We start from the raw sequence: 57087 nt of genomic DNA, 5'->3' as shown, positions 1-57087 counted from the left end.
GGAACTGGTACGCGATCTCACCTGGCGGCTCGCCCCCGGCGAACGGGTCGGTCTGGTCGGGGTGAACGGATCGGGCAAGACCACGCTGTTGCGCGCGCTCGCCGGTGATATCGACCCGGTGTCCGGGAAACGGATCCAGGGCCAGACCGTCCGGATCGGCTGGTTGCGCCAGGAACTCGACGATCTGCCCACCGATATGCGGGTGCTCGAGGCGGTGCAGGAGATCGCCATGCGTATCACGCTCGGGGAAGGCAGCAAGGCGCTGGAGCTCTCGGCCGGGCAACTCGCCGAACGGCTCGGTTTCACCCCGGCCCGCCAGCGCACCCCGGTGCGCGATCTGTCCGGTGGCGAGCGGCGCCGCCTGCAACTGACGCGCATTCTGATGTCCGAGCCCAATGTGCTGTTGCTGGACGAACCGACCAACGACCTCGATATCGACACCCTCCAGCAGCTCGAGGATCTGCTGGACAACTGGGCCGGAACCCTGGTGGTGATCAGCCACGACCGCTACCTGGTCGAGCGGATCTGCGACAGCACCTGGGCGCTGTTCGGCGACGGCGCGCTCACCAACCTGCCCGGTGGGATCGCCCAGTACCTGCGCCGCCGCGCCGAACTCGCGGCGGGCGGTTCCGCCCGGGCGACCACGCAGTCCGGCCCGCAGCCGGCGGCGGCGCAGACCGATTCCGCGGCCTACCGTGCGGCCCGTAAGGAACTGACCCGGCTGGAACGTGCCATCGACAAACTGGGTGAGCGGGAGACGGCCCTGCACGCGGCACTGGCCGAGGCCGCCACCGAGCCCGGCAAATTGGTGACACTGGGCGCCGAACTCAAGGACGTCCAGGCCCAGAAGGAAACGGCCGAAGAGCGCTGGATGGAACTCGCCGACCAGGTCTGAGCGGCCCGGGGTTCAGTGGTTCTCGGCCGCCGGGCCGCTCTCCCCGGTGATAGGGAGGCTCGCCTGGACGAACTCGCCGCCGAACGGGGTGAGCGCGATACCGCGGTGCTGCAGTTTGCCGCGGCCACCGGCCTGCTTCAGCAGTTCGATCGCGGGCGCCTGGGCCTCCAGCAATTGGTAGCGCTCGGGCGTGCCCACCGGTTCGGGCAGCAACTCGATCAGCCCGATCCGGCGCAGATTGGCCAGGTAACGCTGGACCCGGTCGGGATGGCGCAGCCCGGCGTGCTCGCCGATCATGCTGACCCCGATCTCGGCCGTACCGGACGCCTGTTCCGCCTTGCGGGAGCCACGCCGGGTACGGCGGCCGCCGCGGACGGTCACGGCCGGTTGCGGCCCGTCGAGGCGTAGCAGGCGCAGGATGCGGGCCTCGTCGGAGGTGAGTTCGGCCAGAATGCGGGCAAAGGCCGGATGGCCCTCGTCGGCGGCCCGGGGGCTGGCGGCCAGGCGCAACAGCGCGGCACCCTGCTCGCGTAGCGAACGTTCGGTCGGGTTGTCGAGAGCCGACGGCTCCGCCGCCGCGACACCCAGCGCCCGGCGCAGCGCCTCCTGGGCCTGCGCGACCGCCTCGGTGCGGATCTCGGCCGGGGGGAGCCCGGCCATACTGCCCCGCACCACCGTCTCGGTGATATCGAGGGCGGTGTGCACGCCCCAGCGGGTGGTGCCCGATACCGCCGAGGCCGCGACCCGCGCGACCCCGCTCACCGCCCGCACGGTCGCGGCGGGGCCACCGGACCGCCTGCTCTCGCCGGCCCGACCGCTACCGTCGCGCCGCTCGGGCTCACCGCTGTCCCGCGTTTCCCGTTTCACAGCCATGTCGTCGCCACCCCCGTTCCGAAGACCAGGATATGCGCGTATCCGGCGAACAGTCCCAGCACGCCGCCGTGCACGAACAGCAACCACTCGTCCTGTTTGATCGCCGCCCGCAGCATATCGACGAAATCGTTGGGCGACAGTTCGGACATCTGCTTGGAGATATAGGCGCCGATCTGTTTGCCCTGGCGCACGTTGAAGTCCTCGTCGGCGAAGGCGAGCGGCGCGATGGCCATCGCCTCGGTGGTCAGGGTCTCGGTCAGCGTCCGGTAGTCACGGCTGCCGAGAACCAGTTTCACCGCTCCGCGGGCCGGTCCCAGCGCCCGGTCGGCGGCGGGGCGCAGGGTGTCCTCCAGCATCTGCAGGGTGCGGTCGGATTTGGGGCCGTTCAGGAGTTCGTCGCCGATATTGGCCACCGTCATCACCTGGGTCGAGACCAGTTCCGCGTATCCGGTGGTGATCTCGTCCTGGCGTTTGATCAGCAGGCCCTGCCGCCACGGGCACCACCATTTCGGCTCGGCGGGCGCGAAGATCATGTTCAGGCCGACCCAGTTGACGACCCAGCCGATGATCACCCCACCGATCGGCAGCACCGCCAGTGACGGCCAGCCGGTGAACTGCAGTATCGCGACCAGCACCACGCCCATCGGGGCGCCGAAGTAGAAGCCGAAATTCTGCATGAACCGCAATTCCTTGGCGCCGAGTACCTGGAACAACTGATTGAGCAGTTGCGGCCGGGCCTGGAAATAACGAATGACCATCTGTTTGACATCGAGCAGCTGATCGATGTTCGCGCCGAGTTCGGTGGTGAGTTCGCGCAGAATATCCGGCAGTTGCTGGCGCACTCGTTCGTGCACCATCTCCCGTACCTGGGTGGGCAGGTTGTACCAGAGTTGCGGATGTTCGCGGCGCAGGATCGTCTCGACGATATCGCGGATCTGGGTCTCCGCCGTCCCCGCCAGATGCTCGGCGAGGGCGTCGGGTTCCAGTTCCCGGTAGAAGTCGGCGACACTGCCCAGTTTCGAAAGGCCTTTGTCCACCGCGATACTGGCCATCTTGTCGGCCCGTGAGGGGACGATGCCCTGCCAGCCCAAGCGGCCGTCATGGCGCAGCAGCGGCAGAATCTGGATCCGCTTGGGCAGGTACGGGTACACATACCGCAGGCCGGGTAGTCGGACACCGTGAAATGCGATCGGCCGGAACAGCATCAGCACACCGGTCCAGTTGGTGACGTAGCCGATGACTCCGGTGAACAGAGGAATGGTCAGCAATTCCAGGAGGATCGTCGGGTGCACCCCGAATACACTCTCCAACACGACACACCCTCCTGCTCCGGTGATCGCCGCCTCACCGGGACCCTCAAATTAGCACCACTGCCGAACGACCACCGCGCCGCGGCGGACGTCCCGGCGGCAGCGCGTTCGGGCCCGGCACATCAGTGTCCCAGACGAGAGCCGGATTGATGGTCCGGCGGCGAGTGATTGCGGCGAATGGGCAATAATCGGTGAGCAGATTCGTTCATCTGGCGATATCGGAGTAGACGTGGCAGACGACAGGCCCGGACAGGAGATCCCCCGGACCGGTTCCCGTGCCGTGCAGCGCAGCGGGTCCCCGGAGGCCGTGCGGGCGCCGGGAATCGCACGCGGTGCGTCGCCGAACGGTGCGCGCCCGTCCGCCTCGGATGTCGAACGCCGGCCTCCGTCGAGTGTGGAACGCAGCGCCGACGTCGAACAGCGGCAGATCAGCAACGAGGCCCGTCTCATCCGCGGGGTGTTCCGGGCGGCCGGTCTGGCGGCGGGCGGTGTGGTGCGCGGCGGCCAGTGGGCGGTCAACACCTCCTACGAGGTGACGCGGGAGATCACCCAGGCCGCCCTGGACGGGGAATCCTCGGCCGAGATCGCCGAGCGGACCGGTAACGCGCTGCGCTCCATCGCGCGCAGTGCCCTCGGCGTCACCGAGGGGTCGGTGCGCGAGATCGTCAGCTACGTCCCCACCGGGCAGACCCCGCCCCAGCAGACCGTGGCGGTCGGTTCCTATCTGCGCTCGGCCAGCGTCGCCGAACTGCGCCGGCGCGGGGACGCCCTGCTGGCCCGGTCGGCGGATGTGTACTTCACCGAAGAGGTGCATCCGGCCTATGACCGGATCCTGGACGAACTGGCGCCCGACGAGGCCCGCATCCTGCGCTACATGGCCCTCAACGGGCCGCAGCCGACGGTCGATGTGCGCACCAACCGTCCGCTGGGTATCGGATCGGAGTTGATCGCCGGGGGGTTGACCTCGGTACCGGAGCAGGCCGGGGTGCGGTACATGGATCGCGCGCGCTCGTACCTGATCAACCTGAGCCGGTTGGGCCTGACCCATAATTCCGAGGATCCGGTGGTGCTGAGCCGCTATATGGTGCTGGAGGTCCAGCCGATCGTGGAGGCCGCACTGAAAAAAGCGGGCCGCGCACCGAAAATTGTCCGCAAAAGTTTGCGTCTGACCGAGTTCGGAGAGGATTTCTGCCGGACCTGCTTCACCATCGGCAACGGTGAACGGCCCTGATATCGGCCCGTGGAACAGGCCCCCCGGCGGATCTGCCGGGTCCCTTTCGTAATCGGTGATCTGTGCCCGCGGTCCGTGATATCGCCGACGCAGGATAGCAATCCGATACAGATCTGAATTACCTCCCAAATTGTCCATTTCAGGTGGGATGGTGGAGAGATGGACCAGGGCGAAGAGCGCAACGATCCCGGGCCGCGCCCGGGTGGTTTTCCGCGGCGGCCGGGCCAGAGCAGCGACACCATGGCCTTCTCCGGCGCCGCACTGGCGGCCGCATTGGGGGCCGGACTCGATGTCTCGCTGCCCCCGCGGCTCGAGCCCGAGGGCGATGTGCCGCTGACGATGGGGCCGATGCGGCCCGGTGAAGGACCTGGGGTGACCGCTGTGGCGACCGACGACGTGCTGGCGATACACCGCCTGAAATACCGGTACCTGCGCACCCTGGATACCAAACTCTGGGACGACCTCGCCGATACGCTGATACCGGAGGCCACGGCCACCTACAGCGAATACCTGCAGTTCGAATCCCGGGAAGCGTTTCTCACATTTCTGCGTAATACGCTCGGGCCGCACGTCATCACCGAACATCATTGCGATCACCCCGAGATCGATATCGACGGGGACCGGGCGACCGGAGTCTGGTATCTGTCCGATACCGCGCTGATTCCGGAGAACAATATGCTGATGCGCGGTTCCGCGTTCTACAACGACGAATACGTCCGTTGTGACGACGGCCGCTGGCGGATCGCGCATACCGGATACGAACGCACCTACGAGGTGGTGCTCTCCCTCGGAGATCTGCCCAGTCTGCGGCTCACCGCCAACCGCTGGGGCCTGATCCAGCAGGCCACCGGGGTCGAAGCGGTCGAGCGCGTCCCACGCGACTACCCGGAGGCGGGGGCGCGGACGGATAACGGCGAGGTCGACACCGACCGCGAGTACCCCGGCCCGGAGGACCGGGCGGCCGGTTGAGCCCGGTCAGTCGGCGGCCGCGACCAGCGGTTCCAGCGTGAGGTCGGGCATCTCCTTCCGGATGTACTGCAACCGCCATTTATCGCTGAACACGGCCAGGATCGCGCCGTCGGTGCGGGTGAACACCTCCACCCCGCGCTGACGGTCGAGTTCGGGCGCCGATTCGGCGTCGGTGCGCCGGGCGATCGTATAGGCGAGGTGGTCGAGTTGGGTCTCGACACCGAACTCACCCTGCATCCGCGCCGTCACCACTTCGAACTGCATGGGGCCGACCGCCGCGAGGACCGGAGAGGCGTCACCGCGCGAATCGTTGCGCAGGACCTGCACCACTCCCTCGGAATCGAGCTGGTCGATTGCCTTGCGGAACTGCTTGTACTTGCCCGCGCTCTGCGCCCGCAGCGCGGCGAAATGTTCCGGCGCGAACGACGGGATGGGCGGGAACTCGACCTTCTTGTCCACGAACAGCGTGTGACCGGGGGCCAGCGCGGTCGCGTTCACCAGGCCCACCACATCACCGGGGTAGGCGGTGTCCACGGTGGCACGTTCCCGGCCGAACACGGTGAGCGCGTATTTGGTCGCGAACGGACGACCGGTCTGGGCGTGGGTGACGACCATGCCGCGTTCGAATTCCCCGGACACGATCCGCATGAACGCCAGCCGGTCGCGGTGGGCGGTATCCATCCCGGCCTGCACCTTGAACACCACCGCGCTGAACGGATCGGCGGGCTGCCGCGGGGTGCCGTCCACCGCGGCCCGGGAGCCGGGGGCGGGCGCCAGCTCCACCAGGGTTTCGAGCAGCTGCCGGACCCCGAAGTTGAGCATGGCCGAGGCGTAGATCACCGGGGAGGTCTGCCCGGCGAGGAAGAGTTCCTGGTCGTGGTCCTGGCCGGTGGCCGAGAGCAGTTCGCTCTCCTCCGCGGCGGTACTCCACGGTTCACCCTCCCGGGCCTCGGCGGCCTCGGGAGTCAGCGACTCCTCGGGTGCGATCGTGGCGCCGCCGGCGGTACGGGTGAAATGGATGTACTCGGCGGGGGCGCCCTCGGGCCCGCGGCGCAGCAGACCGCGGAAATCGCCGGCGATCCCGACCGGGAGGAACAGCGGGGTCGGCGTGAGGCCGATCCGTTCCTCGATCTCGTCGAGCAGTTCCAGCGGGGCGCGGCCCGGCCGGTCCCATTTGTTGATGACGGTGACCACCGGGATACCGCGGTGCCGGCACACCTGGAACAGTTTCAAGGTCTGCGGTTCCAGGCCTTTGGCGGCGTCGATCAGCATCACCGCGGCATCGACCGCGGTCAGCACGCGGTAGGTGTCCTCGGAGAAATCGGAGTGGCCGGGAGTGTCGACGAGATTGATCACATTGTCGATCTCGGAGCCGGCGGCCCGGTAGTTGAATTGCAGCGCGGTGGAGCTCACCGAGATACCGCGCGCCTTCTCCATCTCCATCCAGTCCGAGACCGTCGATTTACGTCCGGCCTTGCCGTGGATGGCGCCCGCCTCGGCGATCTTGCGCGCGTGCAGCGCGAGAGCTTCGGTGAGCGTCGATTTACCCGCGTCGGGGTGGGAGATCACGGCGAAAGTGCGGCGCCGCGACACCTCGGCGGCCAATCCGCGCGCCGCGGGTGCGACGGAGCCCTCGGTGGAGGCGGTCAACGGAAACAACCTTTCGAACGATCGGGACAACCTGTCCAGGCTACGTGACGGTGCTGACCAGGCGTCGACGTGCCGCCCCACTACCCGATTCAGGAGTTATACGGGGACTGAGTTACAGTATTCGGGTTGTCTCGGCGAGGGTTCGCATTTCTGCGGCACCGTGATCGACGCGGCGCGGCTTCCGGCCGCCTCCGATCGGTCTTCGCCTGACGAGCAGACCAACCGACCAGGGGCGCGATTACCCTGGCACCGCCCACCAGCCCGGTAGAGCCGTAGGAGTTATCCAGTCATGTCCGACGTCAACCTTCTCGAAGCGCAGATCCGCACCGAGTTCGGCAAGGGCGCCGCGCGCCGCACCCGCCGGGCGGGCAACGTGCCGGCCGTGCTGTACGGGCACCAGTCGGACCCCCAGCATCTGTCGTTGGACGCGCTGTCGTTCGCGGCCATCCTGCGTCAGCACGGCACCAACGCGGTGCTGAACCTGAACATCGAGGGTAAGAAGCAGCTCGCGCTGACCAAGTCGGTCGTGGTGCACCCCATCCACCGCTACATCGAGCACGCCGACCTGCTGATCGTGCAGCGGGGCGAAGCGGTCACCGCCGATGTCCCGGTCACCCTCACCGGTGAGGCCGGCCCCGGCACCCTGGTCACCCAGGAGGCCACCACCATCTCGGTATCGGCCGATGCCCTCAACATTCCCGAGTCGATCGAGGTCTCCATCGCCGGCGCCGAGGTCGGCACCCAGATCACCGCGGGCGCCATCGAGCTGCCCAAGGGCGTCACTCTGGCCGGTGACCCCGAGGCTCTCATCGTGAACATCGTCGAGCCCCGTACCGCCGAGCCCGAGGCCGGCACCGAGGCCGCCGAGGGCGAGAGCGCCGAATAAAGAACCGGCCTCCTCTCGATGGCCGATACCGCGCCGGCGCTCGTCGTCGGCCTGGGTAATCCGGGTCCTGCCTATGAGCGCACCCGGCACAATGTGGGCTTCCTGGTCGCCGACTCGCTCGCGCAGCGGGTCGGCGGCCGGTTCACCGCCCACAAGAAGTCGGGCGCCGATCTGCTGCAGGCCCGTTTGGACGGACGGCAGGTGCTGATCGCGAAACCGCGGTCGTACATGAACCTGTCCGGTCGGCCGGTGGCGGCGCTGGCCCGGTTCTTCTCGGTCCCGCCCACCGAGGTCGTGGTGATCCACGACGAGCTGGATATCCCGTTCGGTGAGATCCGGCTCAAACGTGGCGGCGGTGAGGGCGGGCACAACGGCCTGCGGTCGGTGTCGGGGGCCCTCACCAGCAAGGAATATCTGCGGGCCCGTATCGGTATCGGGCGACCGCCAGGTCGGCAGGACCCGGCCGATTACGTGCTGAAGCCCTTTTCGTCGGTCGAGCGCAAAGAACTCCCGATCGTGGTGGAGCAGGCCGCCGACGCCGTGGAACTGCTGCTGCGGGTGGGGCTGGAAGCCGCGCAGAACCGACTGCACTGAGTTTTCCGGCCCCACCTGCCCTGGCCGCGAATATCGACCATTCGATCCGGCGGCCCCGGCTCAGACCCGGGCCGCGAGAACGAGGGCGAAGCGGTTGTCCGGATCGGTCCATGCGTGTTCGGTGGCGAAACCGGCGCTGCGCAGTTCGCCGTCGAGTGCGGGCAGCCGGAACTTCGCGGAGATCTCGGTGCGTATCTGCTCGCCCCGGCCGAAACGCGCGGTGAAACCGAGATCGGCGACCGTGACCTCCATTTCGCGGGTGGCTTCCAGCCGCATTTCGATCCATTCGTTGCCGGTATCCCAGTGCGCGATATGGCGGAAGGCCTCCGGGTCGAAATCGGCGCGCAGCCGGGAATTGAGGACCCGCAGCACATTGCGGTTGAATTCCGCCGTGATGCCGGCGGCGTCGTCGTAGGCGGGGACCATGATTTCCGGATCCACCACCAGGCCCGCGCCCAGCAGCAGTTGTTCGCCCGGTTCGAGGACATCGTGAATACCGGTGAGGAATTCGGCGCGTTCCTCGGGGACCATATTGCCGATGGTTCCGCCGAGGAACGCGATCATCCGGCGTCCGCCGCGCGGCAGCGTCCCCAGCGTGTCGGTGAAATCACTGACCACCCCGTGGACCGCCAGGCCGGGAAACTCCGCGGCCACCTCGTCCGCCGAAGCCCGGAGGGCGGTGGCCGAGACATCCTGTGGGACATAGGTTTTGAGTGGGCCCTCCGAGGTGAGGGCGTTCAGCAGGATGCGGGTCTTGGCCGCCGACCCCGACCCCAGTTCGACCAGGACCTCCGCCTGCGCGGTACGGGCGATCGCCGGAGCGACCGATTCCAGCAGAGCGCGTTCGGTACGGGTGGGATAGTACTCGGGCAGCGCGGTGATCTGCTCGAACAGTTCGCTGCCGCGGGCATCGTAGAACCATTTCGGCGGCAGCCATTTCGGGCTGGCGGTGAGGCCGCGCCGCGCGTCGGCGCGCAGCGCCTCGGTCAGGTCGGCATCGGTGAGATGGACTTCCACGATCGGCTGGGTCATATCGGAAGGCTTTCGGTCGCGGTGGAGCGGCCGAGGTCGAGGGTTTCGACACTCAGCTCGCCGGGTTCGGCACAGACGAGACTCCGATCCGGCAGCTGCTGCCACCGGGCGTCGTCGTCGTAGGGTTCGGAGGACAGCACGGCGAATTCGTCGCCGATCAGCGCGTACAGCGAGTGGTAACAGGTCGTGGCCCACAGCGCCGTGCCGTTGCCGAGCAACAGGTTCACCCGGGCGTCGGGCGCGTGGTGCAGCACCCCGGTGACCAGCAGGCGCAGTGCCGTGGCGGGAGTTTCGGCCAGGCCGGCCGGGGGTTCGGGGTCGAGCAGCCGGCGCAGCAGTACCCAGAGTGCGGCGGAATCGGTCAGCGCCTCGGCTTCGAGGAGATGACTGGTCTCATAGCGGCGGGTCATCCCGGCCCGGGTCGCGGCCGTATCGAGATCGGACAGAACCGCGGTGAGCACCGAACGCCACCCCGGCACCACCCCGTTGTGGCTGAACGCCCAGGTCTCCCAGAGGAACGGCGCGCACGCCGCGCGCTCCACCGGCATACCGACCGTGGCCGAGCGGACCGATCCGAGAACCGCGTGCGCGGTCAGTTGCGGCAGGACCTCGTCCACCGCGGGATCGGTCCATATGGGATCGGCATTGCGGTAGCGGGTCACCGAGGCCGCGTCCCGACCCCACCAGGCGACGCCGAAGCCGTCGGCGTTGATCGTGCCGCCGCCGCGCATCTCACGGGGCGCCCAGGCCTGGGTGCGCAGCGAGTGTGGGCCGCGGGTGAGCACTTCGCCCACCGGCACCGGTGTGCCCACATAGCCGATGTGCCGGCACATCAGGCCTCTTCCGGGCCCACGGTGCGGGCCAGCCGGAAACCGGAGAAGATCTGCCGGCGGATCGGATGATCCCAGTTGCGGAAGGTGCCGCGGCAGGCCACCGGATCGGTACCGAAGGAGCCGCCGCGCAGCACCCGGTAATCGCCGCCGAAGAACACCTCCGAATACTCGCGGTACGGGAAGGCGTGGAAGCCGGGGTAGGGCTGGAAGCCGGAAGAGGTCCACTCCCAGACATCGCCGATCAGCTGGTGTACCCCGGCGGGTGAGGCGCCCGCGGGATAGGCGCCGATATCGGCCGGCTCCAAGTGCCGCTGGCCGAGGTTGGCGTGGGTGGAACGCGGTTCCGCATCACCCCACGGGTAGGCGCGGGTGCGTCCGGTATCCGGGTCGTAGCGGGCCGCCTTCTCCCACTCCGCCTCGGTGGGCAGCCGTTTACCGGCCCAGTTCGCATAGGCCTCGGCCTCGAACCAGCACACGTGCACCACCGGCTGCTCCGGGCGCAGCGGCCGCAGCGCCCCGAACACCCGCCGCCACCACCGGCCGTCGGTATCGCGTTCCCAGAACTGCGGCGCCGTGAGCCCGGCCTCGTGCCGATGCGCCCAGCCGCGCTCGGACCACAGCTCCCGCCGCTCGTAGCCACCGTCGGCGACGAATGCGAGATACTGCGCGTTGCTGACGGGGGCCGCGTCGATCGCGAACGCCGGGACGTGCACCGGATGCGCCGGTCGCTCGTTGTCCAGCGCCCAGAGGTCGGTCGAGGTGCCCATCACGAACTCACCGGCCGGGATCACCACCTCACCGCGCACCACCGTGCGGGCGGTGGGCGGGGCGGGAGCGGTCAGGGCCGGTGCGCCGGTGCGCAGCTGGTGCGTGGCGAGCATGGTCTCGTCGTGCTGCTGTTCGTGCTGGGCGATCATCCCGAACGCGAAACCGCCCGCGACCAGCCGGTTGCCCTGGAGCGGGCTGCGATCCAGCACATCCCATACCTTGTCGCGTACCGTGCCGACATAGCCGCGGGCCTCGTCGGGGCCCAGCAGCGGCAGCTGCGGCCGATTCGGGCGCGCGTGCTTGAACGCGTCGTACAGTTCATCGATATCGGGGCGTACCGGGTCCCGGCCGCCGACATCGCGGACCAGCCACAACTCTTCCTGGCTGCCGATATGGGCCAGATCCCAGACCAGTGGGCTCATCAACGGCGAATGCTGGGCGCGCAATTCGGCTTCGTCCACGCAGTCGGTGAGCGTGGCGGTCCGTCGCCTGGCCCGGATGAGGGTGGCCGCGATGTGCTCGCGCAGGCGCTCGGTCTCGAGGAGGTCGGCGTTCGGCCGGGTGAGGGTCACGGTGCTGCTCCGCTCGTCGACGGGGGATCGGTGGACTCGGTGGAATGCGCCGGTACGCCATGACCGGTCTCGTCCTGTGGTGGCCGCCCGGCGGCACACCGGCGGATCGCCGCATACAGCCGGGGCTCCGGACGGGTGCTGTGGGCGGCGGCGGCCTCCAGGACGGCGACGGCCGCCGCCCGCAGCTCCGGCTCGGCGAGGCCGTGCCGGGCGGCGTCGTGCCAGCGTCCGGCCGTGGCGCCCGCCGCGGCCGTCGCGTCCGCGACCGCGGCCGGGCCGGACAGCAGGGCGTCGACGACGGTGATCGGGACCGTCCAGCCGTCACCGGGCTGCGCGTCGAGATAGCGGACCTCGAAGTATCCGGCGGGACGGACCGGTGGGAACAGCGTGGTCAGGTGGTATTCGAGGTCGCCGATATCGGGGCGGCGGCCGATCACCTCGTCCACGGCGCCGGATAACCAGTCGGCGAAGGTCACATCCGGCGGCGCCGCCCAGGCGACCCGTTCGGCCGGCGCCGACCGGCGGACACACAGCAGCGGGGCGTCCAGCGCCCAGCGCGCGTAGCCGGTGACCGGATCGGGCCAGTCGGCGACCGGCGGGCAGGCGCGGGCCGGATCCAGGTGCAGCCAGGTGCGCATGCGCTGGGAGGCCCACTCGCCGGTGGGCGCCCCGCGCAGCACCGGCGAGCACGCGAAAGCGGCGATCAAGGCGGGACCGACGGCGTGCAGGGCGGTCCAGCGGGCGGTGAGGTCGGCGTGGTCGGCGCCGATATCGACGCTGACCTGGGCTGCCGCCGTATTGCTCATCATCAGCCGCCCGTAGGGGCCGATGCGGGTGAAATAGTGCTCCATCGCCCGGTACCGCGGTAACCCCAGCCGACATCGCGGGGTACGGGCCGGATCGGCGGCGGCGGCGACCATCCGGATGGATCGGGTGCCGAGGAGTTCGCGCAGCCGCTGCTCGTCGGCGCGGAGCCGGGCACAGAGATCGGCGGCGTCGGGGACGGCGATGCTGGAGAGTTCGATCTGCCCACCCGGTTCGACGGTGACCCGGCTGCCGCCGGGCAACGGGAGGGCGGGGGAATCGGGCGCGATGGCGCGGGGTGCGTAGGGGCCCAAAGCCTGGGCCAGTAGTTCGGTCGTGGGCCGGGGCCCGGTCAACAGATGGTGGGTCTCCTCCGGGGCCGGCCGTCGTGCGCCGCGGCGTGCCGTACGACCGGTACGGCAGACGGTGAACCATTCGAGTTCGGCGCCGATGAGCCCGGGTGGGCCCACTTTGAAACAGACGCCCCCGAGAAAGGCTTCCGCCGCCGCGCGGCTGGACAGGGCCGGGTGCGCTGGTAGGTCGCTGGTCGATTCCGGATGTTCGAGCGTGACCGCCATACCAACCTCCGTGCGGCTTCTCGCTGCTTCGTATCTCGTGTTCGGTGCGGGTGCTGCCCGATCAGGTGTTCGATTGTCGGTTCGTCTTCGATCGACGGCGGGGCACCGGTCGGGCCGGAGGGCCGGTCGGGCCTCGCGTGGAATCCAGAGTAGCGACGGGGGCGGACACGTTTGCGCCGCGAAGGGGTCACGAATCCGGCATAGGCTCGGGTGCATGGTCGATGAGCAGCGAGTACGTGACGATACGCCCGGGGTCGGGGCCGGAGCGGTTTTCCTGGACAGCGCGGGGTCCTCGCTACCGCCACGGGTGGTCACCGAGACGGTGATCGCCCATCTGCGCCGGGAGGCCGAGATCGGCGGGTACCGGGCCGCGAACGAACGCCTCGCCGATCTGGCCGGGGTCAAGGACGCGATAGCGACCCTGCTGAACACCACCCCCGACACCATCGCTCTCGGCGACAGCGCCACCCGCGGCTGGTCGGACTTCTTCTATGCCGTTCCGCTACATCCCGGCGACCGGATCCTGCTTTCCGGGGCCGATTACGCCAGTAATGCCATCGCCGCCCTGCAACGCGCGCGGGCCACCGGCGCCCGGGTGGAACAGATCCCCAGCGACGAAGTGGGCCGGATCGATCTCGACGCACTGGCCGCCATGATGGACGACCGGGTGCGGCTGGTCTCGCTGTTGCACGTGCCCACCAACGGCGGACTGGTGAACCCGGTGGCCGCTGCGGCGCGGATCGCCCGCGAGGCGGGCGCGTTCGTCCTGCTCGATGCCTGCCAGTCCGCCGGTCAGCTGCCGCTGGATGTCGCCGAACTGGGAGTGGACGCTCTGTCGGCCACCGGACGCAAATGGTTGCGCGGACCCCGGGGTACCGGGTTCCTCTACCTGCGGCCCGAGTTGGCGGCGGCGCTGGAACCGGGCCGGCTCGATCTGCACAGCGCCCGGTGGACCGGTCCGCAGGAGTATGAAATGGCTCCGGACGCGTCCCGTTTCGAGTTCTGGGAGCACGATGTCGCGGCCCGGCTCGGGCTCGGTGCGGCGGTGCGCTACCTGCTCGAACTCGGTCCGGAGGAGGTGTACGCTGCCGTCGCCGAACGCGCCGAGTACCTGCGCGGCGCGCTCGGTGACCTGCCCGGGGTGACGGTGCGCGATCTGGGGGTGGAGCACAGCGGCATCGTCTCGTTCACGGTGGCCGCAGCGGCGCCGGTGGAGGTCCGGGATCGACTGCTGGGCAAAGACATCACAGTGACGGTCAGTCATCGCGCGTCCACGCTGCTCGATATGTCGGCCCGCGGTCTGGATTCAGTGGTGCGCGCCTCGCCGCACTGCTTCGTGAGCCGTGACGAACTGGACCGGTTCGTGGCCGCGGTCGCCGCGCTCTGATCGGTGCGCACGCCGGTGAACCCGCCCCCGAGCGGGGAACGGGCTCACCGGGTCCGCGGTTCACGCGTTGACCGGGATCGACAGCACGACCTCCTTCTCGTTCTCGGGCAGATAGTGCGCCGTGACGATCCGGCCCACCTGCACGTTCCCGATCGCGGTCGGCGGCAGGAACTTCTCGGAGCAGGTGGCGAATGTGCTGCCGTCAGGTCGGGTGACCACCAGCCCCACCGCGACTTTGGAGTATCCGTCGCGGATCTCGCCCGGGACGGTGAGCGACTGGACCACTGCCTGCGCGGCGATACCGCGAGCGGCGATATCGACCTTCGCCCGGGTGGTGAACCCCTTGCGGATCATGGAGTCGTTCATCACCCGCTGCGCCGCGGCGCTGTCGCCGGACAGATCCAGCTCGACGATGCCGGGCCGGTCCGGCCGGTAGCGGACGGGCAGCACCACACCGGGGGCCAGCAGCGCGAGTTCGGTGAGCGGAACGACCGTTTTCGCCGTGGCGTCGAAACGTTCGCCCTGCGCGCCCTCGACACCGAACTCGATCCGGATCTGCGGCTGGTCGTTCAGGGTGTCCCCGGTGGGGGCGAACGATCGCACGGTGCCCAGACCCAGCGGGGCGTCGCGGAATTCGCCGGTGTTACGGCCGGTGAGCGCGCTGATGATGCCCGAGCCGGTGAATGCGAAGACCATGACGACGAGGGTGGACGCGATGATCGGCAGGGCCAGGAAGCCGTTGAGCCAGGCCATGGCGGCCGGTTCGTAGACGCTGGTGGGTTCGTAGGTCAATCCGTGCCAGAGGTAGCAGGCGATCGCGAGAGCTTCGACGGCGAGGGCGGTGGCACGCAGGGTGCGGATCATGGTTCTCTCCTGAAAGTTGTGGTCCGGATACCTGGCCACCTCGTCGCCCCGGACGTTCGGCCGCGGGGCCGAGGTGTGGGGCGACGGGGAGCCGGATGTCCGGGCCGATCAGCCGCCGACGACGGTCGAGCAGGCGAAGGTGATCTCGAAGGCCGCGGTGGCGGGCCCGGCGAGCGGATTCGCCATATCGGGGGCACTGATGCCCTCGCCGGTCACGGTGAAGGTGTCGCCGTCCTTGGTCACTTGGGCGGACCCGCCGGGCTGGCCGTTGCCGTAGCCGACCGCGTAGGGCATCCCGGAGGAACCGCCCTGGCTGCCGGCGATGGCCACCGCCTGCACGGTCTTGTCGTCGACGATGCTGGCGCTCACGCTCAGCTGCCCGTACTGGGCGTTGTTGTTGTCGGTGAGTGCCAGCGCCAGAGTGTTGCCCTGCTTCGCGCACGTGGTCTCGAAATCGCCCGGCAGCGCCTTTCCGTCGACCAGCGCGGCCGATTCGCCACCGGCGGAGTCCCCCGCGGGGGACGCGACCGGCGAGCTCGGCGCCGCCGGGGCGGCGGTGGTGCTCGCGTCGTCGCCACAGGCGGACAGCAGCAGGGTCGCGGAGGCGGCGAGGGCGACGGCGCCGAGGCGGAAGATCGTGGTGCTCATGGTGTGTCCTGTTCTCTCGGTGTTCCGGCCGGTGTGCGTGGCCGTTACGAGAAAAGTAGGAATCGCTGCGCGCCTACCGATCCCAACTTTCGGCACCGCCATACCGGCGAAACTCCGATAACCTGGGCACATGCGACGACCGCGGGCCATGGTGCTCGATGAGGTGTGGCGCGGTCTCGAGGGCGTCGAGGCGTTGAGCGGCCCGCAGGGCGGGCCGTTGCGCCGGACCGTGAAATCGATCCTCGACCCGCTGGTCATCCGGCCGGTGCAGTACCCGAGCTGCGGGGGCGCGGTGCTGACGGCCGACGGCGCGACTCTGCTCGCCGCTCGCGTCTACGCGCACGCCGATGCGTTGCGCGCGACCGCGGCCTGGTTCACGCTGCTCAAACAGGTGCGCCGGCGGTTGCGGATCACCGAGGGCACCGCGCAGGATCTCTACTTCCAGCGCTGTTTCGAGCTGGCCGCCACCCGGGGCCATCCCGATCCCCACCGGGACCGAATGCGTGCCGAGGCGGTGCTGCGCGAGATCCACGGTGTCGCGGCCGGGCGTACCACCCAGGCGCTGAAAGATCATCTGACCGATCCCGCCCGGGCCGCACTGCTCGACGACCTGCTCACCACGGCCTGGGGGCGCCGTCCGCCGCCGCCCGCGGTACCGGTCGAGCACAGCGCACAGCTGCGGCAACTGCTGGACTGTGCGGTCGCCTCCCGCACCGACACCGACACCCGCGCCGGCCGGCGCCTGCTCGACCTACTGACCGCCGCCAACGCGGGGACACATACCGGGATCGAGTTGTGGCACGCGGCAACCCGCGTCGCGGCCACCGACCTCGCGCGGTATCGGGCGCACGAACTCGGCCTGACCACCCATTCCGTTCCGCGCCGCCCGGCGGTGGGGGATTCGGCATCCACCGCGACGCTGGGGTTGCCGTTCGATCGCACCGTGCACGAACGGGTATTCACGGTGCTCCAGGTGTCCACCGAACGCGCTGAACTGCCACCGATCCCGGACCTGGTCACCACGGAGATCGCCCGCAGTTGCGCACCGTGGGCGCTGCTCGGCGAATCACTGCGCGTCACCGCGGCCGCCGGGGTCGAGCTGGCACTCGGCCTGGCCCCGATCGCGCCGCCGGACCCGCGCCGATCCCGGGCGGATACCGGCGCGTCGGCCGCGCAGCGGCTGGTGAACGGCCGCTGGCAGCGCGAAGCCTATGTGCTGCAGGCCCGGCGGCTGGCCGTCCATCCGCTGCCCGGGGACGGCAACCCGCTCGCCGTCATCGCCGCCGAACTACGGACCCCGTGGCGTCCGTACCTGCGGCGCCTGTGGGTGCGGTTGCACGGGCGCGATGTCCGGGAACTGCCGGTCACCGAGCCCGACGAGCTGTGGGATCTGCTCGACGGGGTGGCCCGCTCGGTGGTGCTCGATCACCGCACCCGCGTCCGGAAAGCCCTCAGCGCGCAGGCGGTGCGGACGCCGGATACGGCCGAACCGAGGGCGGTCTGATGGTCGACAGTGTGCGTATCCAGCGAATCGGGCCGGGGCTGTGGCGTATCGCGCCACCCGGTGCGCCGACGCCGGCCGATGCCGATCCGGGTCTGGACACCGCCGTACTGGAGGTCGGCGGCGGCCACCTGAGCTGGAGTGTGCTGACGGACCGGCAGGTTCCGGCGGCGATCCTGCATGATCTGGACACCGCGCAGGAATGGTTGTGGGCGCTCTACGGCGCCGAAGTCGCGGTGGCGGCCGACGCGTACACCGAGCCCGTGGAGCTGCCGGCCCGGCCGGAGCGGCCCGAACTGGCGGCCGCGGTGCGTCGGCTCGGTTACGCGCACTGGGCGGCGCGCTGGTGGCCTGCCTCGACGGTGGACGGTATCCCGGCCCTCGACGCGGCCGAACTCGAGCGCGAGATCGCGGAACTGAGCGAATTCTGCGAGAGCGTGGTCGCCGGTGCCGATGCCGCGGTACCGGACGAATTCGAGGAGGTCAGCGAGGCGGCGGACCGCCTCGGCGCCGAGGATGCCGGCCGTGCCGCCGACTATGCGCTGGCCGCGGGCGGGCAGCGCGATCCACAGGCGGCGCTGGTTCTCGGACGGGGAACCGCGGGCTGGGATTGGCGGTACTGCCCGCCCGGCGTGGTCGACGCCTCCGAACGTGCGGTCAGGTGGGAACTCGTGCGGGTCGCGGGCGTCAATTCGCTGCGGATCCGGGCCGGCGCCGCGCCGGGGCTGCGTGGGGAACCGCCCGAATATCTGCGCCCGCACGCGCTGGTCCGCACCCCGGCGGGCGACCACGGTGCCGTGCTGGTGCTGGCCGGGGACGACTGGACGGCCGCGATCGCCGGGACGGCCGGCACGGTATCGGGGGTGGAGGTCTATGTGCCGGGGGTCGGCCCGGCGGCACCGGCGGGGGCCGCGGCGTCCGAGTTCGAGGTCGGCGCGCCCGGACCGCGCGACCCCGCGGCCCCGGCAGCGGATGCGCGGCAGCGCGAGCGCATCAGGGAACTCGCGCATGTCCGGCTGCGCCGCGCGGTATCCGGACCCGGTCCGGCGCCCGGTGCCGGGCAACCGGCCGAGGGACTCGCCGACATCACACCTCTGCGGGCCGAGATCATGGCCGCCGAAACAGATTCGGATTTCTGAGATGAGCGCGGAAGAACCGCCCGGACTGGAACTGTTGTACGAGGGCGCGGCCGCCTATCAGCGCGGCGATATCGCCGAGGCGCTGCGGATATTCGAGCACGCGGCGGACACCAGCACCGACGGTGTGCGCACCAGCGCGCTGATCAATGTCGCGAGTATGTACGACGAACTCGGTGACCACCACGGCGCCGCGGTCCGGTACCGCGCGGCGCTGGAGCGAATTCCGGCGGACGCCCGCGAGAAGCGGGCCTCCACCCTGATCAACTATTCGCAGGCCCTACAGCATCTCGGCATGCTCGACGAAGCCCGAGAGGTGCTGGAGCAGGCGCGGGATCTGCTCGCCGACGCTCCGGATCTGGGTGTGCTGCGGGTGTCGTGCCTGCTCTCGCTGAGTGCCGTCGCGGTCCATCGCAGTCAGTGGATACGGGTCATCGAAACGGCCACCGAATCCCTCGACGCGGCTTTGCGTTTCGCACCCCACCTGGCCGGACACCCGTTGATGAACCTGGCCGGGGCGTATTTCGAAACCGGTCGCCGGGAGCTCGGTGTGGATTTCGCGCAGCAGGCGCTGGCGGCGTTCACCGCGGCGGGGGACCGCAATGCCGTCGCCGATACCCAGCAGAATCTGGCCCAGCTCTTCAGCCGGCTCGACCGGCTCGACGAGGCGGAGGAACTGGTGGTGGCCAGTCAGGACTACTACGAGCGGGCCGGACTCGGGTATCGGGCGGGAGTCGGCTGGAAGATCCGCGGTTTCCTGGCCGAATGCCGCGGGGAGGTCGATCGGGCCGACGAATGGTATCGGCGCGGCCTCGACTGCTTCCGGGACTCCGGGGCGGTACTCGACGCCGCCGCCGTGCAGTGCCGGCTCGCCACGGTGGCCTATGCGCGTGGGCTGGTCGGGGAAGGACAGGGGCTGCTCGACTCCGCGTTCACCGTCTACGCCGAACGCGGGCTCGGCCTGCAGTGCGCGCAACTCGACTACTGGCACGCGGTACTGGTGCAGATGGTGGTCGACGATATGGAATCACCGCCCGCCGAACTCCTGGCGCTGGGTCGCGCCCTGGCGGTTCCCGCCGCGATCGCCATCGATGCGGTGCGGTACACGCTGCCGGGCGGTAGCCAGCGCGATCAGTGGAACCGCGAGGTCGCCGACCCCGCCGTCCGGCTGGCCTTCCGATTCGCCTACCTCTGCGGCGACGGACAGTTGCTCGCCGACCTCATCGAAACACAGTGCGCAGGTACGACACTGGACCCGACCCCTGGTGCGCGCACCGAACGCCCGCAGTTCCCGCTGGACAGTCCCGTGCCGCCGGCCGGCGGCGAACCCGGCACCGGCCCACTGCATCTGGGCGCCGCCCTGGCCCGGGTCGCGGCGGCGGCCGGTCTACCGGTGGCGCCGCCCGCGCGGCTCGCAGTGGGGCCCGAGGCGCGTATCGCGCTCGGGGACTACATCGCGGCCGCCGAACAGCGGTACGGGCAGCGCGTCCGGGAGGATCGGGTGATCGCGGTATGAGCGGCGATCGGAGTACGGGGGAGTTGTGCTGAACGATCAGCCCACCGTGGTGGTGCGGATGGCCGACGCCGGCGATGTGTACATGTCCTGGCGCTGGATCGGAGACGCCGCCGCACCCGGTGTGGCAGCGCTACCCGGCGCCGATATCGACGCGGTGGTCCGGGAGCTGGCGGCCGCGCTCCCGGATCCGATCGTGCCCGGCGGTCTGGAACGCACCCTGACCACCGCCGCCTTCGCCGCGCCCGATACCGAATACCTGCTTGCCCGCGATCTTTCCCGCGCGCTGCTGCCCTATGACCTGGCCGGACAGTTGCATACGCTCTATCGGCAGGGGATCCGGCCGCTCATCAGGTTGCAGCCCTCGCCCCGGGTCGCCCAGGTGCCGTGGGAGATCCTGGCCCCGGCACCGGAACTGCGGCTTATCGATATCGCCGATATCGGGCTGCTCGCACCCGCCGGTGTCGTGCACGGGCCCATGCGTATCGCGCGCCGCTGGGCCGAAACCCGGAAACTGCCGATGGTCGCCGTACTCGACCCGCGGATACCCGGCTTCCGCGCCGATTCCGAACTCGGTTCGGTCCTGGGCCGGATGACCCATCCGACACCGCTGACCCGGCGGATCGCCGGCCATATCGATTCCGGCCGTCTCCGCCCGGAGGTCACCACGCCCGCCGAGATCTTCCGCCGTACCGATCTCGACCGCGACTGGCTCTCCCGCACCTTGCGCGCCGGGGCCGCCCGTCTGCTCTACGTCGGCCACGTCACCGCGGCGCCGCCGGAATCCGGTCAGAGCGAGAACACCGAACTCCATCTGGCCTGCACCGCCGAGACAGCCGGTTTCGCCGAACCGCAGCGCACGCATCGGCCGCTCTCGGCCAAGGACCTGCTGCTCGGCACCCATACGCTGGCCGCCGACCCCGTATCGGGCCAGGAGTTGTGGCCGGTGCCGAGCCGGGTCGCGCTCATCGCGTGTGAAAGCGGCGGCGATCTGCGGTTCACCGAGGCGCTGGGCCTGGTCGCGGCCATGATCACCGGTGGCGCCGAACTCGTCACCGCCACCCGCTGGCCGCTACCCACCGACCTGGCCTTCCAGCGCTGGGGCGCGGCGGCGGACGCGACTCCACTACAGGAGGTCGTGCGCGCGGTCGATACGGCCCACGAGGCGGACGATCCGGTGGCGGAGCTGGCCGAATGGCAGCGCGACCGGTTGCGCGCCTGGCGCGCGACCGGCGCGGTCGAGGACTCTCCGGTGCTGTGGTCGGCATTCGCCACCTTCACGACCTGACGCCGGGGAACCGGGCCGTGTCGCACTCGAGTAATCGCCGACCCGCCGCACTGTCCGGAGCAGTACATCTCGGCCGTATTCCGCCACTACAGGGCGGTTTCGCCGCCGCGCCCGGCGGGCGGACCGCCGGACGTCGGCTCGTTGGTGCGTTTCACATTGCGCCGCAGGAGATTTTGTTCGGGTATACGATCGCATCGGGTATGGATTCCGCCTTTCAGGTGAGCGGATACATCCCGACGCAGGGTCCGATGTGCTGTGGCGGCCGTGATCGGACCACCGGTGGTGCGGCTTCCCGCCGTGCCGCCGGTGTCCCCGAAGGGTCCGGGGGCCTCCTGCGCCGCCCCGCTCTCCGGTCCCGCGCCGAGCCCGAATCGAAACGGTTCAGGGTTGCAGGACGTATTTCCCGCGCACCCCGCCCCGGGCGAGTTCCCGGTGGGCGTCGGCGGCCCGGTCGAGCGGTAGGACCGCATGCACCCGGGCCGGAAGACGGCCGCTCGCGGTATCGGCGAGGAACCCGGCGAGGCGTTCGCCGTCGGGCTGTACCGCGACGGCACGGACGGTGATACCGCGTTCGGCCGGCGGTTCGGCGCCGGGCCGCACTCCGACGAACAGCCCGCCGTCGCGGACCAGCGGCACACCCGCTTCCTGAAGGGTGGCGGCATCGGCCACCGCGTCCCGGCCCGGTGTGGCGACGGCGGTGAAATCGGCGCCGAGACCGCGCACGAACTCTTCGTCGGTGGCGCGGGCCAGCCCGGTGACCCGCCAGCCGCGCTCCTGCGCGAACCGGATCACATAGCCGCCGACCGCCCCCGCGGCGCCCGTGACCAGCAGGTCACGCCCATCACCGGCGCCGAGCAGATCCACCAGCTGGGCCGCGGTGAGACTGTTGAGTGGGACGGTCGCCGCGGTGGCCAGATCCAATTCGTCGGGTACGCGGGCGATATCGCTCACGGGGACGATCACCTGCTCGGCATAGGTGCCGAAATCGCGGTCGAAGCCACCGATCAGGCCCGCGACGCGGGTGCCGAGCGGCAGCTCGACACCGGGCCCGGCCGCGGTGACGGTGCCGGCGAAATCCGTGCCGATCCCGGTGTACTCCGACCGGGTGATCAGGCCGAGGGCGTGGAAAACACCCGCGGTCAGCGCGAGGTCGACCGGGTTCACGGTGGCGCCGGCTATCGCGACCCGTACCTCTCCCGGGCCGGGCTCGGTGACGGGTACATCGATGATCTCGATGGAATCGGGTCCGCTCGGGGTACGGACGATCGCACTGCGGAAAGTACTGGCCACGGTGACCTCCTGTGGTGATTTCTGTGCCATGCCTCCACAATGGAGCGGTAACTCTCCATCGGGAAGTAGGCACCTGAAAGTGCGTATCGCACCGCCGGGTAGGAAGGAGCCGGTCATGGCGACGACGACGGCGGCCCGGCAGCGGGCGCTGCGCAAGGTGGACTACGACGCGTTCTTCGCGGGCTGTCCCAGTCGGCAGCTGCTGGAACGGATCTCCGGCAAATGGGTGGCGCTGGTGCTGTCCGCCCTGGGCAGCGGCGGTCCACATCCGGGTACGGAGTGCGCCGGCGAGCCGCAGCCGCTGCGCTACTCCGAGCTGGCCCGCCGGCTGGCCGGGGTCAGCCAGAAGATGCTCACCCAGACGCTGCGCACCCTGGAACGTGACGGCCTGGTCACCCGCACGGTCACGCCGACCGTGCCGGTCACCGTGACCTATGAACTGACCGAACTAGGGCTCTCGCTGCACGGGATCATGCGCGGTATCAAAACGTGGGCGGAGGCCCATATGGACGAGGTACAGGCCAATCGCGAGAAGTTCGACCTCGGCTCGTCCGTGCGTGAAACCGTCGGCGCGAACGATCCGTCCTAGGCCGGCTCCGGCCCGATCAGGCCGCTGATCAGGGCCCGGAGCCCGAGCAGGTAGGTGTCCTCGGTCGTGAGCCCGACCCAGCGCGGGCCGAGTTCGGCCAGGCGCGGCAGGGTTTCCGGGTCCAGATCGGCGAAGACCTTTTCGCGGAAGGTGGGGCGGCCGGCGGCGGCGCGGCGGGTGGAACGGGCGCGGATGATGATCTCGCCCGCCGTGTAGTGCCAGATGATCCGGTAGGTGCGGGCCGCTTCGTCGAGGGTGAGCCCGCAGGCGACGGCACCGTCGATGATCGCTTCGGGGGCCCAGAGCGCGGCGATGCCGAGCAGATCGTCGGCGGCGAGGATTTCGACCATCCAGGCGCGGGCGGCGAGCACATCGTGCATCGCGCGCGCGGCGGTGATCACCCGCTCGCGCGGATTCTCTGGTAGCGGTGGCCATTCCACCTGGTCGGCGTAGTCCTCGAGTAGTAGTCGCAGCAGTTCGTCCTTGTCACGGACGTGGTGGTAGAGGGCCATCGGGGTACAGCCGAGCTCGGTGGCCACCCGGCGCATGGTGAGCGCGGCCGGGCCGTCGGCGGCGATCACCGCGTCGGCGGCGCCCACGATTTCGGCGCGGGAGATCTTCGGCGGTCTGCCGGTGCGCGGCGCGGACTCGGTCATGGGGTCATCTTGGCGCATCCTTGCTCGTGCGCTGGACACGGCCTTGCTGTGGAGCTACTTTTTATACGTGTATAAAAAGCTTCCCGGCCGATCGTCGCTCGCCCTCGTGGCCGTGGCGACGGCCCAGTTCATGGTCGCGCTGGATATGGCGGTGATGAACGTCGCACTGCCGTCCATCCGCGCCGACCTCGGCTTCGCACCCCTGGACCTGGCCTGGGTGGTGCATATCTATGCGCTCACCTTCGGCGGGTTCCTCCTGCTCGGTGGTACCGCGAGCGACCTGTTCGGCCGACGGCGGCTGCTCACCGCCGGACTCGTCGTCTTCGGTATCGCCTCGCTGGCCGGTGGGCTGGCACAGCTTCCGTGGCAGCTCGTGGCCGCCCGCGCCGTCCAGGGTTGCGCGGCCGCGGCCCTGGCCCCCGCCGCGCTGGCGATTCTCACCACGACCTTCACCGCCGGCCCCGCCCGGGTTCGCGCGCTCGGCGTCTGGAGCGCGGTGAACGCGGCCGGGGGCGCCAGCGGTGTGCTGGTCGGCGGGCTGCTGACCGAATACGCCGATTGGCGCTGGGTACTACTGGTCAATGTGCCGCTGGTGGCCCTGGCGCTGGCCGCCGGCGTGGCCGGGATCGGCGCCGAGAGCCGGCGCGCCACGGGACACCGGCTCGACCTGCCGGGGGCGATACTGGCCACCGCCGGAATCGGTCTGGTGGTCACCGGCGTGATCCGCACCGACCGTTACGGCTGGTCGGCTCCGGTCACCGTGGCGACCCTGGCGGCGGGTGTGCTGTTGCTGGCCGGGTTCGTCCTGGTCGAGAAGTATTCGGCCGCACCGCTGGTCCGGCTCGGGTTGTTCGCCGATCGCTGGGTCCGCGGTGCGAACCTCTTCGTCTTCCTCGCCGCCGGTGGACAATTCGCGGCCTTCTACCTGGTCTCGCTCTATATGCAGCAGGTCTTGGGGATGGGCGCGGGCGCCACCGGGGCAGCCTTCCTGCCCTTCTCGGTGACGAGCGTGGCCGGCATCGTGCTCGCTACCAGAGCCGGGGCGGGCATATCACCCAGACCGATCCTGATCGCCGGTGGGCTGATCACCGCGGCCGGGTTGCTCTGGTTCGCCGCGATCGGCCCGGACGGCAGCTTCCTCACCGATGTCCTGGGACCGTCGATCGTCACCGGCCTGGGAATCGGACTGTGCCTGGCCCCGGCGGCCGTGGCGGCGTCGACGGGAGTGGACGCCCGGGAGGCCGGTACGGCGTCGGGTGTGTTCAACAGTTCCCGTCAGCTCGGCGGATGTGTGGGAGTCGCGGTACTGGCGACCGTGGCCGCGAGCCGGACCGGCACGGCCACCGACCCCGCCGCGTTCAGCAGTGGTTACGCGCTGGCTCTGGCGTGCTGCGCCGCGGCCTTCGTGCTGGCGGCGGGAGTGGCCGCCGTGATCCTGCCCCGGCGCACGAAGCCGAGCGCCGGCGAGACCACTCACCCCGGTGAGCCGCGCGACCAGGTACCGGCCTGATGGCTCGGAGCGCCGATCCACTCCCGGGCACAGACGCCGGCAAGTACTTCCGCACAACCAACTGTTCACAAGAACACCGACGAGAGGAATCGACCATGACCACCGCCATCGACCTGTTCGCGCGCGCCCTGAACTTCCACCCCGAGGGCCGGGTACGAACCGGCGAACGACGGATGCGCGACGGTACGGACGGCTGGCAGCTGGCCGCCTTCCACGTCGAAACCGACGCCGATGTCCACGCCGACCACTGGGAGATCCACCCCGGATCGGAGGAGGCCGTGTGCTGTCTGTCCGGTGCGCTGCGGCTTTATCTGCGTCCGGACCACCCCGGTGACGCCGAGACCGAAGTGCGCCTGAGCGCGGGCACGGCGTTCGTTGTACCGCGTAACCGCTGGCATCGGATCGAGCTCGACCAGCCGTCCGACATCATGTCGATCGGGTTGCGGGACGGGACGCGAATCGAGCCGGTAGCCGGACCGTGACGGCCGGTCTCCGCCCCTGGAGGGGGTCAGCGGCGGGATGGGAACGGGATACGGTCCAAATCCGCGGCGATCACTATCTCGCCCCCGAACTCCCGCCGCGCCTCGGCCAGATGCTGGTCGAGGCCGGGATACCGCTGCGAGAAATGGGTCAGGACCAGGGTCCGCGCCCCGGCATCGGCGGCGATCCGGGCAGCCTGCCCGGCGGTGAGGTGACCGTGTTCGGCGGCCAGCCGGGCATCGGCCTCGACGAAGGTCGCTTCGATCACCAGCATGTCCACTCCCGCGGCGAGTTCCCGCGCGCCGGGGCAGAGGCGGGTGTCCATGACGAACGCGAAACTCTGGCCGCGCCGCAGCGTACTCACCTCGTCGAGGGTTACGGTCCGGCCCTGCCAGGCGATTTCGCCCTCGCGTTGCAGACGGCCCACCATCGGGCCGTGCAGGCCGAGCTCGGCCAACGCCTCCGGCCGGATGGTCCGGTAATCGGGTTCGGTGAGCCGGTAACCGAACGCCTCCACCGGATGGTCGAGCCGGGCGGCGGTGATCTCGAAGGGGGCGCCGGGGGCCGGTAGTGCGCCCGGTTCGGTGATCGGCCGCTGGCGGAGTTCGATCGTCCGGTGGTAGGCGGTCGCGTCGCAGAGGTTGGCGAAGAATCGCCGGCCCGACGCCGGGAAGTAGGTGTCGATCGGGTGCGGGACCTGATCCAGATTGATCCGCTGCACCACCCCGGCCAGACCCAGACTGTGGTCACCGTGGAAGTGGGTGATCGCGATCCGGGTCAGATCGGTCGCGGAGATCCCGGCGCGGATCATCTGTCGCTGGGTGCCCTCGCCGGGATCGAACAGTACGACCTCACCACCCCAGCGCAGTGCGTATCCGTTGTGATTGCGCTGGGTCGTCGGCACCTGGCTCGCGGTGCCCAGTACGACCAGTTCCCGCTGTGACATCTATCCGCACCACGGCGGCGCGGCCGCCCCTGTCGCCGCCGCGAATCCACCGGCGCCTCGTTCCTCGGGCATGGGCCAGACGATATCCGCCCCCGCGGCACCGCGTAGTACGTGGGCGCATGTGCGACCGGAACGGGCCCGCGGGGACGCGCCGAATTCGTCAGCCGAACGATTCGTTGGGCACGATCTCGGTCCCGGTGAGCAGCAACCCGATCACCACGCCCACCACGAGACATATCGCGGCCGCGATGGCCGCCCATTTGCCCAGGGGCTCGCCGCGGATATGCCCGATGACTCCGAGCACGATGCCGGCGGCACCGAACACGATCGGGCAGAACAGCAGCGAGACCGCGGCGCAGACGAAACCGATGATGGACAGCACCTGCGGGCCCGAGCGTTCCGGCTGCCGGTCGGCGCCATAGGGCTGGTACTGCTGTTGTTCGGGGTAGGCGGGATAACCACCGGCACCGGGCGTCCCGCCCGGCCGGCCGCTCTGCTGTCCGCCCGGTGCGCCGCCGCCGGACCATCCGGGAGCGCCACCCCAGCCCGCCTGTTCCTGCGGACCCCAGCCGGTCTGCCCCTCGGCGGCCCACCCCGACTGTTCCTGGGCACCCCAGCCGGACTGTTCCTGGGCACCCCAGCCGCCCGGACCGCCGTATCCACCACCCGGCTGTCCGCCGTACCCGCCCTGCGGCGGATACTGCCCACCCTGCGGCGGATAGGGCGACCCGCCCTGCGGCTGCCCGGACCCCGGATACCCGCCGGGTGACTGCTGCTGCCAGGCCTGCCCGGGGGACTGCTCTTCGGGCCGGGCCGACCACGCCTGCGGGGGCACTTCACCGCCGGGCGGCCGCTGCTCCGGGGTGCCGGGGTACCGGCCGTGCTCATAGGCTCCGGCACCTTCGCCGGACCCCGGCGCGGGCTGTTCCGATCCGGACGGGGGCCGGGGTCCACGGCCGAGCAGTTTCGGCAGGTACTCGGTGGGTGGGTCGTCGGACCGTGCCGCCTGCGCACCATACGGTTCGCCGGCCTCCGGCGGCTGCGGGGCGCCGGACCCCGTATCACCCGGCGGGGGCTCCGGAGCGTTATCCGGGGTCTGCGTGTCGTCGGGAGGTTGCGGGGCGCCGGGGGTGACGTACGGCTCGTCCGGGGTTTCCCGCGGGTGGTCCGCCGCAGGCCCGCCGGTGGCGCCGGAATCGGATTCCGGCCGGTCTGTGCTCCTGTCCTCCGGCCTGTCGCCGGAGTTGCGCGGGTCCTGCGGTGTGCTCATCACGTCTCCTCGTTCGTATCGTCGAGGGCTCGTAGGCCGGTACCGCGGTGCGGGCGCAGCGTCAGCTGCCGGGGCGCGTCCCCTATTCGGGTTCTTCCTCGATATGGATGGCGGCGGCCTCGGCCGGCCGGTTGTCGTCCGTGGCGCGGTCGCGCCGGTCCGGTTCTTGCCGCAGTTCCTCGGCTATGCCGAGACGGCCGTCGTCATCGCCCTCCCGATTGCGAATGCGCAGGTCCGCGGGCGGGTCCTCGATATAGCGTTCGTAGGCGCGGACCTCGTCCTCCTGGTCGTCGTCACCCATATCGGGCTCTCGTGGTTCGCGATCCATACCAACCAGTATGCGCCGCCGCGGGGCCGCTCGGCGGGACCGTGACCAGCGGTGTCGGCTCCCCGCCCCGAACGCCGAACGGCCCCGGACCAGCAGGTCCGGGGCCGTTCGGGAAAAGGGTCAGGCGTTGCCGTTGAACAGTCCGGTCACCGAACCGTTCTCGAACACCTCACGGATGGTGCGGGCCAGCAGCGGCGCGATGGACAGCACGGTGAGCTGCGGGAACTTCTTGTCCTCGGTGATCGGCAGGGTGTTGGTCACCACGACCTCCCGGGCGCCGCAGGATGCGAGCCGCTCGGCGGCCGGGGCGCTCAGCACGCCGTGCGTCGCGGCGATGACCACATCGCCGGCACCGGCCTCACGCAGTACGTTCACCGCGCCGGCGATGGTGCCGCCGGTGTCGATCATATCGTCGATAAGGATGCAGGTGCGGCCCTCGACGGAGCCGACCACCCGGTTGGACTTCACCTGGTTCGGCACCAGCGGATCACGGGTCTTGTGGATGAACGCCAGCGGCGCGCCGTCCAGCGAATCCGCCCACTTCTCCGCCACCCGGACGCGGCCGGAATCGGGGGAGACCACGGTGATGTTGTCGAGGCTGTAGTTGGTGCGCACGTACTCGGCGAGCTGCAGCTGGGCGTGCATATGGTCGACCGGGCCGTCGAAGAAGCCCTGGATCTGGTCGGTGTGCAGGTCGACGGTGACGATCCGGTCGGCGCCCGCGGTCTTGAGCAGATCGGCGACCAGGCGGGCCGAGATGGGCTCGCGGCCGCGGTGCTTCTTGTCCTGGCGGGCGTAGGGGTAGAACGGCAGGATGGCGGTGATCCGCTTGGCCGAACCGCGCTTGAGCGCGTCGATCATGATCAGCTGTTCCATCAGCCACTGGTTCAGCGGCGCCGGAAAGCTCTGCAGGACGAAGGCGTCGGAACCGCGAACCGACTCCTCGAACCGGACGAAGATCTCCCCGTTCGCGAAATCACGCGCGGTCTGCGGGGTGACGTGAACGTCGAGTTCCTTGGCGACCTGCTCGGCTAGTTCGGGGTGCGACCGTCCGGCGAAGAGCATCAGGTTCTTCTGGTTGTCGATCCATGACGCGGTCACTGCTGGTTGCCATCCTTAAGCTTTGTTGCCCGACCTGGTGTCTCTTCGGCCGCGAGAGCTTTCGCCGCCGCATCTGCTGCAGCGGTTCCCGGTCGTTTCCGCTGCACCCAGTTCTCGATATTGCGCTGCGCCCCGCCGGACACTGCCAACGCGCCCGGTGGAACGTCTTCCCGCAGTACAGTACCTGCCCCGGTATAGGCGCCGTCACCCACGGTCACCGGGGCGATGAACATCGTATCGCTGCCGGTACGCACGTGTGAGCCCACGACGGTGCGGTGCTTGCGCACCCCGTCGTAGTTCACGAACACACTGGATGCTCCGATGTTGCTGTGCTCGCCGATGGTGGCGTCGCCGATATAGGTCAGATGCGGGACCTTGGTGTGCCGGCCGATCTCGACGTTCTTGGTCTCCACGAAGGCGCCGATCTTGCCGGACTCGCCCAGCACCGTGCCCGGCCGCAGATAGCTGAACGGTCCGACCGTCGCCCCCGCGGCGATCGTCGCGGCCTCGCCGTGGGTGCGGATCACCCGGGCGCCGTCGCCGACGGCTGTATTGGTGAGGGTGGAGTCCGGGCCGATCTCGGCATCCTCGCCGATCACCGTGGTGCCCAGCAGCTGCACCCCCGGGCGCACCACGGTGTCGCGGCCGATCCGGACATCGGTATCGATCCAGGTGGTGGCGGGGTCCATGATGGTCACGCCGGCGCGCATATGGCGTTCCAGAATGTAGCGGTTGAGCGTCTGGGCCGCGGCGGCCAGCTGCACGCGGTCGTTCACGCCGGTGACCTTGGCCGAATCGACCAGGCGGGCGCCCTGCACTGGGTAGCCGGCCTCGCGGGCGAGTCTCAGGACATCGGTCAGATACAGCTCGTGCTGGGCATTGGCGGTGGACAGCCGGCCCAGCATGGTGCGCAGCACCCCGGCGTCGAAGGCGTACACGCCGGAATTGACCTCGCGGATCGCGGCCTGCTCCGGAGTCGCGTCGGCGTGCTCGACGATTTCGGCGACCTCACCGTCGGCGTCACGCACGATCCGGCCGTAGCCGTTGGGATCGTCGGGTACGAAGGTGAGGACCGTGACAGCGGGGCGCTCGGCATAGCTGCGATGCTCGTCGAGCAGGGCGGCGAGGGTGTGCCCGTCCAGCAGCGGGACATCCCCGGACGTGACGATGACGTCACCGGAGAAATCGGCGGGCAGTCCGGTGAGCCCCACCTGCACGGCGTGCCCGGTGCCCAGCTGCTGCTCCTGCACCACCGGCACGATCTCCCGGTCGAGTTCGCCGGCCACCGCGGCCGCGGCCGCCCCGACCTGCTCCCGGTCGTGGCCCACCACCGTCACCAGATGGCGCGGGTCGATGGCATGGGCCGCGTACAGCGCGTGCGCCAGCATGCTGCGCCCGGCGAGCGGGTGCAGCACCTTGGGTGTCTTCGACCGCATTCTCGTACCGGCACCTGCGGCTAGCACGATGACGGCGGTCTGCTCCTGCATGAATCTCCCTCGGGCCGACGATGGTCATCGTGCACGCGAGCTGCTCCGCCGCCAGGACTCGAACCTGAACTATCTGAACCAAAATCAGAGGTGCTGCCATTACACTACGGCGGACTGTCACACCGGCAGGTACCCGAAACCCGCCGCTGTGCCCCGGCACGGGAACGATACTCGCATGCCACCCCGGGATACGTCGAACCGTGGTGGTGGCGACACGCCAGCGGCCCCGGTACCGCCCGGGTGTCTCCGGCCGCCACGGGTCTGGGACAGTTGATCTCGATGGTTCTGGTCGCAGGTCCGGCTCCGGCACCCGCGGCCCCGATAACCAGGGAGGCGGGAACGTGGCGTCGGGAGAACCGAGAACAACCGAGGAGTTGCGGGCCGCCGGAGAGGCCGCCGAGCAGGTTCCGGTGGGCCGGCAGCGGATGACGGGTACCCAGCGGCGCCAGCAGTTGATCGAGATCGGTCGCGCCCTGTTCGCCGAACGCGGCTACGACGCCACATCCATCGAGGAGATCGCGCAACGCGCCCTGGTGTCCAAACCGGTCGTCTACGAGCATTTCGGCGGTAAAGAGGGGCTCTACGCGGTCGTGGTCGACCGGGAGATGTCGATGCTGCTGGACATGATCACCTCTTCGCTCACCAACAACAGGTCGCGGGTGCGGCTCGAACAGGTGGCGCTGGCCCTGCTCACCTATATCGAGCAACGCACCGACGGGTTCCGCATCCTGGTCCGTGATCAGCCGGTGTCCTCCACCGACGGCCGCTACTCGAGTCTGCTCAACGAGGCGGTCAATCAGGTGGCGCATCTGCTCGGCGGTGATTTCGAACGCCGCGGTTTCGATATCAGCCTGGCCGGCCTGTACGCCCAGGCGCTGGTCGGGATGGTGGCCACCACCGCCACCTGGTGGCTGGATGTGCGCAGCCCATCCAAAGAAGTCGTCGCGGCCCATCTGGTCAATCTGTGCTGGAACGGCCTGAGCCATCTGGAGGCCGACCCCCAGCTCAGCTCGGAATGGCCCGCCCTGCCCGGGCAGCCTCCGGCGAACTCGCCGGGCGGGCAGCACAGTTCGGGCAACCACCGATGAACTACCGGCGAACTCGGGCGGGTCGATGAATCGAGAGACGTAGCGAACACGGATGGTACGGTTCACCCATCCTTTGGGTGCTGTTCGGGCGGTAAGTCGGTCTACTTCGACAATGTCGGTCTACTTCAGGATGGCTGGTTATTGGGATGACAGGCGGAGCTGATGGCTAGGCAAGCGCGCGCGGAGATCACTCGCGATTCCGTTCTCGCGGGCGCTGCCGATGTCTTTCTGCGCTTGGGCTACGCCAATGCGAGCCTCAGCGAGATCATCGCGCAGTCCAACGTGACCAAGGGCGCCTTGTACTTTCACTTCGGGTCCAAAGAGGAACTGGCCCGCGCTGTGGTCGACCAGGGCAACGAACGCCTCATCGCGTCCTGCAAAGGATTCTTCGATTCCCGGGTCCCCGCCCTCGAAGCCGCCATCGGCATCACCTACGTGGTGGCCGACCTGTCGATGAACGACCCGATGGTCGGCGCCATGCTCAAACTGACCCACCAGATCGGCGACTACCGCGGCGCCAACGGCGACAATATCGCCAAGACCTGGGGCGAGACCTATCGCCTCCTCGCCGAACGGGCGATCACCCAGGGCGACCTGCTCCCCGACCTCGATCCGGAGACCGTCGGCCTGCTGCTGTACGGGCTCACCACCGGAATCCACATCGTGGCCGTCGGCACGGAATCGGTGGACCAGATGGCGTCGCGCATGGAACGGGCCTGGTATTTCCTGCTCCCCTCCATCGTCCCCGACGACAAGGTGTCGTACTTCCGCGAGTTCGCCGCCCGGCGGTTGCGGCGCTACGTGCCGTAATCCCGGCGCCGCCCACCGCCGATCCGCGGTGCTCGCCTTCGCGTATCGGCCCGCCTCGTTTTCCGTGAGCAGACCGATACGCACATCCGCTCCCGCCGTTCATGGCTGCTGATTGTCTGACCTCGGCAGATCGGCGGAGCTGTCCTCCCGGACCGCTGATAATCCGCTGGACGCTCGTCGATACACTCGGCTGGCCCGGTGGAATTCTTTCGTTCGGCGTTCAGGAGAGAACATGTCTGCCCCACGTCCACCACTGGCGGGACTGGCCGCCGCGGCCGGTGCCGATACCGCGTTGCGGACCGTTTCCGGGATGCTCGGGCGATCGCCGGTGGAACTGGTGGCGCCGGCGGCGGCGCGGTCGTTCGTCGCGGCGACCATGGCCGTCGAGCAGCCGGTGGTGGTGGTGACCGCGACCGGCCGGGAGGCCGATGATCTGACGCTGGAACTGGGCGAGATGCTGGGATCGGCGGTCGCGCAGTTCCCCTCCTGGGAGACCTTGCCGCACGAGCGGTTGTCGCCGGGCGCCGATACGGTCGGGCGCCGGCTCGAGGTGTTGCGGCGGCTGGCGCATCCGGACGATCCGGTGTTCCCGGAACCGTTGCGGGTCGTGGTGACCACGGTGCGCTCGCTGATGCAGCCGATGGCGAGCGGTCTGGGCGATATCGAACCGATTGTGCTGCGGATCGGCGGGGAAGCCGATTTCGACGAATTGGTCGCGCGGCTGGTCGAATTCGCGTACACGCGCGTGGATATGGTGGGTAAACGCGGCGAGTTCGCGGTGCGCGGCGGCATTCTGGATCTGTTCCCGCCGACCGCGGATCATCCGGTCCGGGTGGAGTTCTGGGGCGATGAGATCACCGAGTTGCGGCCGTTCTCGGTGGCCGATCAGCGTTCGCTCGGGGAGACCTCGCTGGAGACCGTGGTCGCGCCGCCCTGCCGGGAACTGTTGCTCACCGCGGCGGTGCGCGAGCGGGCCGCGGAGGTGGCGGCGGCGAACCCGGCGGATGCCGCGCTGGTGGAGATGCTGGCGAAGCTGGCCGAGGGTATTCCGGTCGAGGGTATGGAGGCGCTGCTGCCGGTGCTGCAGCCCGGTGAGCTGCGCCTGCTGACCGAGCAATTGCCCGATCGCACCCATCTGCTGGTGTGCGATCCGGAGAAGGTGCGCACCCGGGCGGCCGATCTCATGCGCACCGGTGAGGAGTTCCTGGAGGCGTCGTGGACCGCCGCCTCCTTCGGGGGTGACGCGCCGCTGGGTGCGCACGGGCTGGATCTGGCGGCGTCGGCCTATCGCCCGCTGTCCGATATCCAGGCGAGCGCCGAGGCGCGGGAACTGCCCTGGTGGACGTTGAGCCCGCTGGCGTCCGGGGATCCCGCGGAGGTGGAGTTGCCGGTGCAGTCCGGCCCCACCGCGCGGGGGTCCGACGAACTGGTGGCGACCATTTTCGCGTCGCTGCGCGCGCATGTGACGACCGGCGGTCGCGCGGTGGTGGTGCTGGCCGGGCACGGTACCGCCCAGCGCACCTTGGAGCGTCTCGGTGAAGCCGAGGTTCCCGCCGCGCAACTGGAGGCCGGTGCGGAACCGGCGCCCGGGGTGGTCGGGGTGCTGTGCGGGTCGCTGCACGACGGGGTGATCTTCGGGGACGCCGGCCTGGTGGTGGTCGCGGAATCCGATCTCACGGGTAACCGGGTCACCGCGCCGGCCGACGGGAAGCGGCTGCCGGCCAAACGCCGCAACCAGGTCGATCCACTGGCATTGAACGCCGGGGATATGGTCGTGCACGACCAGCACGGCATCGGCCGGTTCGTGGAGATGATCGAGCGCACGGTCGGCGGTGCGCGGCGCGAATATCTGGTGATCGAATACGCCCCCGGGAAACGCGGGCAGCCCGGCGACCGGTTGTACGTGCCGATGGAATCGCTGGACCAGCTGTCCCGGTATGTGGGCGGGGAGATGCCGAGCCTGTCCAAGCTGGGCGGCGCGGACTGGGCGAACACCAAGCGCAGGGCGCGTAAGGCGGTCCGGGAGATCGCCGGTGAACTGGTACAGCTCTATGCCGCCCGGCAGGCGGCGCCCGGCCACGCCTTCGGCCCGGACACCCCGTGGCAGCGGGAGATGGAGGACGCGTTCGCCTTCACCGAGACCGTCGATCAGCTCACCGCCATCTCCGATGTGAAGGCGGATATGGAGAAGGCCGTACCGATGGACCGGGTGGTCTGCGGCGATGTCGGCTACGGCAAGACCGAGATCGCGGTGCGCGCCGCGTTCAAGGCCGTGCAGGACGGGAAGCAGGTGGTGGTCCTGGTGCCGACCACCCTGCTGGCCCAGCAGCATCTGCAGACCTTCTCCGAGCGGCTCGCCGGTTTCCCGGTGACCGTGAAGGGTCTGTCCCGGTTCACCGATCCGGCGGAATCGCGGGAGGTGCTGGCGGGGATGGCCGAGGGGGAGGTCGATATCGTGGTCGGCACCCACCGGCTGCTGCAGACCGGTGTGCGCTGGAAGAATCTCGGCCTGGTGATCGTGGACGAGGAGCAGCGTTTCGGGGTGGAGCACAAGGAGCACATCAAGGCGCTGCGCACCCATGTGGACGTGCTGACCATGTCGGCGACGCCGATCCCGCGCACGCTGGAGATGAGCCTGGCCGGTATCCGGGAGATGTCGACCATCCTGACCCCGCCCGAGGAACGGCATCCGGTGCTCACCTATGTCGGCGGCTACAACGACAAGCAGGTCACCGCCGCGATCCGGCGTGAGCTGCTGCGCGACGGCCAGGTGTTCTATGTGCACAACCGGGTCTCCTCGATCGACAAGGCGGCCAAGCGGATCCGGGATCTGGTCCCGGAGGCCCGGGTCGTGGTGGCGCACGGGCAGATGAACGAGGACACCCTCGAACGCACCGTGCAGGGTTTCTGGCAGCGCGAATTCGATGTCCTGGTGTGCACCACGATCATCGAGACCGGCCTGGACATCTCCAACGCCAATACGCTGATCGTGGAACGGGCCGATGCGCTCGGCCTCTCCCAGCTGCACCAGTTGCGCGGGCGGGTGGGGCGCAGCCGCGAACGCGGGTACGCCTATTTTCTGTATCCGGGGGAGAAACCGCTCACCGAAACCGCCTACGACCGGCTCGCCACCATCGCGCAGAACTCCGATCTCGGCGCGGGGATGGCGGTGGCGATGAAGGACCTCGAGATCCGCGGCGCGGGTAACGTGTTGGGCGCCGAACAGTCCGGCCACGTGGCCGGCGTCGGGTTCGACCTCTATGTGCGTCTCGTCGGCGAGGCGGTGGAGGCCTACCGCGCGGCCGCGGACGGCAAACCGATCACCACCGAGGAGACCAAAGAGGTCCGTATCGATCTCCCGGTGGACGCGCACATCCCGCCCGACTACATCGCCAGCGACCGGCTCCGGCTGGAGGCCTACCGCAAACTCGCCGCCGCCCACGACGATCCGGCGCTGGCCGCGGTGGTCGAGGAACTCACCGACCGCTACGGTCCGCTGCCGGTGGAGGTGGGCCGGCTCGTCTCGGTGGCGAAACTGCGGCTGCTGGCGCGGGAGTACGGGGTCACCGAGATCGCGGTCACCGGGACCACGGTGAAGGTGTCGCCGCTGTCGCTACCCGATTCGAAACAGATGCGGCTCAAGCGGATCTACCCGAGCGCGAACTACCGCGCGGCCAGTTCGGTGGTGCAGCTGCCGCTGCCACGGGTGCAGGACAGCGTCGGCGCCGACCGGCTGCGTGATGTCGCGCTGCTGCAGTATCTCGCCGATCTGTTGCTCGCCCTCGACGGCAAGGCCGCCGGAGCGGTCGATCTCACGGTCGCGACCGAGGTGAGTCCGGCGCGATGAGCGATGCGCGCGCCGACCGGCCCGAGCCGGGTGTGCTCGAATCGGAAACCGCTGCCGTGGCCGCCGGATTGGCCGAAGCGGTCGAGGTGATGGACCGGCTGTGGCGGTTCGGCGGCTGGGAGGTCACGCAGACCCACGATTCCCTGCGGCCGTATCTGCTGGAGGAGACCTACGAACTGCTCGACGCGATCCAGCAGGAGGACGCCGCGACGATCCGTGAGGAACTGGGGGATCTGTTGCTGCAGGTGCTCTTCCATTCGCGGATAGCCGAGGCGGCGGGCGAATTCACCATCGACGACGTGGCCGCCGCGCTGGTCGCCAAACTGGTGAACCGCAGCCCGCATCTGGCCGCGGGCCCCGACGAATACGGTTTCGGTGCGGCGGTCACGGTCGAGGAGAAAGTGGCGGCGCAGGAGAAGGCCTGGGAGGAAAAGAAATCCGCGGAGAAGACGCGGCGTTCCTGCCTGGACGGTATCGCCTCGGCGCAACCGGCGCTGGCGTTGGCGGAGAAGATCTGTTCCCGCAGCGTGCGGGCCGGTCTCCCGGAGGAACTGATCCCGGACGATCTGCGTACCGTCCACCTGGGCGGTCCGGAGAGCGCCGAAGAGCGCTTGCGCAAGGCCGCCCTCGCCTTCGCTACCGCGATTCGGCAGGCCGAGGACGCCGCCGAAATCCGCCGGGGCGCCCGCCTTCCGTTGTCTGCCGACGACTGGCTCGAGCACTGGCCGGCCGGTGCCCGGCGAGGTCGTTGATCGGGGCCGTCCGCCTGCCCGACAACGGGATCGGCGGTCCCCACGAACCGAAATCCGCCGACTCGGGCGAAGCGCTCAGGATTCTTCCGGCGCGAGGATCGGGCCCAAGGCCCCGGCGAGTGCGCCCATGCAGATGTCACGGAGCCGGTCGCGGGTGCAGGAGCGCTGCTCCAGCCAGTCGACCGTGAGCACCCGCACGAAGGTCAGCCAGCTCATGAGCACCGAGGACGCCAGTTCGCGGTCGCGGCCGGTGAGACCGGTGACATCGACCATGCGGTGACGGAGTTCGCCGAGTTCGCCCCAGATGATCGCCTGGACGGTGGGATCGCCCGCGAGCTGCCGGTTGGCGGCGATCACCGAATGCGCGTTGGACTCGAAATAGTCGAAATGGATATCCAGGGCGGCGGCCAGTTGATCGGTGAGCGGCCGTTGCGAGTCGAGGACAGTGTCCGCGAGCAGCTGTGTCGTCGCGCGGCGGTAGATCTCTGCGAAGAGTTCGCGCTTGTTGGGAAAGTGGCGGTACAGCAGCGCTCGCGAAACCCCGGCGGCGGCGGCCACGTCCTCCATCAGAACATCGTCGTAGGCCCGTTCGGCGAAGAGGCGCTCTCCGGCGTCCAGGAGTAGCTCTCGACGTTCCTCCGGGGCGAGTCGGCGGCGGGTGCTCATTTCGCCCAGGTTAGTTGACGTGTGTCTACTGCCGGTCGTATGGTCTTATTAGACACACGTCTACTAACTCGGAGTCGCGCGAAAACTCGCGCCGTGCAGGGAATTCGATGGGGAGTGCTCAGATGGAAAAGACATTGCGGTGGCTGTGCTGGACCATGGGCGTCGTCTGCGTCCTGATCGGGATCGCGCATATCGTCATCGGCCCGGAGGCCGTCCCGGATACGGGGGCCCTCACGGCTACCGACGACAACCAGAGCCGCTTCTTCGGCGCGATTTTCGCGGGTTACGGACTGGCCTGGATTCAGGCGGTACGCCGGTCGCCGCTCGACCGGAGCGCCGTCCGGTGGCTGGCCGGAATCATGTTCGTGGGCGGCCTCGCCCGTTTCTTCTCGGTGGCCGCACACGGCTGGCCGCACGGGTTCGTCATCGGGCTGACCGTCCTCGAACTGGTCCTGCCCCCCGTGTACTTCTGGCTGGCCCGCGGCATCGAGACCCGGCCGATATCGGTGACGGCACCCGCCTGAGCGTGCGACCGCCCCGTCGTCGGCTACCCGGCTGACCATCCGCCCCGGATGTTACAGCCGGGCGTTGCGGTGCAGAGTGAACCAGAAGGTGGGCACCGAGTTGGTGCCCGGTGTGACGTCGAGTAGTTCCCAGCCGGGGAACCTGGTGCGGAGTTCGTCGGCTGTGACACCCGCCGCCCACGATGTGACCTCGGGGACCGGATTGCCGAGCGGCTCGGGGCCGTACCCGAACATCAGCAATCGCGCGCCGGGGGCGGCGCGGTGGGTGAGCCCGGCGGCGTAGGCATCACGGCGGTGCAGTGGGATCCCGCAGTAGCAACTCAGGTCGAAGAACAGATCGAACGGGCCGGGCACATCCAACTCGTCGAGGCGGGATGCGTCACCATGCAGGAGGCGTACCGCCACTCCTGCTGCCTCGGCCTTCTCTCTGGCCTGACCGACGGCGCTGTCGATCAGGTCGACCGCCGTCACCTCCCAGCCGTGCCGTGCGAGGTAGGTGGCATTGGTTCCGGTACCGCAGCCGAGTTCGAGGGCGCGGCCGGGCGGCAGTGTCCCCGGCCCCTCTATCAGGTCGACCAGCTCTGGCGGCGTCACTCCGGTGTCCCACGGCGCCTTGCCGGCGCGGTAGTAACCCTCCAATGCGCGGTAGACGGACTCCTCTTCCCGGTCTTGCTGGGTTGTGGTCGAGTCCGGCTCGGGTTGCTGGGTGGTGTGGGGACGGTTCATCGCTTCCTCCAACAAATTAGAGTCATACTCTAGTTTCAGTATCTAGAGATACACTCGCAGAATGGACAGAGTCAAGCGGCCGGACAAGCGGGGCGAGCGCTCGCGCCGCACCCACCAAAAAATCGTCGAGGCGGCTCGCGAGCTGTTCCTCACCCAGGGCTACGGGGCGACAAGCCTGCAGGAAGTCGCGGATCGGGCGGGTGTGGCCGTCCAGACGGTCTATTTCGTCTTCCACAACAAGCGCACGCTGTTCAAGGACGTCGTCGACACGTCCATCGCCGGGGACACCGAGCCGGTCGCCACCATGGACCGTGCGTGGTTTCGCACCGCGTGCGCCGAGCCCACCGCAGCCAGGCAACTGCGCGCGCACGTCCGCGGCACCTGCGAGATCCTGGGCCGGGTCGCCCCGATCATGCCGATGATCGCGGCTGCCGCAGCCACCGACCCCGAGATCGCCGCGCAATGGCCGGACGGCCCCGACCCGCGTTACACCGTGCAGTACGCAGCGGCAGAAGCCCTGGTCGGCAAGCCTGACGTTCGCCCCGGCCTCTCGGTCGAGACAGCGGCGGACGTGCTGTTCGGCTTGCTCAGCCCGCAGCTCTACCTGATTTTTGTCCGCGACCGCGAGTGGTCACCGCACAGGTGGGAGGAGTGGGCTCGTAACGCATTGGTCTCTCAACTCTGCGCCGATCTCGGCTGAGCAGGCGAAGTCACGATCGTCATCCGGCTCGCGGGGGCGGTGATCAACCGCCGACCGGCACCGGGTGGGCAAACGCAGATTCGCGCGCTGAGGTCGCAATGGTCCGGCTTCGACGCCATCGCCCCTCGGCTCAGGCTCCGCTGCGAACGTATCCACGCATAACGCGGTGCAACAGAACAGGTCTGAATGGACTGTGGAGTCCGGGGGCCTGCGCTGCTCGAGAGTTAGACGTTTACTCCGTAGTCGCGCGCTATACCGGCCAGACCCGAGGCGTAGCCCTGACCGATCGCGCGGAACTTCCATTCGCCCTGCCGGCGATAGAGTTCGCCGAACACCATGGCGGTTTCGGAGGAGGCGTCCTCGGAGAGGTCGTAGCGGGCGAGTTCGGCGCCGGTGTTCAGATCGACCACCCGGATATAGGCGTTGCGGATCTGGCCGAAGGACTGGCCGCGCTGATCGGCATCGTGGATGGAGACCGGGAAGAAGATATTGGTGATCGTCTCCGGCGTATTGGCCAGATCGACATTGATCACCTCGTCGTCACCGTCGCCCTCACCGGTGAGATTGTCTCCGGTGTGCTCGATGGAGCCCTCCGGGGACCGGAGGTTGTTGTAGAAGATGAAATGCTCGTCGGAGAGGACCTTCAGATTCGGCCCGGTGGCCAGGGCGCTGGCATCCAGGTCGTAGTCGGTGCCCACGGTGGTGCGCACATCCCAGCCGAGTCCGACGGCGATCTTGGTCAGGTTGGGGGCCTGTTTGGACAGCGAGACATTGCCGCCCTTGGCCAGGTTGACGCTCATGTTCTCCTTCCCGCGGCGCCTGGGCGCCCGATGATCACGGCGCCGTGCGCCCGGAACCATCGGCGCCGTCGCGCCCGACGACGACCGCGCCGGGGGTCATCCGATGGGGAGCGCCCCGAGCGCGAGGGATGTTGCGGCGCCGGAGTGATCCGGCGATCGGGTGTCGTACAGCACCGCACCGAGCGAAGTGCCGGAAACACCCGGGGTGGTGAGCCGGTCGGTCCGGCTCAGATCTTCTCTTCGTTCTCCGCCCAGGACTTCAGCGTCGACACCCGGTGTTCCAGGGCGCGCAGTTCGCTGTCGTCGAGTACTGTGCGCTGGATCCCCTGCGCGACCGCGAAAGCCGACTGCCGGTGATCGTCGATCACATCCACATCGAGGCGTACCGCCACATAGTCGTCGGCGCCGGGCATCTCCTCGGCGATGACCTTGGCCGCGCCCCGGGCGCACAGCGCCACGTTCCCGCCACCCAGGATGAGCAGCGCCACCTGCGGCCGCTCCCGCAGCCGGGCCAGTGAGCCGCGATCGAATTTGAGACTCAGCAGGATTCGCCGGTCGCCGGCACGTACCGGCCACGACACCGGGATGGCATGCGGCGCGGGATCGGTGGTGACCAGAACCGCGATGGTCTCCTGCGGCCATTCCGGCAGCGCTTCCAGCTCGGGATGGTCTGTTGCGGGATTCTCCGCAGGACTGATTGCGGCTGCCATATCGTCCCCTCCTGGATCGACGTGGTGCGGCGGGGGTGTGCCGTACCATGCACCAGTCTAGAGGTCGGCGCCGACACGCGCGGAGGAAGTACCGGCCCCCGACCTGCGCTGAAACACCGTGGTGCCGACCGGAAACCGGGCGGCTCGGGCAAGGCGACCCTCAGAAGGGGAGGTGGAGAAGGCCCTTCGGAGATCCCGGCGGTCGGCGGCGGGGTGTCGTCGGGGGCCCACGGGTTTCCGGGATCGGCGGGTCACGCGGGGGCGAGGGTCGCGGTCTCCAAGGGGAGGGTCCGGACCCATGCACGACCCAGCACGGCGGCCTTGGTCTCGCCGGACGCGTCGTGGCGGGCGTGCTCGCCGATCTGCGCACCGCCGAGCTTGGTGAGCTTCTCGGCGGCGATCTCCCCGCCCCGGTTGAAGGTGTGGTCGTAGACCGAATCGCCGAGCCCGAAGACCGCGAAGCGCAGCCCGGTCAGATCGGGTCGATGCGCGTCGAGGGCCTCGAAGAACGGTTCCGCCCCGGTGGGCAGATCGCCCTCGCCATAGGTGGAACACACGATGACGTGGAATATCTCCGGGTCGAGTCCGGTGATATCGAACTCGCTCATATCGAAGACGGCGACCTCGTGTTCGGTCAGTTCCTCGGCGATACCCTCGGCCACCGTCTCCGCCGTGCCCATCTCCGAACCGAACAGGACGACGATACGCACCGCGTGCTCCTTCCGCTCAAACTTTGGAGAGGCAATCCTAACTTACTGGCTCCCGTCGGCGGGGAGCCAGGAGTACGTCGTGCTCGTCCAGCAGGCGGAAGTACTTGCGCACCATGAGTGCGGCGGTGGCGGCCAGGCCCGCGGTCAGTCCCCACCAGACCCCGGCCGCGCCCAACCCGGCGGGGTAGGCCAGGAGCAGCGCTGCCGGGAGCCCGACGATCCAGTAGCCGACCACCGACAGCCGGAAACCCGCGTTGGTGGCCTGCAGACCGCGCAGCAGCCCGGTGCCGATGTTCTGGGCCGCGTCGAAGAACTGCAGCACGATACCGATGAGCAGCAGCGACCGGGCCAGTTCCACGGTCGCGGAGTCGGTGGGATCGAGGAACGGGCGCAACACCAGGTCGGGGATGAACACATAGGCCAGGCCGGTGACCAGCGTGACCACCCCGGCGAACCGGAGCGCCAGCCGGGCCAGGCCCCGGGCGTCCGCGGTCTCGTCCCTGGCGACACTGTGGCTGACCAGGACCGACGCGCCGTGCGAGATACCGATGGCGATCTGGAACACGATGTAGATCACCTGGTACACGACATTGTGGGCGGCCAGCGCCGCGGGGCCCAGCGCCCCCATGACCAGCGCGAGTACCGAGAACATCCCGGCTTCCGACCCGTAGGTGAGAGCGATGGGGGTGCCCAGCCGCAGTTCGCCGCGTACGGTCGTCATCCGCACCGGCCACGGCCGGATCGGCAGGGTGGCGCCGAGTTCGGGATCGCGGCGCACCATCGTCCAGAACACGGCGAACATGAGCAGGAAGACCAGCGAGGTGGCCACCCCGACACCGGTCGACCCGAGCGCCGGCAATCCGGCCCAGCCGTGGATCAGCGCCAGGGCAAGCACGAGGTTGACCGCGATGGAACCGAGAGTCACCGCCAGCAGCGCCTGCGGCCGCTGCATCCCCACGGTGTACTGGCGCAGCACCTGGAACCACAGGCAGGGCAGCAGGCCGGGAGCCAGCGCCACCATCAACGGCCGGGCCTCGGCCAGCACTCCGGCGTCCTGGCCGAGCCATTGCAGCGACCAGCCCAGCCCGATGAGTACCGCGCCGCCGAGCAGGCCCGCGACGGTGGCGATCAGAAAACTCGACCGCACCACATCGCGGATCTCGGGGTCGGGATCGTCGCCGCGTTTGCCGGCGGCGCCCACTGCGGCGGCGATCTGGTTGCCGCTACCGGTGATCAGTCCGACGCACATGGTGCGGATCTGGTTGAACAGCACCAGCGCCAGACCACCGGCGGCGACCGCGCGCACACCGAGGCTGCCCATCAGGGCGATATTGGTGGTGGATACGGCGACCTGCGCCAGCTGGGTGAGCGCGATCGGAGCGGCCAGGGCGGCCAGACCGGCCGGGGCGGCCGGGCGCCGGCCGTCGGGACGAATTCGCGAGAGGGGTGTGCTGATCACCGGGCCCGCACCATAGTGTCCGATTCCTCCGTATGTTCGTGTTCGTCCGGTCGGCCGACTCGGACGGCGTGGGTATTCCCGGCCGCGGCGTCGTTCAAAACGGCCGCCCCCACCGGATGTTTGCCGCGGCTCGCGGGGGCGTAGCGCGTCAGCATGGCATGGACTTCGCGTTCGGTCTCGATATCGAGCAATTCGCGGGCGGCCATCCAGTCGTCGTCGAAGACGGTGTCGAGATATTTCTCGCCGCCGTCGCAGATGATGGTGACCACGGTGGACCCGGCCGGGAACTCCTCGAGCCGGGTGAGCGCGGCATGGACCGAACCGCCCGCCGAACCGCCGAGCATCAGGCCCAGCCGCCGCGATACCGCGCGGCAGGTGGCGAACGCGGCCCGGTCGGTCACCTTCACGCCTTCGTCGAGCAGGTCGTAGTCCACGGCCGTACCGATGGTGGCACCGGGCGGGGTGCCGGTGCCCGACTGCCAGTACGGCCCACCCGGTCCGCCGAAAGCGATCGAGCCGACCGGTTCCACGCCGATCACCCGCGGGACACACCCCAGCTGCCGCAGTCGCGTCGCGGTACCGAACAGGGAACCGCCGGTGCCGACCGCGGACAGCAGGATATCGACCCGGTCCACCTCGGCCAGTAATTCTTCGGCCACCGCGTAATAGCCCACGGCATTGGCGTCGTTGTTGTGCTGTTCGGTGAAGAACGCGTCGGGCTGCCCGGCCGCCAGCGCGGCGGCGTAATCCTCACGCGCCGAGGTCGCCAGATTGTCGTCGCCGTCGTCGGCGACGAAAACCAGCTCCGCGCCCATTGCCCGCATCGCCCGTAATTTGTCCTTACTCGCGTGATGGTCGACCACCGCGGTGAAACGATAGCCGCGTTCGGCGGCGACCACAGCGAGACCGAGCCCGGTATTTCCGGATGTGGATTCGATGATATGTCCGCCCTCGCGCAGCAGACCCCGACGCTCCGCGTCGAGAACCATTTCCCGCGCCATCCGGATCTTGGCGGCGCCGGTCGGATTGAACTGTTCCAGCTTGAGGAGTAATCGAGTGCCGGACCCGGTGGCGGCCAATTCGAAGAGCGGGGTTCGGCCGATCAGGTCCGTGACACGGGTGACGAGGGACATGGCGGATCTCCTGGGCGTCGATAACGGGCAATGCGAAGAGACCGGGAGCTGACGGTCTCAGTGACGGGATTGATCGAGAGCCCAGCGATACCGGCCGCCCGGCGCTTCGGAGAGCACCACCTTCGGCGGGAGAGGCAATTCGTGAAAGGGCGATTCGTTGGAATCCATCTGGTATCCGGCGGTATTCGGGTAGATCAGCAGATCGCCGGCCTCGGCCGCGCGGGGCAGCGGGATCCGGCGCCAGCTCAGCATGTCCGATTCGAGACAGGTGGCGGCGCCGACGACCGTGGCGGTCGTGGTCCCGGGGCCGTCGGGCCAGAGCACCGGGTCGGGAAGGTATTCGCTGTCGAACCACTGTTCGGAAAGGCTCAGGCTCGTACCGTCCACGGTCAGGATCCGGTAGGGCTGCCCGTGTTCGTGGCGGGTCTTGCCGCCCTGCACCCGGAAGACCGTGCTGCCCGCCCGGTCCAACAGGGCCCGGCCCGGTTCGACCGCCAGGGTCGTCTCCGTGCGCCGCAAGCGGCCGGCGAGATCGTCGCGCCCGAGAATCGCGGCGAGCATGGCGGGGCCGGGTTCGGGAAAGGAATACGGATAGTACGACTCGAACGCTTTCCCGGAATGGAACCAGCGGCGGGTCACGTGTTCCCGGAACTCCTCCCAATCGGCGGCGGGAACGTAATCGACACCGAACCCGCCCCCGATGGAAACGGTGGTGGCCGGATGGCCCAGCGACCGTGCGGCGCGACACCGGTCGAGCAATTGCCCGGCCATTTCGGCGCGGGGGATCGGGTCGTAACCGGAGAGATGGAAACTGAACCCCTGCAGAGTGATCGACGGATAATCGGCCGATTCGGAAACGGCGTGATCGAGTTCCTCCGCCGACATACCGAACCGGCTTGCCGAGGCCGCGGGCAACGCCCGCAGCAGTATCCGGACCGGGATGTCCAGGGCGGCCAGGCGTTTCAGCTCGCCGATACTGTCCACGGCGACCAGGCATCCGTGCCGGGCGGCCAGCCAGTGCAGATCGTCGGTCTTCTCGGGCCCGGTGACCAGCAGATCCGCGCCGCGGATGCCCTGTCCGAGTGCGGCGGTGAGTTCGCCGGTACTGGATACATCGATACCGGCCCCGGCGGTGGCGCAGGCCCGTGCCACACAGGCCGCCTTGTTGGCCTTCTTGCCGTAGTACACCGCCCCGGTGACCCCGGACTCGGTGAACGCTCGCTGGAAGCCCCGGATATTGTCGACCACCCGGGCGGGATACATCAGATGGAAGGGGCCGCCCACCGCGAAAGCGATATCGCCCAGGAGTTGCGGATCGGCGAGGATACGCCGCTCCCACTGATCGCGATGGGCGGGGACCGGTGCCGCCACGGTGCCCGCGTACCGGCCCGATGATCCCGATCCGGCTCCGGTGGGGGCATCGGCTCCGGTCAATCCCATAGCGAGACCTCCGTGCCACGACCCTCGGCGATGGCCTGTTCGGCCAGGGCATGGGCCACCGCGATATCGGTGAGCACCAGACCGCTGTTGTAGACGAAGATCTTCTGGTCCGCCCGCTGCCGGGCGACGGCGCGCCGGCTCAGTATCTGCGGCAGCTCCGCGTCCACCCGGCGCAGTTCGCCGTGGTCGTCGGCCATATCGGTGCCGGTCACCGCCATCTGCTCGGCGCTGGTGGCGATCACCCGGTCGGCGGCATGCAGCGTGGAGGGAGCCAGTCCGTAACCCACCAGCACCACCACCGAACCCGGTTTGAGGTGCTCGGATTCGATGGCCACCTCGGTCCCCGGTCCGGCGGTCGCCAGCACCACATCCGCGGTCCGCGCCGCGGCGTAGGGGTCGTCGACATTCTCCAGCAGTGCGTGCGGGGCGTACTCGGCGAGCTGCCGGTGCACCGCCTCGATCCCCTCGGGATGGGTGCCGTACAGCATCAGTTTGCGCAACTGCGGGTTGGCGGCCAGCAGATGCGGTAGCGCGTTGCGACCCTGGGTGCCGGTGCCGACGAGCAGCACGGTATCGGCGTCACGGTGCACCGTCTCCCGCACCAGCAGCGCCGATACCGCCGGGGTCCGCAGCGCGCCCACCCGCGCACAGTCCATCATGGCGATGGGCGCGCCGGTGGTGTCGTCGTACAGCGTGATGGTGGTGTAGTAGCGCTTGGTGGTGCGATCGTGCCCGGGGTCGAACTTGTAGGACGTCTTCATGGCGACCACCCGGCGCCGGCCGTCACGGCCCAGCATCGCGTAGGCGACCGACCAGCCGTCCGGATTGGCCACGCTGAGCTTGCGTGGATTATCGGAATCCCCCGCGGCCAGTGCGATATACGCCTCTTCCACCGCGCGGACCACCTCGGCCGGGGCCACCGGCACATCGGCGAGATCGCCGCGGCTCAGGACACGCAGGGGGGTCGGCCGGTCACGTGTGCTCAACGGATCCTCGATCATCTACTGCACCGTTCCGCTCTGCCCGCACCCGTGGCGCCGGTAGCGGCGCGAAGGGCGCGATGATTCGCTGACCGTATCCATTCTCCTCGGATTCGGCTGCGCGGCGGGGTCGTTCGGGTAGCCGGATGTTCACTCGTTTGAGCCAGCGGTCGGTGCCGTCGTAGCGCGCGGTGAACGGAACCCGGCCGTGAACTGCGACATCGTTGTCGACCAGGAGCAGTTCGCCGGGTTCGAGACAGGCCAGTACACATACTCGTTCGAGTTCGTTTTCCAGCCGCTGGTAAGCCGCACGGTAGTGCGGGCCGGCGTCGTCGAGCGGGGTGTAGGCGGGGTCGAATCGCATGGTGAGGGCCTCGGCCCTGCCTTCGTCTCCGGGTTCGCACCAGAGGGTGGGCACCGGTACGGCGGTTTCGCGGTCGAAACCGGAGCCGTAGGAGACGTCCGGCAGGATCGGCAGAGTGGGGGTGCGCAGCGCGTCCTGTTCCGCGGCCGTGAGGTCGACCCGGCGCACCGACGAGACGGTGGTGCCGACGCGGTCCGGATTGCGCACGCAACCCAGCAGCAGCAGATTCGCGCGCAGCGGGTGGAAGGCGTCCTCGGTGTGCGGGCTGAGCAGGATGGTGCTGCTGGCCCCGGACTGCTCGAACTCGTGCCCGGCCGCCGGCACGATGTTGTTGACCAGCCGGCCGTCCTGCTGCCCGGCCCAGCCGAACGGTTCCCCGGCCGCCGCGGCCAGTAACAGCATGGCGATATCCAGCTCGAATGAGCAGCCGGCGCGCTCGGGCTCGGTGGTCCACGCGGTCGCGCTCTGCCAATCCGGTGGGGTGGGGCCGATTTCGTCGTCGCGCAGGGGCAACCGGCGCAGCACACACGCGCCGGCCGTGGTGGCGGGCGGGCGCATCGCGGTGCGGACTGCCGTGGGGAGTTCGCCGGCGCGTGCGGTGATCAGATGAATCAGGTCGGGGTCGGCGAGGGTGCGCGCGGCAGCTCCCGGCGCGGGATCCAGTGTGAACGCGATCTCAGCGGCCAGTTCACGCACCGCCTGTCCGGCGGTCTCGGGTAACTCACGGTGCTCGATATCTTCGCTGCTAGGAGGGTGAAGCGTCTTACGTTCGGAGAGAACGCTTTTCACCAAAATTTCCCTTCTCGGAAGCGTTGTTCGGAGTACCGGTGGTGGAGAGTCGATGCGAAGTTAGTGCGTTCGCGCACCCGTGGCAAGGGTAGCCTAACTAAGGCGTGTGATAGCTTTTGCGTATTGCGCGCTCGAAGTGCAGGTGGACGGGTGCGCGGGCGCCGATCGCTCGCGTCACGATGAGACGCAGAACACGGTAAGGCTAGGCTGCCCTTGCGGCAAAATCGGCGCGCCGCGCCGGGGAACGAGAGTGTCCGTGCCGCAACGAATTCGGCCGGTCCGCCGACCGGCCGACCGGGGTCAGAGACTGTTCGCGAGCAGGGCGTACTGGGCCGCGGTCTTCTGCTCGATCTCGCTCTCGCTGTCGCTGGACACCACGCCCACATACCGCTTGTACTGCACGAAGCAGCGGAACCGGTACTGATGCTGCGGATCGCCGGAACTGTTGAGCTGCAGGCATTTCGCGCCCGGAATATCGGCCGGGGCGGGATGGGCGTCGTAGGCCGCACCCGTCGATTCGACGAAACCGTCCACCAGGATCGGCGCACCCGCCGGATCGCGGACCCGGGCCACCGAACTGCCGTCGGCATAGGCGGTGGCCTCGAATCCGGACTCGTCGAGCAGCCGGGCGCGGGCGGGCTGATCGTCGGCCGAGTTGATCAGATAGTTGCGGCCGTAGACGGCGAACTTGTCGGGATCGGGTACCTGACCCGAGCGGTCGGCGACCACCACCCGCGCGAGCAGGTCCTCCGGGTCCACCCGGAGATCGGCGATATCGGCGAGGGGAGTGGGACTGAACCGGCCGAGCTGGGCCAGCTGCGCGGTGAGGGTTTTGTCCACCCAGGACACCAGATCCTTGCTATCGGCCTTCGGTCGCTGCACGAACAACGAGATCACGAACTCGTCGTGGGCCAGGAAAGCGCCGACATTGGCGATACCGGGCCGCCAGTGCACCAGCGCGTCGGGGTGCTTCTCCGACTTCAGCCGCCGGTTGTCCGGCGAGACCCCGATATCGGCGTCCTCCAACTCCTTGGCCGCCTTGGCCGCCGCCGAGGTATCGGGAAAGCGCAGAGCCACCACTGTGATCGCGGTGGCGTCGGCCTCCGGGCGGGTCTGGCCCTCCGGATCGTCGCGATCGGCCCCGCTGGCCGCGTACCCGACCACCATCCGGCGATTCTTCAGCACCGGTGCGGACACATTGGCCAGGAAATCGGTCGCGGCATCGGTATCGGGCAGCACCTTCGAACCGCGGCCGTATTTCAGGGAGGGATCGACCTGACTGCTGGTGACGACCGCCTCCGACATGCGGATACCCTCCAGCATGGGCCCGTGGTCGCCCGTGGCGGCGGGGTAGCTGAACTTGTCGACCGGGAAGTCGCCGACCGCCAGGGTGCGCACGTCGATCTCGCCCGGGACCGGCGTCCCCACCAGGGCACCGCATCCGGACAGTGCGGCCGCTACCAGAGCGACGACCGCGGTGACGGTGCTGGCACGCGATATCCGAACCATGGGCTGGCCCCTCGTTCCGATCGAAACTGCGGTGTCGAAGTTACCCGACGTACAACGATCTCGGGGAGGGGCGTCGCACGCCGTGCCATACCCTGGACCGGTGGCAGGCCAACCGCAGCACGACTCCGACGGAGGCTGATCCTCGTGCGGGATCAGCAGGTCGAAGTCGTCGCCGGAGCGCATGCGGCGGCCCGGGTCGCGGGGGCGGTGGTGCTGGTGGCCCATCGCGGTGCGGGCCGGCCCACCGAGCACGCCCCGGCGGTGCGGGCCCTTGTCGAACTGGCCGAACTGGTGCACGAGGCCGCCGTACGCCGGCCCGAGGGCCCGGGCGCGCTGATCGCCCGGGAGGCGACCAGATGGCTCATGGCCCGGGCGGACCGGACCAGCCCGGGAACCGCCGTCGATTTCGGCATCCTCTCCGCCGCGGGCCCGGGCCGGGTGGCGATATTCCTGCACGGTGCCGTCACCGCAATCCTCGACGGTGCGGACAGCGAGTACTTCCACGGCCGCGACGCGGTCTTCACCGTCGACCGGGCGGCAGCGATACCGGACCGCGCGGTCGCGCTGTTCGTCGACGACACCGCCGGCGACCCGGAGGAGGATTTCCGGCCCGTACTGCCGGCCACCCGGGGTATCGGTCGGCTGGTGGAGGGCATTGCCGAGGCCGGCGGGGTGATCGCCTGGACGCCCCCCACCGACGCCGGCGGGACGCCCGGCTCCCGGGTGACGGCGACCGGGAGCCGGACGACACCGGAGCCGACCGCGGAAACCGCGGTGACCGGCGGCACGGTGCGGCCCGCGACACCGCTGGACCCCGATGCCGTGGCCACCGCCGTATCGACGCCACTGCTGGACACGGTCGAACTATCCGAACGGGGGAGTGGGTTCCGCGGTGCCCCGGGGGATCCGGAACCCACCGGCGGACCGCGGACCGCGGTCCCCGCCACCGATCCGCATCGGGCACAGACCGAGATCAGCGGGCGGCAGCCGCCGCGCGGCGGTCCGGCGGCCGGCCCCGGGCCCGACGAGACGGCGGACTCCCGGAAGCCGGAGCCGGATGGGCTGCGCCGGACACCCGCACATCCCACCCCGCGTCAGCACCAGCCCTACGCGTCACCCGACGCGCTGCCCGGTCCGCCCGAACGCGGGACACCCCCGCTGGACCCGGAACTGCGGCGCCGGACCGAGGCCACCGCGAAGGGCACCGCGCTCACCGTGAAGGTGATGGGGTTCAAATGCGCGCGCGCTCATCCCACCGATCCCCGGGCGGCCTTCTGCAGCGTCTGCGGTATGCCCGTGGACCAGACCCAGCCGCTGATCGAAGTGGTGCGTCCGCCGCTGGGCATCCTGGTCCTCGACGACGGTGCGACCTATCTACTGGAAAGCGACTCCGTGCTGGGCCGCGATCCGGAACATTCCGAACCCGCGCGCCGCGGGCTCACCCCGCTACAGGTGGTCGACAATTCCGGCGGGATGTCCCGCGCGCACGCGGAGCTCCGGCTGGTGAACTGGGATGTGACGCTGGTCGACCGGGGATCCACCAACGGTACCCGCACCCGGGCCACGGGCTTCCGGGACTGGGTTCGTATTCCGCCGCATCAGCCCGTGGTGCTGGTGCCGGGCACCGAAATTCTGATCGGCCACCGGATGCTGCGGTACGAATCCGCCGCGCCGCCCCCCTTCGGTCTGTGACGCGGGGTTCGTCGCCGCGTTATTCGTACCTGGCGCTGCAGGTGTCCTCACCGCCGAGCACTCCGGCACGGAAGGCATCCACGCGGGAAAACCCGCTCGGCACCGTTTTACCCTCGACATCGCTGGCGGCCAGACCGTCGGTCAGCAGGCCCGAGACCGCCTCGTCCAGATCACCGGCGGCCAGCGTGATATCGCCTTCGGCCCGACCGGATTCCGCCAGCTTCCCGGTGGCAACCCCGGACAGGCAGGCCGCCCGCAATCCCGTTTTCGCCCCCACCAGGTCCTGGTCCCGGCTCTGCTGCACCGACAAGGTGTAGCGGGAGATGAACACCACGTAGCCGTTGTAGTCGCCGGTGACCTTCACCGGCAGCGGGACCTCCGAGTCATCGGTGGCGGCCCCGCGCTCGGCGAGTCCGCCGATATTGGTGGCGATCGTATTACTGGCCGGGCAATAGGTGACAGGCTCGGTGGAAACGCCGTCGCTGCATTCGATCTCGGCCCCGTCGTAGCGGTAGGTCGGCTCGTGCGGGGTCGGCAGGATCACCGACAGGGCCTTGCTCAGTTCCACCAGGCTCCGCTCGGTGATCTCGAACTCCCCGGATGTGCCCTCGAAACTCTGGGGCAGATCACCCCGGCGCTGGTCGATCTCGTCCATATCGATCCCCTTGCACCCCTTGGCGCCGTCGGTGAAACCGATCTGCACCGCCGAAACCCGTTCGAAGGCCGAACCGTGCACGCTCTCGGGATCGTCGGGGTCCGAATCGCGGATCGCCACCGTGGCGGCGAGGACCGAGTTCAGTCCGTCGGAGGTGTTGATGGTGAAGTAGTCCGATTCCCCCTCGGCCACCCAGCGCATGTACGCCCCGGCGAAACAGTCGGCCTGCTGTTCTTTGACGATCACCGGATCGTCGCGGTCGACGATGTTCGCGTTGTTCTGGATGGCGTGCCCGTATTCGTGGGCGATCACCATCACCACCGACATCTTCCCGAATGTCTCGGTCATGGTGGGCAGCAGCAGCGCCCGGTCCCAGCCGATGGAGTTGTCCAGCCGGCAGTAGGCGGCATTCACCATCCGATAGGTCGATTCGGTACAGAACTCCACCGATTCGCGCCGCGACTCCCGGGCACTCCAGGAGATCAATTTGTCCACCGGTTCGAACTCACCCTCGAACTCGGCGTCGTAGTGCTGCTCCCAGTACGCCTGTACATCGGTGACCGCGTTCAGCGCGAGGGTATCGATCTCGCCGCCGTCGCCGTGCTCGGCGACGAGGTCCGAGGCCGGCGGGTTCTCCCGGGGACCGCTGGGACCGCTGGTGGTCGGCAGGCCGGCGACCTGGAAGGGATTGTCGTAGATCGATACCGCCCGGCCGTCCACGAAACGGGTACACCCGGTGACCAGCAACAGTGCGCACAGTGCCGAGACGACGACAGCGGCGGTCGTGAGTTTCGGCATGGATCCTCCCCCATTTCGGCCGGTGCGGGTGCTGCTCGTTGCCTCCGGAGCGGGGAGTTCGCCCCCGCTCGGGGGCACCTCCGATGCCCGGGTAATGGAATAGTATCCGCTGCATGTCTGCACCGGGGGTGCGCACCATCACGGTGCGCCATGATGGAACTGAACGAGTCTTCGATTCGAATCAGCAGATCACTCTGGGCCGTGCGCCCGAGGTGACGCTGTTCGTCGACAGTCCGCTGGTATCACGGGTCCACGCGATACTGGCCTGGCAGTCGGGAGCCTGGGTACTCACCGACAACGGAAGTACCAACGGGGTGTTCGTCGATGCTCGCCGGGTCGGCGGACCCGTCCCGATCGACCGGCCCACCCAGGTCCGGCTCGGTGACGCCATCAGCGGCCCACTCCTCTGGCTCGTTCCCTCCGGAGTCCCGCAGCAGCAACAGCAGCCGGCACGGCCGTCGTCGCAGGCGCGTCCCGCCCCGCCGCAGCGTCCGGCGCCACCGCCGCCGCGGCCGCAGTCCGGTCCACAGCCGCAGGTCGGACCACACGGCCAGCGCGGTCCGACCCCCAGCCAGCCGTTGCCCGCGCAGCGTCCGGCGCCGCAGCAGTGGCCGCCGCACGGTGGCCGGCCACCCCGGCCGCCGCAGATCGCCACCGCGGCCCAGCCGCCTGTCGTCCCGCCGCAGCCCGCCAATGTGAATATGACCGCCAAGGCGAGCGTGGCAGCCGTTCCACCGGTCCGCCACCGCAATACCGAGGGGCCCATCGCCCGCGCCGACCGGATCCCGCCGGGGGGTCTGGCGATCGGGCGGACCTCGGACAACCAGATCGTCGTCAACGATCCACTGGCCTCCCGTAAACACGCGCGCCTGATCGCCGGGCCCGACGGTCTCGCCATCGAGGACCTCGGTTCGGCCAACGGAACATTCGTCAACGGTGTCCGGCATCAGCACACGGTGCTGCGCGAACGCGACATCATCACCATCGGCAACATCGACTTCGAGGTCCAGCAGGGCACGCTGGTGCACCGGCAGCGTCCCGTCGCCGAACAGGGCCTGGCCGTGCACGGGGTCGGGTTCACCGTCGAGGGCAACAAACAACTGCTCGTCGATGTGAACATGCAGGCCGCGCGCGGCACGCTGACCGCGCTGATCGGTCCCTCCGGGGCGGGTAAGTCGACGCTGTCGCGGTTGATCGCGGGTAGCACTCAACCCTCCGGCGGTGCCGTGACCTTCGAGGGCCGTGATCTGCACGCGGAATACGAGGCGCTGCGCTCCCGTATCGGCATGGTGCCCCAGGACGATGTGCTGCACCGGCAGCTCACCGTCCGGCAGGCCCTGGGTTTCGCCGCGGAACTGCGACTGCCGCCCGACTCCTCCAAAGCCGATCGCCGGGAAGTGATCGACGGTGTGCTGCGCGAACTCTCGCTCACCGAACACGCCGATACCCGGGTCGACCGGCTCTCCGGTGGTCAGCGCAAACGGGCCTCGGTGGCATTGGAGCTGCTCACCGGGCCCTCCCTGCTGATCCTGGACGAACCGACCTCCGGCCTGGATCCGGCATTGGACCGCCAGGTCATGATGATGCTGCGCGAACTGGCCGATGCCGGCCGCGTGGTGATCGTGGTCACCCACTCCGTGGCCTGCCTGGACATGTGCGATCAGGTGGTGCTGCTGGCGCCCGGCGGTAAAACCGCCTACGCCGGAAACCCGGCCGGTGTCGAATCCGCGCTCGGAACGAGCGATTGGGCCAAGATCTTCGCCGATGTGGCGGCCAATCCGGATGCCGCGTTCGCGCACTACCGATCCCGCCAGGCGGCGCTACCGCCTCCGCCGCCGCCCGCGGCACGGCAGGGCGGTGGCGGTTCGCCCCCGCAGTCCGGTGCCTGGAAACAGTTCTCCACGCTGGCGCGCCGGCAGCTGCGGCTGATCCTGGCCGACCGCGGCTACCTCGCCTTCCTGGTGCTGTTGCCGTTCGTGCTCGGTGGGTTGTCGCTGGTGGTGCCGGGACAGTACGGGTTCTCGCCGCCGCCGCTCACTCAGACCGACGACGGGAACTTCGTCCGCGCCGGCAGTTCCGAACCGCAGCAGCTGCTGGTGGTGCTGATTCTGGGCGCCTGCTTCATGGGATCCACGCTCACCGTGCGCGATCTGGTCGGGGAGCGGACCATCTTCCTGCGCGAACGCGCGGTCGGATTGCGGTCGGGGGCCTACCTGACCGCGAAGATCGTGGTCTTCAGTGTGGCCGCGCTGCTGCAGTCGGGTGTGATGATCGGTTTCGTGCTGCTGGGCAAGAAGCGGCCGGAGGAGGGTTCGGCGCTGGCCATCGGTGGCGCCGAACTCTATATAGATATCGCCCTCACGGCGATCGCGTGTGTGGTGTTCGGGCTGCTGCTGTCGAGTCTGGCGAAATCGAGCGAACAGGTGATGCCGCTGCTGGTGGTGGCGATCATGGGCCTGCTGGTGATGGCCGGTGGCCTCATCCCGGTGACCGACCGGGTGGTGCTGGAACAGATCTCGTGGCTGTTCCCCTCGCGCTGGGGCTACGCCGCGGCGGCGTCGACGGTGGATATTCGCTCACTGTTCGTCCAATCGCAACAGGACGCCTTCTGGGAACATACGCGTAGCGCATGGTTCCTGGATATCGGCCTGGTGGTGGTCATCACAGTGGTGCTCGCGCTGCTCACCTGGACCCGGCTGCGGCTGAAGAAGTCCGCGAGATGAGACAGGTGAACGGGCCGATCCGCTGCCTTCGCCGCTGGTGGGTGGGGGCGGCGAGCGCGTCGACCGCACACCAGGCACACTGATGCCTGTGATGGTGCGAGTTGGGGCGGTACATCTCGGGTGGGATGTGGTGTCCGTGGCCGCGGGCGGATCCGGCGTGCCCATCCGCCCCGTACAGGTCGAGGGAAGCTACAACCCCCCCGCCTATCTGCTGGCCGACGCCTCCGGCCGGCTCTACACCGCCGGCGCGGACCGGCAGCGGCCCGATCTGGGGATGGCGATCCCCGATGTCCGCGACATCCTCGGGCATTCGCAGATCGTCATAGCCGGGGCGACCTGGCCCGCCGAGCTGGTGTTCCGGGCCCGTCTCTACAACCCGCTGGCCGCGGTGGGGACCTATCTGCGGGGTAAACCCGATGTGGTCGCGTTGCCGTATCCCGACGACTGGCCGGACGCGAAGATCGACGCCTACGCCCGGCTGGTCGAGCAACTCGACGTCGAGGTCGAGCCGATCCCGGAATCGATCGCGCTGTCGGGCTATGTCCGCGCGCTCGGCCTGGTCCGGCCGCCCGATCCCGCCCTGCCCGAAGGGGTGGGGGCCACCGCGGTCCATTTCGACGGGCACGTGGTGGACGGCCGGGCGAATGTGCTGGTGGTCGCGGTACACGGGGACGAGGAGCGACCCACCGAATCGGTGTACGTGCCGATCGACCCCGAATCGACCCGCAACGCCCGCGCCGCCGACGACACCGTGATCGAAGTGATGGCCGCGGCCCGCTCCATCGGAGCCGACAATTCGACGGTCCTGCTCGCCGGGCAGGTGGTGTTCAACGAGACCCTGCGGTTCGCCTTCCGTAACCATCTGGGGCAGCGCCTGAAGAAGGCCGAACATCCCATGCACGCCCTTGTTCTCGGTGCCACACACCTGTTGATCAGCGAGAACGAGGACGACGAGGAAGAGCCGGCGCCCTACCCGCAGCCCGGGCCGAATACGGCGCCGCCGCCGGAGTCCGCCGCGAACTATGCGGTTCCCGGTCGGCCGCCGGCCGGAGCCGTCCCGAACGGGTCCGTTCCGGCACAGAACCCGCCGCCCGGGGCGTACCAACCCGCGCCGGGCCCGCACCCGCCGGGTCCGAACCTGCCTGCGCCCGGCCCGCAGGCGGCGCCACTACCGGCCCGGCCCGAGCCGACTCCGCCGCCGCCCGGTCCGGAGCGGCCCGGGC

Annotated in this window: 50 protein-coding genes and 1 tRNA gene (2 of these 51 running past the window's edge); 22 read left to right on the top strand and 29 right to left on the bottom strand. The window is 69.2% G+C overall.

The window, feature by feature from the left end; translation table 11 throughout:
* Positions 1–895, top strand: partial view of an ABC-F family ATP-binding cassette domain-containing protein gene (locus tag IG75_RS0117175; protein ID WP_030522299.1) — the 3' end only. 917 nt of this gene lie to the left of the window's left edge; only the last 895 of its 1812 coding nucleotides appear in the window; its start codon lies off the left edge, out of view; its stop codon occupies positions 893–895.
* A gap of 12 nt (positions 896–907) precedes the next feature.
* Here IG75_RS0117175 and IG75_RS0117170 read toward each other — a convergent pair whose 3' ends face one another.
* The gene (locus IG75_RS0117170; protein WP_051714676.1) at positions 908–1768 is read right to left on the bottom strand and encodes an Abi-alpha family protein; all 861 of its coding nucleotides are present in this window, start codon (positions 1766–1768) and stop codon (positions 908–910) included.
* Positions 1759–3081, bottom strand: a complete 1323-nt coding sequence (locus tag IG75_RS0117165) for a DUF445 domain-containing protein (RefSeq protein WP_051714675.1) — start codon at positions 3079–3081, stop codon at positions 1759–1761. The genes IG75_RS0117170 and IG75_RS0117165 overlap by 10 nt, the downstream gene beginning before the upstream one ends.
* Before the next feature lie 226 nt (positions 3082–3307).
* Here IG75_RS0117165 and IG75_RS40265 point away from each other — a divergent pair, with 226 nt between their 5' ends.
* Positions 3308–4309, top strand: a complete 1002-nt coding sequence (locus IG75_RS40265; protein ID WP_245713348.1) for a DUF4393 domain-containing protein — start codon at positions 3308–3310, stop codon at positions 4307–4309.
* Positions 4310–4657: 348 nt separating this feature from the next.
* Entirely contained in the window at positions 4658–5278 is a 621-nt protein-coding gene (locus IG75_RS0117155; protein ID WP_081876962.1) for a nuclear transport factor 2 family protein, read from the top strand.
* Between the two features lie 6 nt (positions 5279–5284).
* On the opposite strand, the gene IG75_RS0117150 is transcribed toward IG75_RS0117155, so the two are convergent.
* Positions 5285–6928 (bottom strand): peptide chain release factor 3, encoded by a 1644-nt coding sequence (locus IG75_RS0117150; protein ID WP_051714674.1) that lies wholly within the window; start codon positions 6926–6928, stop codon positions 5285–5287.
* Positions 6929–7217: 289 nt separating this feature from the next.
* On the opposite strand from IG75_RS0117150, the gene IG75_RS0117145 reads away from it, so the two are divergent.
* Both IG75_RS0117145 and pth read left to right on the top strand, forming a co-directional pair.
* Positions 7218–7814 (top strand): 50S ribosomal protein L25/general stress protein Ctc, encoded by a 597-nt coding sequence (locus IG75_RS0117145; protein ID WP_030522293.1) that lies wholly within the window; start codon positions 7218–7220, stop codon positions 7812–7814.
* An 18-nt stretch (positions 7815–7832) separates the two neighbouring features.
* On the top strand, positions 7833–8408 hold the full coding sequence (gene pth, locus IG75_RS0117140) for an aminoacyl-tRNA hydrolase (protein ID WP_030522292.1): 576 nt from the start codon (positions 7833–7835) through the stop codon (positions 8406–8408).
* 60 nt (positions 8409–8468) lie between these two features.
* Here pth and egtD read toward each other — a convergent pair whose 3' ends face one another.
* From egtD to egtA, 4 genes are read right to left on the bottom strand one after another with little or no spacing between them, the layout of a single operon-like run.
* Entirely contained in the window at positions 8469–9440 is a 972-nt protein-coding gene (egtD, locus tag IG75_RS0117135) for an L-histidine N(alpha)-methyltransferase (RefSeq protein WP_030522291.1), read from the bottom strand.
* On the bottom strand, positions 9437–10273 hold the full coding sequence (egtC, locus tag IG75_RS0117130; RefSeq protein WP_030522290.1) for an ergothioneine biosynthesis protein EgtC: 837 nt from the start codon (positions 10271–10273) through the stop codon (positions 9437–9439). Before egtC ends, egtD begins: the two co-directional genes overlap by 4 nt.
* A complete protein-coding gene (gene egtB / locus IG75_RS0117125) occupies positions 10273–11613 on the bottom strand; it encodes an ergothioneine biosynthesis protein EgtB (RefSeq protein ID WP_030522289.1) in 1341 nt (446 codons plus the stop codon). The genes egtC and egtB overlap by 1 nt, the downstream gene beginning before the upstream one ends.
* Positions 11610–12995 (bottom strand): ergothioneine biosynthesis glutamate--cysteine ligase EgtA, encoded by a 1386-nt coding sequence (gene egtA, locus IG75_RS0117120; protein WP_051714673.1) that lies wholly within the window; start codon positions 12993–12995, stop codon positions 11610–11612. The genes egtB and egtA overlap by 4 nt, the downstream gene beginning before the upstream one ends.
* A gap of 214 nt (positions 12996–13209) precedes the next feature.
* Between egtA and IG75_RS0117115 the strand changes: the two genes are divergently transcribed.
* Complete coding sequence (locus tag IG75_RS0117115; protein ID WP_030522287.1) at positions 13210–14382, top strand: aminotransferase class V-fold PLP-dependent enzyme; 1173 nt, start codon at positions 13210–13212, stop codon at positions 14380–14382.
* A 60-nt stretch (positions 14383–14442) separates the two neighbouring features.
* Here the strand turns inward: IG75_RS0117115 and IG75_RS0117110 are convergent, their stop codons facing one another.
* Positions 14443–15246, bottom strand: coding sequence for a hypothetical protein (locus IG75_RS0117110; protein WP_030522286.1), 804 nt, complete (start codon positions 15244–15246; stop codon positions 14443–14445).
* Between the two features lie 108 nt (positions 15247–15354).
* Positions 15355–15894, bottom strand: a complete 540-nt coding sequence (locus IG75_RS0117105; protein WP_030522285.1) for a lipoprotein LpqH — start codon at positions 15892–15894, stop codon at positions 15355–15357.
* A 148-nt stretch (positions 15895–16042) separates the two neighbouring features.
* Between IG75_RS0117105 and IG75_RS0117100 the strand changes: the two genes are divergently transcribed.
* The 4 genes from IG75_RS0117100 to IG75_RS0117085 are packed head-to-tail and all read left to right on the top strand — an operon-like array spanning position 16043 to position 21332.
* Complete coding sequence (locus tag IG75_RS0117100; protein WP_036514264.1) at positions 16043–17398, top strand: hypothetical protein; 1356 nt, start codon at positions 16043–16045, stop codon at positions 17396–17398.
* Between the two features lie 11 nt (positions 17399–17409).
* Positions 17410–18534: a hypothetical protein gene (locus tag IG75_RS0117095; protein WP_245713347.1), complete on the top strand. Its 1125-nt coding sequence runs from the start codon at positions 17410–17412 to the stop codon at positions 18532–18534.
* A gap of 1 nt (position 18535) precedes the next feature.
* Positions 18536–20047, top strand: coding sequence for a tetratricopeptide repeat protein (locus IG75_RS0117090; RefSeq protein WP_030522282.1), 1512 nt, complete (start codon positions 18536–18538; stop codon positions 20045–20047).
* A 58-nt stretch (positions 20048–20105) separates the two neighbouring features.
* Positions 20106–21332 carry a hypothetical protein gene (locus tag IG75_RS0117085; protein WP_051714695.1) on the top strand — a complete coding sequence of 409 codons (1227 nt, stop codon included), beginning with the start codon at positions 20106–20108 and terminating at the stop codon, positions 21330–21332.
* Positions 21333–21713: 381 nt separating this feature from the next.
* Here IG75_RS0117085 and IG75_RS0117080 read toward each other — a convergent pair whose 3' ends face one another.
* Positions 21714–22622: an NADP-dependent oxidoreductase gene (locus IG75_RS0117080; RefSeq protein ID WP_030522280.1), complete on the bottom strand. Its 909-nt coding sequence runs from the start codon at positions 22620–22622 to the stop codon at positions 21714–21716.
* A gap of 115 nt (positions 22623–22737) precedes the next feature.
* Between IG75_RS0117080 and IG75_RS0117075 the strand changes: the two genes are divergently transcribed.
* On the top strand, positions 22738–23211 hold the full coding sequence (locus tag IG75_RS0117075) for a winged helix-turn-helix transcriptional regulator (RefSeq protein ID WP_030522279.1): 474 nt from the start codon (positions 22738–22740) through the stop codon (positions 23209–23211).
* Here the strand turns inward: IG75_RS0117075 and IG75_RS0117070 are convergent.
* Positions 23208–23867, bottom strand: a complete 660-nt coding sequence (locus IG75_RS0117070; protein WP_156058953.1) for a TetR/AcrR family transcriptional regulator — start codon at positions 23865–23867, stop codon at positions 23208–23210. The genes IG75_RS0117075 and IG75_RS0117070 overlap by 4 nt on opposite strands.
* Positions 23868–23934: 67 nt before the next feature.
* Between IG75_RS0117070 and IG75_RS0117065 the strand changes: the two genes are divergently transcribed.
* On the top strand, positions 23935–25377 hold the full coding sequence (locus tag IG75_RS0117065) for an MFS transporter (protein WP_030522277.1): 1443 nt from the start codon (positions 23935–23937) through the stop codon (positions 25375–25377).
* A gap of 95 nt (positions 25378–25472) precedes the next feature.
* Positions 25473–25859 carry a cupin domain-containing protein gene (locus IG75_RS0117060; RefSeq protein WP_030522276.1) on the top strand — a complete coding sequence of 129 codons (387 nt, stop codon included), beginning with the start codon at positions 25473–25475 and terminating at the stop codon, positions 25857–25859.
* 26 nt (positions 25860–25885) lie between these two features.
* Here the strand turns inward: IG75_RS0117060 and IG75_RS0117055 are convergent, their stop codons facing one another.
* From IG75_RS0117055 to IG75_RS0117030, 6 genes are all read right to left on the bottom strand, one after another.
* Complete coding sequence (locus IG75_RS0117055; protein WP_030522275.1) at positions 25886–26803, bottom strand: ribonuclease Z; 918 nt, start codon at positions 26801–26803, stop codon at positions 25886–25888.
* A 160-nt stretch (positions 26804–26963) separates the two neighbouring features.
* Entirely contained in the window at positions 26964–28073 is a 1110-nt protein-coding gene (locus IG75_RS0117050) for a hypothetical protein (protein WP_030522274.1), read from the bottom strand.
* 82 nt (positions 28074–28155) lie between these two features.
* Positions 28156–28401 carry a hypothetical protein gene (locus IG75_RS0117045; protein ID WP_030522273.1) on the bottom strand — a complete coding sequence of 82 codons (246 nt, stop codon included), beginning with the start codon at positions 28399–28401 and terminating at the stop codon, positions 28156–28158.
* 120 nt (positions 28402–28521) lie between these two features.
* The gene (locus IG75_RS0117040; protein ID WP_030522272.1) at positions 28522–29502 is read right to left on the bottom strand and encodes a ribose-phosphate diphosphokinase; all 981 of its coding nucleotides are present in this window, start codon (positions 29500–29502) and stop codon (positions 28522–28524) included.
* Positions 29499–30989, bottom strand: coding sequence for a bifunctional UDP-N-acetylglucosamine diphosphorylase/glucosamine-1-phosphate N-acetyltransferase GlmU (gene glmU / locus IG75_RS0117035; RefSeq protein ID WP_030522271.1), 1491 nt, complete (start codon positions 30987–30989; stop codon positions 29499–29501). Before glmU ends, IG75_RS0117040 begins: the two co-directional genes overlap by 4 nt.
* A gap of 43 nt (positions 30990–31032) precedes the next feature.
* Positions 31033–31103 (bottom strand) — tRNA-Gln (locus tag IG75_RS0117030).
* Positions 31104–31414: 311 nt separating this feature from the next.
* On the opposite strand from IG75_RS0117030, the gene IG75_RS0117025 reads away from it, so the two are divergent.
* From IG75_RS0117025 to IG75_RS0117010, 4 genes are all read left to right on the top strand, one after another.
* On the top strand, positions 31415–32077 hold the full coding sequence (locus IG75_RS0117025) for a TetR/AcrR family transcriptional regulator (RefSeq protein ID WP_245713353.1): 663 nt from the start codon (positions 31415–31417) through the stop codon (positions 32075–32077).
* Positions 32078–32239: 162 nt separating this feature from the next.
* Entirely contained in the window at positions 32240–32887 is a 648-nt protein-coding gene (locus tag IG75_RS0117020) for a TetR/AcrR family transcriptional regulator (protein ID WP_030522269.1), read from the top strand.
* A gap of 232 nt (positions 32888–33119) precedes the next feature.
* Positions 33120–36734: a transcription-repair coupling factor gene (mfd, locus tag IG75_RS0117015; RefSeq protein WP_030522268.1), complete on the top strand. Its 3615-nt coding sequence runs from the start codon at positions 33120–33122 to the stop codon at positions 36732–36734.
* Positions 36731–37486 (top strand): nucleoside triphosphate pyrophosphohydrolase, encoded by a 756-nt coding sequence (locus IG75_RS0117010; RefSeq protein WP_051714670.1) that lies wholly within the window; start codon positions 36731–36733, stop codon positions 37484–37486. The genes mfd and IG75_RS0117010 overlap by 4 nt, the downstream gene beginning before the upstream one ends.
* A gap of 75 nt (positions 37487–37561) precedes the next feature.
* Here IG75_RS0117010 and IG75_RS0117005 read toward each other — a convergent pair whose 3' ends face one another.
* The gene (locus IG75_RS0117005) at positions 37562–38152 is read right to left on the bottom strand and encodes a TetR/AcrR family transcriptional regulator (RefSeq protein ID WP_030522266.1); all 591 of its coding nucleotides are present in this window, start codon (positions 38150–38152) and stop codon (positions 37562–37564) included.
* Positions 38153–38274: 122 nt separating this feature from the next.
* Between IG75_RS0117005 and IG75_RS0117000 the strand changes: the two genes are divergently transcribed.
* The gene (locus tag IG75_RS0117000; RefSeq protein WP_030522265.1) at positions 38275–38676 is read left to right on the top strand and encodes a DUF4345 domain-containing protein; all 402 of its coding nucleotides are present in this window, start codon (positions 38275–38277) and stop codon (positions 38674–38676) included.
* Positions 38677–38727: 51 nt separating this feature from the next.
* On the opposite strand, the gene IG75_RS37380 is transcribed toward IG75_RS0117000, so the two are convergent.
* The gene (locus tag IG75_RS37380) at positions 38728–39402 is read right to left on the bottom strand and encodes a class I SAM-dependent methyltransferase (RefSeq protein ID WP_030522264.1); all 675 of its coding nucleotides are present in this window, start codon (positions 39400–39402) and stop codon (positions 38728–38730) included.
* A gap of 61 nt (positions 39403–39463) precedes the next feature.
* On the opposite strand from IG75_RS37380, the gene IG75_RS0116990 reads away from it, so the two are divergent.
* Positions 39464–40102, top strand: a complete 639-nt coding sequence (locus IG75_RS0116990) for a TetR/AcrR family transcriptional regulator (protein WP_030522263.1) — start codon at positions 39464–39466, stop codon at positions 40100–40102.
* A gap of 224 nt (positions 40103–40326) precedes the next feature.
* On the opposite strand, the gene IG75_RS0116985 is transcribed toward IG75_RS0116990, so the two are convergent.
* The 9 genes from IG75_RS0116985 to IG75_RS0116945 all read right to left on the bottom strand — a co-directional run bounded on the left by IG75_RS0116985 (position 40327) and on the right by IG75_RS0116945 (position 49996).
* Positions 40327–40902 (bottom strand): TerD family protein, encoded by a 576-nt coding sequence (locus IG75_RS0116985; RefSeq protein WP_030522262.1) that lies wholly within the window; start codon positions 40900–40902, stop codon positions 40327–40329.
* A gap of 227 nt (positions 40903–41129) precedes the next feature.
* The gene (locus IG75_RS0116980; RefSeq protein WP_030522261.1) at positions 41130–41612 is read right to left on the bottom strand and encodes a pyridoxamine 5'-phosphate oxidase family protein; all 483 of its coding nucleotides are present in this window, start codon (positions 41610–41612) and stop codon (positions 41130–41132) included.
* Positions 41613–41863: 251 nt separating this feature from the next.
* Entirely contained in the window at positions 41864–42322 is a 459-nt protein-coding gene (locus IG75_RS0116975) for a flavodoxin domain-containing protein (RefSeq protein ID WP_030522260.1), read from the bottom strand.
* 37 nt (positions 42323–42359) lie between these two features.
* Positions 42360–43778: an MATE family efflux transporter gene (locus tag IG75_RS0116970; protein WP_081876961.1), complete on the bottom strand. Its 1419-nt coding sequence runs from the start codon at positions 43776–43778 to the stop codon at positions 42360–42362.
* Positions 43778–44914 (bottom strand): PLP-dependent cysteine synthase family protein, encoded by a 1137-nt coding sequence (locus tag IG75_RS0116965; RefSeq protein ID WP_081876943.1) that lies wholly within the window; start codon positions 44912–44914, stop codon positions 43778–43780. Before IG75_RS0116965 ends, IG75_RS0116970 begins: the two co-directional genes overlap by 1 nt.
* Before the next feature lie 57 nt (positions 44915–44971).
* Positions 44972–46354 (bottom strand): alanine racemase, encoded by a 1383-nt coding sequence (locus IG75_RS0116960; RefSeq protein WP_081876942.1) that lies wholly within the window; start codon positions 46352–46354, stop codon positions 44972–44974.
* Entirely contained in the window at positions 46345–47355 is a 1011-nt protein-coding gene (locus IG75_RS0116955) for an ornithine cyclodeaminase (RefSeq protein WP_030522256.1), read from the bottom strand. Before IG75_RS0116955 ends, IG75_RS0116960 begins: the two co-directional genes overlap by 10 nt.
* Positions 47327–48487: a TauD/TfdA family dioxygenase gene (locus IG75_RS0116950; protein WP_030522255.1), complete on the bottom strand. Its 1161-nt coding sequence runs from the start codon at positions 48485–48487 to the stop codon at positions 47327–47329. Before IG75_RS0116950 ends, IG75_RS0116955 begins: the two co-directional genes overlap by 29 nt.
* A 300-nt stretch (positions 48488–48787) precedes the next feature.
* On the bottom strand, positions 48788–49996 hold the full coding sequence (locus tag IG75_RS0116945; protein ID WP_030522254.1) for a DUF7373 family lipoprotein: 1209 nt from the start codon (positions 49994–49996) through the stop codon (positions 48788–48790).
* A gap of 144 nt (positions 49997–50140) precedes the next feature.
* On the opposite strand from IG75_RS0116945, the gene IG75_RS0116940 reads away from it, so the two are divergent.
* Positions 50141–51688 carry an FHA domain-containing protein gene (locus tag IG75_RS0116940; RefSeq protein WP_030522253.1) on the top strand — a complete coding sequence of 516 codons (1548 nt, stop codon included), beginning with the start codon at positions 50141–50143 and terminating at the stop codon, positions 51686–51688.
* A 19-nt stretch (positions 51689–51707) separates the two neighbouring features.
* On the opposite strand, the gene IG75_RS0116935 is transcribed toward IG75_RS0116940, so the two are convergent.
* The gene (locus IG75_RS0116935; protein WP_030522252.1) at positions 51708–53141 is read right to left on the bottom strand and encodes a neutral zinc metallopeptidase; all 1434 of its coding nucleotides are present in this window, start codon (positions 53139–53141) and stop codon (positions 51708–51710) included.
* Between the two features lie 113 nt (positions 53142–53254).
* Here IG75_RS0116935 and IG75_RS0116930 point away from each other — a divergent pair, with 113 nt between their 5' ends.
* Positions 53255–55864: an FHA domain-containing protein gene (locus IG75_RS0116930; protein WP_030522251.1), complete on the top strand. Its 2610-nt coding sequence runs from the start codon at positions 53255–53257 to the stop codon at positions 55862–55864.
* 88 nt (positions 55865–55952) lie between these two features.
* Positions 55953–57087: the 5' portion of a hypothetical protein gene (locus IG75_RS40260; protein WP_281181640.1), read on the top strand. It continues 734 nt past the right edge of the window; 1135 of the gene's 1869 nt are visible here — the first part of the coding sequence; it begins with the start codon at positions 55953–55955; its stop codon lies off the right edge, out of view.

The organism is Nocardia rhamnosiphila NBRC 108938 (assembly GCF_000720425.1).
Taxonomy (GTDB): Bacteria; Actinomycetota; Actinomycetes; order Mycobacteriales; family Mycobacteriaceae; genus Nocardia; species Nocardia rhamnosiphila.
Note: the sequence above shows the minus strand (reverse complement) of the source record. Positions and strands in the feature narration are given on the sequence as shown.

Excerpts from the sequence above, each read along its gene's own strand:
- IG75_RS0117070 (WP_156058953.1), bottom strand. The coding sequence starts at position 23,867 with ATGACCGAGTCCGCGCCGCGCACCGGCAGACCGCCGAAGATCTCCCGC.
- IG75_RS0117055 (WP_030522275.1), bottom strand. The coding sequence starts at position 26,803 with ATGTCACAGCGGGAACTGGTCGTACTGGGCACCGCGAGCCAGGTGCCG.
- IG75_RS0116930 (WP_030522251.1), top strand. The coding sequence starts at position 53,255 with ATGTCTGCACCGGGGGTGCGCACCATCACGGTGCGCCATGATGGAACT.
- IG75_RS37380 (WP_030522264.1), bottom strand. The coding sequence starts at position 39,402 with ATGAACCGTCCCCACACCACCCAGCAACCCGAGCCGGACTCGACCACA.
- IG75_RS0117115 (WP_030522287.1), top strand. The coding sequence starts at position 13,210 with ATGGTCGATGAGCAGCGAGTACGTGACGATACGCCCGGGGTCGGGGCC.
- IG75_RS0117110 (WP_030522286.1), bottom strand. The coding sequence starts at position 15,246 with ATGATCCGCACCCTGCGTGCCACCGCCCTCGCCGTCGAAGCTCTCGCG.
- glmU (WP_030522271.1), bottom strand. The coding sequence starts at position 30,989 with ATGCAGGAGCAGACCGCCGTCATCGTGCTAGCCGCAGGTGCCGGTACG.
- IG75_RS0117025 (WP_245713353.1), top strand. The coding sequence starts at position 31,415 with ATGACGGGTACCCAGCGGCGCCAGCAGTTGATCGAGATCGGTCGCGCC.
- IG75_RS0116935 (WP_030522252.1), bottom strand. The coding sequence starts at position 53,141 with ATGCCGAAACTCACGACCGCCGCTGTCGTCGTCTCGGCACTGTGCGCA.
- IG75_RS0117100 (WP_036514264.1), top strand. The coding sequence starts at position 16,043 with ATGGTGCTCGATGAGGTGTGGCGCGGTCTCGAGGGCGTCGAGGCGTTG.
- IG75_RS0117170 (WP_051714676.1), bottom strand. The coding sequence starts at position 1,768 with ATGGCTGTGAAACGGGAAACGCGGGACAGCGGTGAGCCCGAGCGGCGC.
- IG75_RS0117010 (WP_051714670.1), top strand. The coding sequence starts at position 36,731 with ATGAGCGATGCGCGCGCCGACCGGCCCGAGCCGGGTGTGCTCGAATCG.
- IG75_RS0116980 (WP_030522261.1), bottom strand. The coding sequence starts at position 41,612 with ATGGCAGCCGCAATCAGTCCTGCGGAGAATCCCGCAACAGACCATCCC.
- IG75_RS0116990 (WP_030522263.1), top strand. The coding sequence starts at position 39,464 with ATGGACAGAGTCAAGCGGCCGGACAAGCGGGGCGAGCGCTCGCGCCGC.
- IG75_RS0117155 (WP_081876962.1), top strand. The coding sequence starts at position 4,658 with ATGCGGCCCGGTGAAGGACCTGGGGTGACCGCTGTGGCGACCGACGAC.
- IG75_RS0117045 (WP_030522273.1), bottom strand. The coding sequence starts at position 28,401 with ATGGATCGCGAACCACGAGAGCCCGATATGGGTGACGACGACCAGGAG.
- IG75_RS0117145 (WP_030522293.1), top strand. The coding sequence starts at position 7,218 with ATGTCCGACGTCAACCTTCTCGAAGCGCAGATCCGCACCGAGTTCGGC.
- IG75_RS0116945 (WP_030522254.1), bottom strand. The coding sequence starts at position 49,996 with ATGGTTCGGATATCGCGTGCCAGCACCGTCACCGCGGTCGTCGCTCTG.
- IG75_RS0117050 (WP_030522274.1), bottom strand. The coding sequence starts at position 28,073 with ATGAGCACACCGCAGGACCCGCGCAACTCCGGCGACAGGCCGGAGGAC.
- egtD (WP_030522291.1), bottom strand. The coding sequence starts at position 9,440 with ATGACCCAGCCGATCGTGGAAGTCCATCTCACCGATGCCGACCTGACC.
- mfd (WP_030522268.1), top strand. The coding sequence starts at position 33,120 with ATGTCTGCCCCACGTCCACCACTGGCGGGACTGGCCGCCGCGGCCGGT.
- IG75_RS0117105 (WP_030522285.1), bottom strand. The coding sequence starts at position 15,894 with ATGAGCACCACGATCTTCCGCCTCGGCGCCGTCGCCCTCGCCGCCTCC.
- pth (WP_030522292.1), top strand. The coding sequence starts at position 7,833 with ATGGCCGATACCGCGCCGGCGCTCGTCGTCGGCCTGGGTAATCCGGGT.
- IG75_RS0117075 (WP_030522279.1), top strand. The coding sequence starts at position 22,738 with ATGGCGACGACGACGGCGGCCCGGCAGCGGGCGCTGCGCAAGGTGGAC.
- IG75_RS0117020 (WP_030522269.1), top strand. The coding sequence starts at position 32,240 with ATGGCTAGGCAAGCGCGCGCGGAGATCACTCGCGATTCCGTTCTCGCG.
- egtC (WP_030522290.1), bottom strand. The coding sequence starts at position 10,273 with ATGTGCCGGCACATCGGCTATGTGGGCACACCGGTGCCGGTGGGCGAA.
- IG75_RS0116985 (WP_030522262.1), bottom strand. The coding sequence starts at position 40,902 with ATGAGCGTCAACCTGGCCAAGGGCGGCAATGTCTCGCTGTCCAAACAG.
- IG75_RS0117000 (WP_030522265.1), top strand. The coding sequence starts at position 38,275 with ATGGAAAAGACATTGCGGTGGCTGTGCTGGACCATGGGCGTCGTCTGC.
- IG75_RS0117085 (WP_051714695.1), top strand. The coding sequence starts at position 20,106 with ATGGCCGACGCCGGCGATGTGTACATGTCCTGGCGCTGGATCGGAGAC.
- egtA (WP_051714673.1), bottom strand. The coding sequence starts at position 12,995 with ATGGCGGTCACGCTCGAACATCCGGAATCGACCAGCGACCTACCAGCG.
- IG75_RS0117090 (WP_030522282.1), top strand. The coding sequence starts at position 18,536 with ATGAGCGCGGAAGAACCGCCCGGACTGGAACTGTTGTACGAGGGCGCG.
- IG75_RS0117005 (WP_030522266.1), bottom strand. The coding sequence starts at position 38,152 with ATGAGCACCCGCCGCCGACTCGCCCCGGAGGAACGTCGAGAGCTACTC.
- IG75_RS0117060 (WP_030522276.1), top strand. The coding sequence starts at position 25,473 with ATGACCACCGCCATCGACCTGTTCGCGCGCGCCCTGAACTTCCACCCC.
- IG75_RS0116955 (WP_030522256.1), bottom strand. The coding sequence starts at position 47,355 with ATGATCGAGGATCCGTTGAGCACACGTGACCGGCCGACCCCCCTGCGT.
- IG75_RS0116960 (WP_081876942.1), bottom strand. The coding sequence starts at position 46,354 with ATGGGATTGACCGGAGCCGATGCCCCCACCGGAGCCGGATCGGGATCA.
- IG75_RS0116965 (WP_081876943.1), bottom strand. The coding sequence starts at position 44,914 with ATGTCCCTCGTCACCCGTGTCACGGACCTGATCGGCCGAACCCCGCTC.